We start from the raw sequence: 57,671 nt of genomic DNA on the forward strand, positions 1-57,671 counted from the left end.
TTCAAGGAGTCGATATCGTCAATCAACTCTCCACCGAGCCCCGTGCTCGACGAGTCATCGACACGAGCGACGAGAAACGCCTCTATTTCATGTGGAAAAGTTCCAATCCATTGATGCGTTACGAAGCCGAGTTGATCGAAGAAGCCGGCGTCGAACTCGATGGTCGGCACATGCTTCGGTTCATTCCTATCGAACTCGAACAACAGCTCGCCGAAGCAGAACTGGAATTTGCGTCAATGTCCGGACACGAGTCGGAGGCGGAGATTGCTCTGACGGTGTTTCGGTGCATCACCACCGACGGAGGGTACGAGTTCCGCATCGCCGATCAACGCTACCGCCCAACAAACGAACCCCAATAAACGTCTCCAACGAAAACGCCCGTTGTGACGCCTAGTGGGATCATATGGGCAGAGACGAAACCGGCGAAGTCTCCCGTACGCGAATCCCGATACCTCATCACAGGTGTCTTTTCAGATAGCGGGAGTGCGAACGATGTGGCGAAGTCTCTTTTTAGCAATCGGAATCATGATCATCGTCGTTGGTGTGGAAACGATGTTCATTGATTCAGCGAGCGTGTACGCGGCAGGTGAGTCGACCGCCGTCAACTTCGTCGACCCCAGCGCACCGCCCGCCCCAACCACCAAAAGCTGGCAACCCGGCGAAAAGTTCCCCTGGGCAATGCTCGCCATCGGAACCATCATCGTCCTCTACGCCATCACCCTTCCCAAACGCTGGCACCGACCAGCCGAGGGTTGATCCGGTCGTTTTGTTGCGGACGATCAAAAAGACGGCCGCTCATGACGGGTTGGAACGAGAGAACAACGGACGGCCCGAACAACGGTAGAGCTGAACAATGACAGGGCCACACGACGACAGGGCCACACGACGACAGGGCCACACAACAACACGGAACGCTCAACCGGATTCAACAGACCGTAACACGGAGTTGACGAACGCGTTGACTTCCCGCCCGTGCGTCAATGAGATTACGTGGCCGCCTCCTTTGACGACCGTGTCAGGTTGAGTGTACCGCAGCGGCAGTGTTCGATCCCGGTCGCCGTGGATTTGAAAGACAGGGCAATCGGGTTCAGGCGTCTCTCGCCAATCAAGAATTCTCGAAAGCGACCATCGGAACACTTTGGGATCGGAACGGCGGAATTGACCGACGAGCCCCCAAGTAAAAGGCGATAACCGTCGAAACCACTGTGACGACAACGGTGCGACGATCCACTGCAAAGTGCGGATCGGCAAGACATGAACGAAACATTTCAACGGTCGTGCCGCTCGGGCGTACATCGGCAACTCAGCCGGCGATCGAATGCTACCGATCAGTACGACACCTTTGACGTCCAAGTATTTTGCAGCATGCAGCGCCACGATTCCACCGAACGATGCGCCACCAATAAGACAGGGGCCGCGAACATCGAGATCCCGTGCGAGACGTCGGGCATAATGATCGAGCGACTCCGCCGGATCGGGCCGCGGCCATGAGGGAACCACTAGCTGTGTGAACGCGATTTTCTGCGGTGCGAAGACACTCGCATCAGCCGCCAGCCCGGAAAGAAGAATCAGCGGCAGCGAATCGGCAGAGGACATCGATCACGCGTTCAATGGTGAGCACATTTCGATGCCGCAGCGAGACTCAACACGTTCAGCAATCTGCTGAACCGGGCCGAAAAGAGAAATGCGAGCTAGAACAGAGTCTCCCCTGTTCTACTCGCAAGACAGTGTTTCGCCTAACGACTGACGAGATGCGTTTCGACTTCGACGAACGGGTTCGAGCGGATTTGGCCCGGTTTGAATGTGTTGGCAGTTGCCAAAGTGTCTGCTTCGGACCAATTGTTTTCGACAACCTCACCTTTTTTGACCGGTGCGTCGAAGCTGGCCGAACGGCAGATGAACGGATTGCTCACAGGACCTTCATAGGTGCGTGCTCGCAGCCCCGAAGCCCCGGCTTGCCCGTGATAGCCGGCAGGCGCGGATACTTGAGGTGGTGCCGCGAACGGGCTGATTCCGTAGGGACGGAAATGACGCGTGCCATAGTAAACCGGTGGGTTCAACGCGAAATAAGGCGGCGTGCCAACGCGGGAGCGATACTGAGCACCGTAGGGTTGGTAGAATCCGTACGCTTGGAACCCGTAAGGGCCAAAGCACTGGGCATGCACGCTACGGTTGTCCATCAATCCGGCAAAACAAACCGCGGCGACAAGGGCGAGCATTCGCAACATGGTGAAAATCGGCTTTCCCCCGCTAGCGGCGAGGCATTTTTCGACCGGATCGACCTCCACCGTCAAAATCAGCGGATCGGCACAAACCCCGGTCAAAGGGGTGGTTTTGGTTCAAAGACGAGTCGGTAATCGTGTGGCTCAACGACACACCCCCGTGCAGACTCCACGTTAATCTCGCCCTAAAAACCTTGCAACGAAAACAACCGGTAACTTGAGCAGTTCTTTTGACGATTCGAATGAGAATTCGGCCGCACGCGACGAAAACGTCCGATCGCGGTGCACAAATGCAATGAAGATCGGCTGCGTGATCCATTCGCTCGATGGGGGAGGCGCCGAGCGCGTCATGGCGGGACTGGCCTCGCGACTGGCAATGCGTCACCACGACGTCGAACTGATCACCCTGGATGACGGCAAACATCAACGCCATCCGCTGAGCGAGCGAGTGAAGTGGGTGCCCCTCGATGTGCTTTCGACTGATGAACGCCCGGTCTCGATTCGAACACGTCTCAAACGGCTTCGCTCGGCGATCGATGCCGGTGGATACGACGTCGTGTTATCGTTTTGCGATTCGACCAATCTGCTGGTCATGATGTCGACTCTTTGCATGCGTGGCCGGCCGCCGATCGTGCTGAGCGAACGCAGCGACCCGGCTCACCAGACGCTCGGCGCGGCCCGAGAATGGCTCCGCGATCGACTCTACCCCCGAGCCGAGGCGGTCATCGGTTTGAGTGAAGACGTCGCGGCGACCTTGCGTTCACGGATGAACGTGAGCCCAATCGTCATCCCCTCCGCCGTCGAGCCACCGCCGCACGAATATTCCAAGGACCGAACGACGTCGTCTCACCAATCGATCGCTCTGCCGATCGGCACCCCACCTCCCATCCGGCTGATTGCGATCGGCCGATTGGAACCCGAAAAAGGTTTGGCCCGGTTGCTCGAAGCGCTCGCGACGTTGAATCGGAACGGAACGTCGAAAAACTGGCGACTCAAAATCCTAGGCGACGGCAGTGAAATGCCACGACTGCGATCCTATGCAGTCGAACACGGAATTGAATCGCGAGTTGAGTTCTGCGGGTGGGTTGATTCGGTGTGGCCCCTTTTGGCGGAGTCGGATGCTTTCATTCTTCCGAGCCACTACGAAGGATTCCCGTCCGCGATGCTCGAGGCGATGGCCGGGGGGCTCGCCGTCGTGGCGGTTGATGCCGGGGGCGGGGTCCGGTCGGTGATCCGCAATGGGGAGAACGCGTTGCTCGTCGAAAACACATCAGAGTCGCTCGTCGAGGGAATCCAAACCATCCTTTCGGACAACGTGCTGCGTGAACGATTGGCGAGCCGTGCCCCCGAGGTCTGTGACCGGTTCGGGTGGGAGGCAATGGTCGATTCGTACGAAGAAGTGCTTCGCCGCGTCTCGAATAGGGAAATCGACATTCCCACTAATCCAAACCCACGTGATCTCGAGGCCCATCCCCCTGCGCCGAATTGTGTGACACAATAAACGTTCTTGCGTTTGCGCCGATGCCCTCGAAGGAGTGAACCCGATGAGTGATTCAGAATCGAACGTCGCATCTGAAAACGATGCCGATCAGTCCGGCATGAGGCCGAGCCAAAGCCCCGTGGGCGACTTACGCCAACCTTCCGGGATCGTTCACGACAAAGACGAAGTGCCGGTCGTCGTCCACAGTCGGGCGAGCGGACCGATCGCGGAAATGACTTTCCTGCAACGGGCGTTGCTCTTCGCCGAATTGGCAATGGTGTCCTACAACGACGAACGCGAGGCGACCGAAGCGGCGAAATTTGTAGGCTTTCCCGACGTCACCTTTTTTGACCACGACGGGTCTCAGGCCTATCGCTTTCGCAACGACCACGACTGCGTGATCGCCTGCCGCGGGACCGAGCCGAATGAATGGAACGATATCCGCGCCGACGCCAACGCAACGGCCGTGTTGGCAGAAACGGCGGGCAAGGTTCACCGCGGTTTCAAAACGGAAGTGGATGACCTCTGGCCGATGCTCGAAACCGCGTTGATCGGAAACGAACAACCCACCTGGTTTTGCGGGCATTCGCTCGGCGGTGCGATGGCCACGATTTGCGCGGGCCGCTGTTTTTTGTCGCACATTAAAACCACCCCGAGTGCGTTGTTCACCTATGGCAGTCCACGGGTCGGGGACAAACGATACATTAATTTTGTAAAACTCGATCATTACCGGTTCGTGAACAACAACGACATTGTCACACGCGTCCCGCCCGCCTGGATGGGATACCGTCATTGTGGTACCGAGGTATACATTGATCGAAACGGCAACATCGGGCATCTCGGGATGCTGATGAAACGTCGCGACCGATGGCGTGGGTTCCTCAAGGGGCTCCGCCGATTCCGCGTCGACCATTTCTCCGATCACCCTTTGCACCAGTACATCGGACCGATACTCACCGCCGCACAACAAGAGCAAGCGGACCTGGGGCGTGGCGAAGACGCCGTCGATGCCTCAGACTTAATCCGCTGACCCCGAACGTCCCTCCTCACGGATTCCGAATGAGCTCCCCCGAATCGTCATCACCGCAATCGCAGGTATCCGCCGATGACTTGGTCGTCACGATCGAAGGCGTCGAGCTGAAACTGGCACATCCGTATGAGTCCCCCGGTGACTGGATCGGCCAGAGCGAAATCCTGAAGCAATTGCTGGCGTGCTGGATCACGGTGGATGACACCGATTTACCGTTGACGCCGCGGCTGCTCGGATCCCCCGGAGTTGGCAAGACTCAATTAGCGATCGCCGCGGCAAAACAGCAAAAACTCCCGCTCTATATCTACCAGTGCACCGCGGACACCCGTCCGGAAGATTTGCTGATCACCCCCGTCCTCAGCCGGGGTGGCGAGATTTCGTACCACGCCTCACCGCTGGTCAGTGCCATGATCCGAGGCGGTGTTTGCATCCTGGACGAGGGAAACCGGATGAATGAGAAATCGTGGGCGTCCCTCGCACCATTGCTGGATAACCGCCGCTATGTGGAGTCAATCGTTGCCGGGATCACGATCCCCGCGTCGCGCAACTTCCGCGCCGCGGTCACGATGAACCAAGACGAATCCACCTTCGAGATCCCCGACTACATTCTCAGCCGCCTGCAACCGACGCTCCAAGTCGGTTTCCCCAACAAGCAGGACGAGATGGCGATCCTGCAGTACCACCTGCCGTTCGCCGAGCCGGAAATGCTCGCGTTGACGGTGGACTTTCTGCAGCATTCCCACGAGTTGAAACTGGATTTTTCCTCTCGCGACGGCATCAACCTGCTGCGATACGCGATCAAACGAATGGCACAGGATCCCGACCATCCCGTCGCCCACGAGGACGCGTGGCAGGAAGCCTTGGAAAAATGCCTCGGCGAGGAAGCCGTCGATCTAGAAATGCTGGCCGAACGCCGCAGCCGAACGCTCGGCGGCGATGCGGTGCCATTGGGATTGGCGGACCTGTTTTTCGACCCGAATGATCCGCTGCATCCTGACCGCGAAGAGGATGACGATGACGACGATCTCGACGGGATCGTAGGGGCGGATCGAACGCTGGAATTTTCGCCGCCGAGGCTCCTCGGTGTCGAATCACATCGGCCTAACTCCCCCAGCGATGGTCTTTTCGAGGACCTACCAGATCGAGGCGAGGACGGCTATGTTTTCACCTGCGAAGAGCCATCGGCCACCGCCTCGACAGCCCACGTTCCATTGACGCCTTCAAGACCGATCCGAAAACTCATCGGCCGATCGGCGTTCGCCGCGGTTAACACAAGACAACCGGGGCTAACGCCCGCCGGCTAGTTGATTTACGGAGTTTTTCGGAAAGGTCCTTCGTCAATTCCCGCTGCCCCCCTCGTTTTACAGCGGCGACCACCTCCGTGCGGCCCGATACGGCAACCGCAACATCGCGTCGCGGCGACAACGGTCGGCCGTTTGGCCCTTCTCCCCAGTTTCTCACCCGTACTTCCCACGAAATTCATGTCAGATCACGAGTTACCATTACGTCTCGCCGTCGGGGGAGATCACGCCGGTTTCCCTCTCAAAGAGCTGGTCACCAAACATTTTTCGGATTTGGTCATCGAACTGATCGACTGCGGGACTCACGATGATTCTCCGAGTGACTACCCCGATTTCGCGGTCGAAGTTGCCGAAAAAATTAACAGTGGGCAGGCCGACCGCGGCCTTTTGATCTGTGGCAGCGGTGTTGGCGTCAGCGTCGCGGCAAACAAAATCACCGGCATTCGAGCCGCCATCTGCCACGACACCTATTCCGCACACCAAGGCGTCGAGCACGACGACATGAACGTGCTGTGCATCGGCGGCCGGATCATCGGCAGCGCACTGGCGTTTGAAATTATCAAGGCGTTCCTGTCGGCTCGGTACACTCCGGAAGAACGTCACGCGCGACGCCTGCAAAAAATTGTCGCACTTGAGGAAGAATGATCCTCCTGCGAAATCGCCGGACTACTCGCCCCCGACTAACTGCCGTATAAAGACGTACGCATTCGTTCGTTTCCTTGAACCTGAGTTCGACAACCATGACCCAAATTCTGGCCGCCCGTGCGGGTGAAATCACTCCTGAAATGGAATTCGTTGCCAAGCGTGAGTCGCTCGCGCCGGAACTGATCCGTGACGAGGTCGCGGCCGGTCGAATGGTCATCCCGGCAAACAAAGTTCACGCTGCCGGTTCGCTCGAACCGATGGCGATCGGCATCGCTGCGAAATGCAAAATCAATGCGAACATCGGTAACAGCGCCGTTACCAGCAACGTCGGTGAAGAACTCGAGAAACTGCACACCGCGGTTCACTTCGGTGCCGACACGGTGATGGATTTGTCGACCGGAAAAGACATCGACAACATCCGCCGTCAAATCATCGACAAGAGCCCCGTGCCGATCGGAACGGTGCCGATCTATCAAATGCTCGAAGAACTCGGTGGCAACATCGAAGACATGACGGCGCAGCACTTCCTCGACATGGTCGAACACCAAGCCAAACAAGGTGTCGACTACATGACGATCCACGTCGGCGTCAAACTCGAGCACCTGCACCTGACCGTCAACCGGGTCACCGGAATCGTCAGCCGCGGCGGATCGTTGATCGCCAAATGGATGATGGCCCACAACAAACAGAACCCGCTGCTCGAAGCGTTCGATGACCTTTGCGACATCATGCGTGAGTACGACGTGACCTGGTCACTCGGTGACGGACTGCGACCAGGCAGCATCGCGGATGCATCCGACGCGGCTCAGTTCGCCGAACTCGACGTGCTCGGCGATTGCACCCGCCGTGGATGGGAAAAGGGAACACAAGTCATGGTCGAAGGGCCAGGACACATTCCTTTGGATCAAATCCAAATGAACATCGAGCGTCAAATCGAAGTCTGCGACGGAGCCCCGTTCTACGTGCTCGGCCCATTGGTCACGGACATCGCGCCCGGTTACGACCACATCACGAGTTGCATCGGTGCGGCCAACGCGGGCATGCACGGTGCCGCGATGCTGTGCTACGTCACCCCTAAAGAGCATCTCGGTCTGCCCAACGAGGAAGACGTCAAGCAAGGTTGCATCGCCTACAAGATCGCAGCTCACTCGGCCGACGTTGCTCGCAAACGTGTCGGAGCCCAAGACCGCGATGACGCTCTCTCACGAGCACGCTTTGCGTTCGATTGGAAGGAACAATTCCGTTTGTCGCTCGACCCAGAAACGGCACAACGTTACCACGACGAAACGTTGCCACAGGACACGTTCAAGAGTGCCCACTTCTGCAGCATGTGCGGTCCGAAGTACTGCTCGATGAAGATCACCGAAGACATCCGCGAGATGACCAAGGGCAAACAACTCGTCGAATTGCCGACGACGTAGAACCGATCCGAGAACGTCGGTAAGTTGACCAGCCGGTAGACGCGGGATGTCGATTTACGAAGTGCAGCATTTGGTAGTGGACGAGGCAACGAGTCCCTTGCGTTGGGATGGACTCGTTGCCTCGTCCACTACGAGTCACGCCCTCGGCGAAGAACGCATCGAAAAACGTCGGCAATATAATTCGGTATCTCTCACCCCCGGTTGTCTCGCGTTCACCGCGGCAAACGCCAATCGGACGATGAGCTTTTTCAGACAGGTCATGAACCGACACGTCGCATTGCTCCTCGACGAAAACCATGCCTCCTGGCAGCCTCACGCCGCAAGGTCATCGGAAATCTGATCGTCCGTGAATCGTTTTGCCGGCGGCAGCGAACCGGCAACGCGTCCGACAGAGCTGGTTCGATTGGTACCGGCACCGTCGAGCATCTGTTGCAGCCGATGCAACGTCATCGCCATTTGGTTCCATTCGCCGACCACTTCCATCGTCGACATCTCGTTGGCGTCATCACGGTCGAAACCGCGTTCTCCCACCCGCACTTTGGCCGACAAAACGGTCACCGTCTGCACTGGCTCTTTGTCTTGGCAACGCTCTGAATGAGCAGCCGAGCAACGAGACCGTTCACCGGACTCCGCTTCCTCGGTCGGTAGAATCTGCTGCATGACTTCGTTCACCGCCCACAATGCCGCCTTGCGGCTCGAATCGGCGGCGACGACACGACGAAAAGTACCTGACTGCACGTAATATTTGGCCATTGAATCGTTCCTTGAAGGGTAGGTTGCCGGGACAACCAAACTATCGGACAGGCCTTGGACACGTTTGGTCATCGGCGACAAAACCGCACTCGCGGAGACAACTGTGGGCGACCACCATGCATGGTAGACTTTTCGTCAAAACCCTATCGACGCGGATAATCGATCCCCCGCTTTTCGATCCTCCTCCTGATCCGAATCTATGCTCACACACCACGGCGCCTACGACGGAGTCACCGGTTCATGTCACCAACTTTCCTGGGATGAGGGCCGCTCGAGCCTGTTGGTCGATTGCGGGATCTTCCAGGGCAGTGATGCAAAGAAACACCCCAACCCGGAAATCGAATTCTCGTTAAAAGGGATCAAGAGTTTATTGCTGACCCACGTGCATATCGACCACGTCGGTCGATTGCCCTACCTCATCGCGGCGGGCTTTGAGGAGCCGATCTACTGCAGTCTTCCAACCGCAAAGCTGCTCCCGTTGGTGATGGAAGACGCGCTCAAGATCGGGTTCACACGATCGAAACGATTGATTTCGAAGTTCACCCATCAGATCAAAAAATTGCTCCGCCCGTTGCCGTATCACTCGTGGAAAGAGATCCCCGGTGGAGCCAAAATTCGTCTTCTGCCGGCCGGCCACGTTCTCGGTTCGACGATCTTCGAGGTCGAACTACCTGACGGAAAGCGAGTCGTCTTCAGTGGAGACATTGGCGCCGGTACCAATCCGCTGCTCAACCCACCGATCAGCCCCGAGAAGGCCGACCTGTTGATTCTCGAAAGCACCTACGGAGACAAACTCCATCCGCCCAAGATCGATCGCCAAGCCGAACTCGAACGAATCATCCGACACACTCTCAATGACCGCGGCGTGACGATCATCCCCGCCTTCTCTCTCGGCCGAACCCAAGCGTTGCTCTATGAACTCAACGGAATTTTCGAACGTGTTCAGGCAACCGAGAAACACACGCTCATGAAACAGATCGATGTAATCGTTGACTCGCCTTTGGCGTCACGCTTCACATCGCTCTACAAAGAGATGAAAGAACATTGGGGCGAGGAAGCCCAAACGATACTCGAAACAGACGACCAACCTCTCGTGTTCGAAAACCTCACCACCGTCGGCAGCCATTCCGAACACAAAGAAACCATCAACTATGTCGAGAAGCACGAACTGCCTGCCGTCGTGATCGCAGGCAGCGGAATGTGCACCGGCGGACGAGTGATGAACTACCTGAAACGATTCATCGGCGACCCACGCACCGACATTATCTTTGCCGGATATCAAGCCGGAGGCACGCCGGGTAACTACATCTCGCGAGGCAGTGATTGGGTGCGACTCAACGGTCGCAAATACACCATCAACGCGGACGTGCACCAACTGACCGGCTATTCCGCCCACGGTGACCAAAGCGACCTGTTCCGGTTCGTCGAGGAGATCAAAGAACCCGTCGGAGAAATCCGATTGGTTCATGGAGACTACGCCCCCAAACGAACTCTGACTGCCGAACTCACCAAACGCGGCTACAACGTTATCTAAGAACCGTTCCGAAGACCTCGATGAACCAATTGGCCTTCGGGGGCTCGTCCCGTTTGCCCGATACAAAACGCGGCGAATGTCGGTCGGCTGATCAGCTTTCGGATCGCTTCAAACTCACTTTCGAACGCAAAACGCCCTCGGGCTCACAGATGGAATCAACCAAGACCGTTATCATCGGGGCAGGCCTAGCAGGTCTGGCTTGTGCGAAACGTTTGGCACTCGCCGGTGAACGCTGCACCGTGCTCGAAGCGACAGACCGCGTCGGAGGACGTGTCCGCACCGATCACGTCGATGGCTTTGCACTCGACCATGGCTTTCAGGTCTTACTAACGAGCTATCCCGCCTGCCGAGAGCTTCTGAACTACGCGTCACTGGAACTTTGTCCGTTTGAACCTGGGGCACTCATTCGGCAAAAAGGTCAGTTTCGATTGCTCAGCGATCCCTGGCGACGCCCCCTCAAAACGTTCGCAACGGCCACCAACCCGATCGGCACCATCGGCGATAAGTTGCGGATCGCAAAGCTGCGTCGAGATAGCCACCAAGGTGCGCTCTCCGATCTGTACGCGCGCCCAAATACGAGCACCGAGCAGCGTCTCCTCGAATACGGTTTCAGTCAGAAATTTATTGACGAGTTCTTCCGCCCTTTCCTCGGCGGCGTGTTCCTCGACGAATCGCTGTCCACGTCGAGCAGAATGCTCGAGTTCGTATTCCGAATGTTCGCCGATGGCGAGATCGCGGTTCCCGCGGGCGGCATGGCGGAGATTCCACGACAGTTGGCAGATGGCTTGCCACAGGGAACGTTGCGACTAAACAGTTCGGTGACCAAACTCGAACGAATCCAGCCTGCCGGCAATCCTGGATCACCCCGACACCGTGTGCTTCTCAACAACGGATCCATCGAATGTGACCGCCTCGTGGTCGCGACACCGAACAACGCGGCGGCGAGGCTGCTCGGCCGTCCTGAACTCACAACGCAGTGGTCCGGGACAACCAATTTGTATTTTGCCGCCGCTTCATCACCTAACAGCGAACGTCTGCTAATGCTCCGCGGCGATGAAACCGGTCCGGTGCAATCCGCCGTCGTACTCAGCGATGTGGCAAAGCGTTACGCACCGAACGGGAAGAATCTTATCTCGGTGAGCGTCGGTGACGACATCTCCGCCTCGGACGTAACCAATGAACGCGAACTCGAATCAAGCGTCCGAACTCATTTGGCGCAGTGGTTTGGTAGTGGTGTGAACGCGTGGGAATTGCTCAGAATTTACCACGTTCCCTACGCACTGCCGGTGATGAACGTGGAAGACATTCTCAGCCAAGAGAACACTCTTGGTCGGCCGTCGGATCAAGAAACGGCAGCCAACCTCTTCGTTGCCGGAGACCATTGCGAAACGCCTAGCATTCAAGGCGCGATGAACAGTGGCCTCCGGGTTGCGGAGCAAATCTTAGTGAGCAAGAACGCAACGTAAGAGTTCGCTCCGCAGTTGGAGTTCTATACCTCTTGTGCCTGAAGCATCCAAAGGTGCTTCTCCATCGGTGCGGCAATCCCGATGCACAGATCCTCAGAAACGGGATCGAGGTCGCCGAGCTTTTCAACGGATGCCCGCAGAGTATCGACGGCTGTCTTGATCGCGTCGGCAACGTGCTTGACCGTGGTTGGCACGTCTTGGAAACCTTCTGGATACCCCTGCAGTTCGCTGTCGCTGTCTACCGTTGCGGATCGTCCGTCTGCGGAAACTCCGAGCGTTGCGATTCGTTCGGCCAATTCATCGCTACCGTCACGCGTGGTTGCAATGATTTCATCGAGCTGCAAATGGACGCTGCGGAAATTCGTTCCGACAACGTTCCAGTGCGCCTGTTTCATTAACAGCGCCAGGTCGACGAAATTCACGAGGTTTTGCTGAAGGATCGCAGTAACCTTTTCGTTGTTTTCCGACGAAAGGATTTCGCGTTTAAACTGTGATTGCGTCGTAGTAGTCGACATTTTTTTCCTTTATTAACGTTGCATTGTTCGAACAGTTCTTCGCTGGCAAGGCCTTCGGCGCGAGTTAGGCAGAAGGCCGCTCGAGGAACTCAGCGGAGAGACAGAGCAACCGTCATGCCAAACGATCTCTGACGGCCTGTAAAACAATCAACGTCGATGCGAACCCTGCAATTCGAATTCAGGCACCACAACATCGCACCTTAAATCGCGACATTACAAAAGCAGTCGGAGCGATATCGAAACCAACGCTATCAGGACGATCGGCACCGAGATCCATCCCCATGCTGGCCCCCACAACGCCCACCGCTCCCGACCACGCATTGTCAGCTGACATAAATGCCACGTCGACGCAACGAGCGATGCGATGGCAACCGCCAGAGCAAAACAAAGCATGCCAACGGTCTCGAAGAGTTCGGGCATAGGCACCGCGGCGACGGCAGCGAGAACACCCGCGAAGTACGCGACCGCAGGGGCGGCGTAGTAGGCCATTGTGCCGCGACGAACCCATTGCCCGGTCGATGCACCAATGAGGAAACACAGGGCATATCCGACCAACAAGGGAGCTCCCCAGTCGTCGAGGTATCCCCATTGAAAGCCAAGGATCAGCGATCCAAACACCCATGTCACGGAAATCAGAGCCGACACCGCCACAGGCCCGAGCATCCGTGTCGACCAAACCAACCAGGGCGCAACTCCACGATCGGCAAAGAAGTACCGTCGAGGCTGTCGCATGTCGCCGTGGAACACACTCACCCCAAGAATCAACTGCAACCACCCCAAGAGCAGAATTGAAACAACCCCATGCATGTCGCCGAAGCGATTCATGCCACTCGCAAACAACAAGGATGCTCCAACGACGAGCGCGACAGACATCAGTAACCATCGCGTTTGCTGGAAGTGCTGCCACAGCAAAGCACGCCCAACCGAAGGCGTACCGGTGTAACTCAATTGCACTTCCACCCGGCGAACATCCGTGGACTGAAACGGGAGTCTCCAACTCTCATCACTCGGACCAGTCAATCGTCGCTTGGCAAGATAGAACACGCTACCGATGAGACACGCGTGAACAACGAGGGGCAATAGATAATAAAATGCGTGTCCCCATATTATTAGCTGCAGGTCTACCCCACTGCCCGCTCGAAACTCAAGCAGAAAGCGTTGAGAATACAGCCCCAACAAGACCAGCCAAAACACGACCGCCGGAATGATTGCAACCGCGGACGCGAGTGAGTTGCGAATCAAAAACGCAGTGAAGAAGCCACAGGTGAGCACAACTAGATAGACATAAACGAAGAACGCTCCTCCCAAAATAAACTGCCCCACCGTGGTTTCTCCGCTGCCGCGGCCAGACAATTCCAGATCTAAAAAAAGAGAACAACAGGCAAAGACCAACACCACCCAAAGCACAGCCAGCATCAACAGCAGCAGTGCGGCGACTATCTTAGAAACGACAATGTCGACCCACGAAACAGGCAAACGCCGCATCCAATCCATTGTCCTGTCTTCGTTCTCGGTCCCGACCAATGTCGGTGCGGCGCCGATCACCACAAGACCTGGCAGGAAGCACAGCATTCCAAATGCGCCGTCGACTTCAGGCGAATCGGCGCTCCACATCCAATGGTTGATACACAACAAGACCGCCACCAACACGGGACCGACCACCGCTGCCAGCGCCAGCGATCGCAGTAGACGCAAATCCTTCCAAAGCAAATGCCACATCATCTGCAACCTTGCCGGGGCGACCGTAGCAACCGCGTTCATCGCAAGACTCCCCGAGATAGTTCCGGTTGAAACGCCCCGTGAGGCGCGGTCTCGGACGGCGTGTTTGCACAAACGGCGACAAAGATCTCTTCGAGCGTCGGCATCACTTCGTCGACCGTTCGCACGCCCCCTTCGCTTCCAAACTTGCTTCGCCAATCATCGGACAACCGACTGACGACCCACCGGCGTTGCCTCCCGTTGATTTCCTCGCTCAATACTTGGCCACCGGGAGGTTCACAGTAAACCTCCGCGTCATCCATCGTTGCGGTGACAATACGAGTTTGATGCTTCAGCACCTCCAACGGTTGAACCAATCGCAACTTACCCGCGTGCAGAATGGCGACCACATCGGCAACTCTTTCGACCTCGTTGATCTGATGGCTACTCAACAACACGGTACGCCCTGCGGCGGCGCGATCAACCATCGACTCGAGAAATTGCCTGCGAACGATCGGATCCAACCCGCTAGTCGGTTCATCCAAGATCAACAACTCCGGATCATGCGCGACCGCGAGAGCGAGCGCAACCTTGGCACGTTGACCTTTGCTGAGCGCGGACAGTTTCGTCCCTATTGGTATCTGAAATTCGGCAATCAATTCCTCATAGCGTCTCGGAAACGCACCATCATAAAACGCGCTGGCGAACCAACCGATCTCCGACGCCGACATCCATTCGTACATGGCGGGCGAGTCCGATACATAACCGATCTGCCGACGGATTTCCTCCGATTGGGACGCGCAGTCGTGGTTGAGAACTTTCGCTGAACCTCGATCAGGACGGAGGTACCCGGTTAGGATTCGAAGCAGAGTTGTTTTGCCTGCTCCGTTCTCGCCGAGCAATGCAAATACTTTTCCGCGAGGGACCGACATGTCGATTTGATCGAGCGCCAATGTGTTGCGAAAACGCTTGGTCACCGCCTGAACATCGACAACCGGTTGGGAGTCACCGGCGTTCTCAGGCGCATCGCATTGATACTTCGCTTGTTCACTGTTGATCTCGGTCATTGCCGTGTTCTCCGCCGGAAGATAATGAGGACGATGCGGATGCTTCCTCCGCCAACTGCAATTCATGCAGTGTCTGTTCGAATATTTCACGCAGTTGCCCGGCTGACATTCCACCGGAAAACGCGTCGGACAAAGTCGCTCGCACGTTGGCAGCGACTATCTCGTTGCGAGCTTCCAAGCAGAGATCGACGGCATCACGCCGGACGACCAACCCACGCCCTCGGAGTGGCTTGAGTATCTGTTGGGCCTGCAACTCCCGGTAAGCGCGGGCGATCGTGTTGGGGTTCAACGCGATGTCGCGCGACAACTGGCGGACGCTTGGCAGCATTTGCCCACCAACGAGCGTTCCGTCCGCGATCGCAAATTTGACCTGACGAACGATCTGTTCGTAGATCGGAACCGCGCTTTGAGGGTCAATTGAAAAGAACATGAGTAGCCACGATCGGGTTTGGCTCCATGACATGAAGCGGGACCGTCGGCACGAGCGGTAACTCGGAAGACACGCAGACCTCGCGTTCGCAAACCGAAAACAAAACCGCGTCGTTGGATTCGAAAACCAAATCTCGAGAACGCCCGAACCAGTGTGCTACCACGATAGCACACACGGCTTGTTCGTCAACACATTACTGTATTTTCTCGTTTCGACGACGCGTATCGATTCACGCAAACGCAACTCAATCAGAGATGCCTGAGCGCGCAAACACGATTGTACTATCGGGCATTTTCAGCCCGATGCAGCGGAATCGGATCCGTGACCGCGTCTCTGCTGCCCGATTCAGACGCGTTGCGGGCGGTACAGATCGAGATCGGGACGTCCGGCGAGTCCCGCGAAAACCTCTGCGATCTGCTGCCATCCCGAACGCAGCGCGTCGGCGGCGTCAACTTGGTCAGGCGTGCGGAGGTGAAAGAAGTAGTCCGCAGGCAGATCGAAATCACGACTGCAAAAATCGGACGGCAGGTCAGCCACAATCACGCACTCACAACGCAACTGTCCGTTCTCGGCCGATTCGATAGGCTCACCGCTCAGCGACAAGAGAAAGTCCGGCGGGATGTCCTCCTCGGCATCGTCTTCACTTTCATACGCCTCGGCATCGCCCTCTTCATCGACCACCGGCGCCAACGTAATCGCATCGACAAAGGTGTTCGAATGCACGCGACCTCGCAGCAAATCCGTCGCGATCACCTGCTGCAGTCCATCTTCGATCCACTGCTGCATCGTGACCGGCAACGCGGCCGGCTCGTCTTCTCGCTGGGCGGAGATCGCGGAAATCGCCAACGGAGACAAACTGCGATCCGGCAACATTGGCAGAGCATCCCCCCAACGCTCGTCGATCGACTCTTCCCCTAACCAATGCTGCGCAAACCAGTCGTCATGGAACGTTGGTCCGATACGAGGCGGCATCCCCTCTCGCACGACTGGCTGCTTCCATAAATCCGCAGCTGCGAGAAGCGTGACGTTGTACCCCAGGTACCGACCATAAAGCGCGGCCTCGATACCGATCGGTGTCGTTCCGAGAACGGCGATGGTCCCAGGTGGATCGAGAGTCGCTGGAAGAAAATCGTCTTGGTGGGTGTTCATAAGTTCGTGGGAAGTTGCTCTTGTTGCTTGCCGACCGAGAACGGCGACATGTCCATGAATGTTGATTTGCGTTCGATGACGTCGGCCATCGCCGTTGCGGTTGCGGGAGCGAGATGAATACCGCTGCGGTAATGTCCCGACGCGACATACACTCGCTGGCTGTTGGGTTGGCGGCCGATCAATGGGAATCCGTCAAACGTCATCGGACGAAGACCAGCCCAACGCTGGATCTCGGGAGCGTCGGCAAGGTCCGAACAAACGTGCCCCGCGAATTGCCGCAGATGATCGATCACTTCGGCCGTAGTGTGCTGCGCGAAACCGGCTTCTTCTTCACACGACCCAACAAGCACATGCCCATCGCCGCGGAACACCAAATATCGATTTCCGATATTCAAGACAGCCGGGGCGTTGAAATGGTCGCTGTGCAGCAGCAAGATCTGCCCACGCACCGGGATCAAAGCGTTCTGTAGCTTGGCCGACGGCGTGATGTAGCCGGTTGCGGCGCCGCCACACAACACGACTCGATCGGCCGAGAAACTCTCTCGATGCCAGTGCGAGTCGGTACTGATTTTGACTTGATGATCGCTTTCATCGACCGCCGTGACGAGTGTGTCGTAAACAAACCGCACCCCCGCATCGATACACGCCGCGTAGAGAGCCTTCAGCACTCGCGAAGGTCGAATCTGATGCTCGTCGGGAACCCACCACGCGGCGAGGTCAGGACGTTGTTTCATCCACGGATTGTTATCGATCCAGTTTGAAAGCCGCGGCAAACGTTCGGCGACTTCAACACGAGTCAACGCTTCGCACTCGATATCGAGTTCTTTCCAATACGCTGTCATGCCACCCATCGCGGCCGCCTCGCCGACGGTTTCGGCGAGGTAGTATCCACCACAACGCATCAGCCCGACATCGATTCCCGTGACATCGCTCAACTGCTCGGCCCACTGCGGCCAAAGTTGATGGCTGTAGCCGCGCAGTTGGTCGAGCGGGTCGGTCGCCTTTTCAAAGTTGGCCGGAGGTAGGATCCCGCTCGCTGTCCAGGATGTGGGTCGATTGGTTTGGGTATTGTCAGCCACCGCCGAAGAGTCTTCGCTGCCGGCACTGCGGCGTTCGAGAAGCACGACCGATTGCCCACGTTTGGCCAGTTCCCACGCGATCGACATGCCGATGATTCCACCGCCGACAACGGCGATTTCGTGGGCTTCCGATTTTTGGGCCTCAGATTCATGGGCCTCCGCTTCATGGGCCTCAGATTCGGGAGGTGGAGGGTCGGGGTCGGGCTGGCTGAGATCGGCGTTCATGATCATTCAGTGGTGGGGACGAATATTCTGCTATTTGAATCGCATCGACCTCACTTGGATACCTCCCAAAGCCCGCCCGCGACGACATGTTTCAGTCAAACAAACCGTCGAGCAACACACTCTCCTCCGGAAACTCGCGGGCGATCGTTCCGGCCAGCCGAACGAGATCCTCGGCAGTATCCACGTCGTGGCGCGTCGGAAGAATCCCGACCGACAACGACGACCGCTCTGCCGCAGCGAGCGTCTGCTCGAACACGTCCGGAGTGCTCCACGCGATACCCTCAAACAATCCCGCCAAACTCTCCTGCGTCACGCCAGAGGTGCGGCTTTTTTCCAGATCGGCGCTGCCACGCAGACCAATCAGATAGTAGCCGCCATCATCGGCGGGACCGAGGACGAGGTCATGGGTCTCCAAACTCTTCCACGCCTGATCCATTTCATCCTGGGAAAGCAGAGGGCAGTCCGCCCCGATCAGGACGCAAGACATGGCTCGATCCTGCCGATCCGCCACCGGCAAAGTGTGATTCTGCGACACACCGGAATCCTCCGAGTCAGAATCATCGACGGGACGAAAAAGTAGGTGTTCGAACCACCGTTTCATTCGCCGCCCCAGGTCTCCGGTCCCCTGATCGGTCACCTGCCACCCCTGGATCGATTGCTCGACGAGAGCCGCCTGAAAGTCCGCGAGGCGGTCGACCGGTGAGCCAACGAGTTGACGTATTTCCCCGACACCGGCGAGCCGCGTGAGGAGATGACAGACGAAACGTCGGTGGATTTCAGCCGACACTGCCATCGGGTCAGTGAATCCACCTAAAACGGGTTTTCCCGAATCGGAGGTGATATCACGCAGCGTCGCTGTCCTGGCCGAGTTCAGGGAATTCGCCAGCCGGGTCTTCACCTCCCCGGGCTGCCAAAATTTCGCCATTACTCCGATCACACGCAAGTTTCGATTTTGCGACATATTTGTATTATTGTCGGGGGCTGTTCGCGCGTTTTTCAAGTAAACTCGATGGAACCATCATTACCATCGACGGAGAATGGAACGACCATTGCGTCGCGTGGTGGGTGGTTCTGGTAGTCTTAATGAACAAAGCCTCGCACCTTAACCCCGCCATTGGGGCGGATTTCCAGGTCGTAAGAGCTTCGTTCGACTAGAAAAGTGCTTTTAAAACGAGTAAAACGTGGCTCCAGCCTATTTCGGTGTTAGCTAGACTGCCTCCTTCGACAGAGGCACAGGCCTCCGTCGGCTGACGCAACCTTTTTCGGGCGGGATCAACGGTCGGCCTCTCCATGTCATCCATTACTTCAGAACGTCTCGTCTCGATGGTTGCGAAAAGCAATCTGATCGAAGAGAAAACGCTCGAGCGTTTCCTGAAGAAAGTCTACGAAAAGTGCGATGGCAAACTGCCGTCGAACCCCCGGAAACTCGCGACCGCGTTCAAACGTGCCGGCCTGCTGACCGATTGGCACATCGAGAAGATTTTCGCGGGCAAGTACCGCGGTTTCTTTTTGGGTCGATACAAACTGCTCGGCCACATCGGCACCGGTGGGATGAGCAGCGTCTACTTAGCAGAACACGTTGGCCTGCACGACAAACGCGCGATCAAGGTCCTGCCTAAAAAACGTGTTCACGATGCGTCGTACCTTGCACGTTTCAAACGCGAAGCCCAAGCGATCGCTTCGCTCAACCACCCCAACATCGTGTTGGCACACGACATCGACAATGAAGGTGACACCCACTTTATTGTGATGGAGTATGTCGACGGCATTGATCTGCAGATGCTCGTCCGGCGAGACGGCCCACTCGACTTTTCCAACGCCGCAAACCTAATCGCACAGGCCGCCCGCGGTCTCGAACACGCTCACGAACGGGGCGTGATTCACCGTGACGTCAAACCGGCGAACCTGCTGATCGACGAGAGTGGACTCGTTCGCCTGCTCGACATGGGACTCGCGCTGGTGGCGACCGAGGAAGACCATTCGTTGACGGTGGCCAACAACGAAAACGTTCTTGGCACGGCCGACTACCTCGCTCCCGAACAGGCCCTCAACAGCCATCAAGTCGACCACCGCGTGGACATCTACGGACTCGGATGCACGCTGTATTACCTGCTCACCGGACGCCCGCCGTTTTCCGATGGGACACTCGCACAGCGGATCATCAAGCATCAAAATGAGATGCCACGATCCATTCGCGAGTTGCGACCGGATTGCCCCGGTGAACTCGAAGGCATGTGCGTCAAAATGCTCCAAAAAGACCCTCGCTACCGATATCAATCGGCGAAGGAGGTCGCGGAAGTCTTTGAGAAGTTTGCCGCTCGCGTGCCAAAGGGCGAACCGGTACGTATCGGACTCGGTGACGCCCCCGACACAGCCGCCCCGCTGTCTTCGTTGAGTTTTACCGACAGCAGTTCAGGCGGTAGCTCGGACGGCGGACCGGGAGGCGAAGTCCAACACGACACCGTGACCGGTAAGAACGACGAAACTCTCGCGAGCAGTCGTTCCAAATTGATCAAAGAGCAGGACAAGAAAGCCAGCAGCAGTGGCCGCCTGGTGAAGGTCCAATCGATGGGCGTGCCGCTGGACTCCTCCACCGGCAGCCAATTGGACCTCGAGGTCGAATCCGGCTTCCGTGAACCGTCAAAACGCAAACGGCGTGACAATCCCCCGATCATCGACAGCGACACTCAACTGCGTCGCGCGTCATCCAACCAACGAGAGCCGATGGACCCGCTGCTGCTCGGGACAATCATCTCGGCTCTCTTCGTGGCCGCACTCGTGCTCGGGTACTTCATCGCACGAGTGACTTCTTAGCGTCTGCCTTACGGCTTTGATTTACGCTTTTGCTTCTTCGGCTTGCCCGTAAAGGTGCGTTTGCCCCCTTGGGGACCACCGCGTTTCCCGTTCTTGGGCCGGAAACCGTTACGGTTGCCACCGCGTTGATAACCACCACGCTGGTAACCGTCACGAGGGCCATCGCCGAAGTCACCGTCTCGGGCGACCTCGAGATTCAACCGCTTGCCCGATACCCAGGTTTTGCGGAGCTTTTGATAGATATCCGACGGCATGCCTTCGGGCAAATCGATCGTACTGAAGTCGTCACGGATATTGATTGGACCAATGTACTGCCCTTCAATCCCCGCTTCGTTGGCGACCGCACCGACGATGTTGCCCGGTTTCACTCCATCTTGCCAACCGACTTCGATGCGATAGCGAACCATGCCCTCGCGTGGTGGACCGAGTTGCCGTTGCGGTTTGTTACCACGACCGTGCGCGCCTCCGCGGTCATCGCCGCCGTAATGGTCACCACGATCGAATCGTCCATCGTGATGTTCGGAACGCTGTCGAGTCGGACGATCTTTCATCAAGAACGGACGTCCTTGCATCGACATGTCCGCTAAGGCGGCAGCGATCATTTCCAACGGCTTGCCAGATTCCTCGGAGTACTTCGCGATCAACTCTTTGAAGAGAGTGAGGTCCTTCGCAGCAGTCGTTTCGGTGATTTGCTCGCCAAAGCGTTTGATCCGAATTTCGTTGATCTCGTCGGCGGTCGGAACACCAACGACCTCAATCGGCTGCTTAGTCGCTCGCTCGATCTGACGCAGTTTCCCTCGTTGGTTTTTGGTGAGGAAAATGATCGCCTCGCCGTCGCGTCCCGCCCGTCCGGTTCGTCCGACACGGTGAATGTAGGATTCCGAATCGTGCGGCAAATCGTAGTTGAACACGTGACTGATGCGAGGCACGTCGAGCCCGCGGGCAGCGACATCGGTCGCGACGAGAATGTCGAGTTTACCGTTCTTGAGTTGACTGATGGTCCGCTCGCGAACCTTCTGTGGCATGTCTCCGTTAAGTGCCACGGCTGACAGTCCTTCTCGCGAGAGACTCTCGGCGACGCTGATGGTTGCGTCCTTCGTTTTAGTGAAGACGATCACGCCGTCGGTTTCTTCGACTTCGAGAAGTCGGACGAGCGTGTCGATTTTCTCTCGCGGTGGAACAAACAGGGCTCGTTGGCGGATCGACTCGGCGGTCGCCGTTTTCTTCTTGATCGTGATCCGAGCCGGGTCGGTCAAATACTCATCAGCAATGCTGCGGATCGGGCCGGGCAGGGTTGCCGAGAACAACGCGACCTGACGAGTGGAAGGCGACTTCTCGAGGATGAATTCGACGTCTTCGAGGAAGCCCATGTTGAGCATCTCATCGGCTTCGTCGAGAACCAGACAATCGAGTTTGCCGAGATCCAACGTGCCGCGGTTGACGTGATCGATCACGCGTCCGGGCGTTCCAACCACAACCTGCACGCCGCGGCGGAGTTGTTTCAACTGGGGTTCGTAGTCTTGGCCGCCATAAATGGCAGCGACTGCAAAACCGGGAACCTTGGCACCATAGGTCGAGAACGATCTGGCGACCTGGATAGCCAACTCGCGGGTTGGTGCGAGCACCAAAACTTGTGGGTGATACTTTTTGGTATCGATCGTCGTCAGGATCGGCAGAGCGAACGCCGCCGTCTTGCCGCTGCCCGTTTGGGACTGAGCGAGCACATCACGGCCTTGCAGCATGTGCGGCAGAATTTCGGCTTGAATCGGCGTCGGGGTGTCGTAGCCCGATTTCTCAACCGCCTCGAGAACTTCGCTGCGAAGCGGAAAAGCGGCGAAGCCCTGTTTTTCTTCGACGACAACTGCTTCTTCGACCACAACCTTTTCTTCGGCTACTACGGGTGCTTCGACCGCGACCTTTTCTTCGGCCACAACGGCTTCTTCGACTGTGATGCTCTCTTCGGTCGCAACGGATTCTTCGACAGTAACCTTTCCTTCAACTGCAGCGTTTTCTTCGACTGCAACGTTCTCTTGAGACGCAACGCTTTGTTCAATATCGACCGCTTCGCTAGGAACCTGTTCTTCGTTGTGAACCGGTTCGTTCGGAACGTTTTGATTCAACAGGTTTTGATCGAACGCATCGTCGCTCACGACGACTTCTTCTACCGTTGCGACGGCGGCATCCACACCGGTCTCAACGACCGGTGCCGAGCAGATGATTGCGTCCTCGTTTTCGGTCGCTTCGGGAAGGCATTCGACGACGGTATCCTGCGTGTAGCACGCCAACAGGGCGTCATGGGTGGCCGGTTCGGCGTGGACCGAGGACTCGATCGACGAATCACTGTCGGAATATGGGTTGGGTTCGGTAGACGGAATCTGTTCAGACAAAACGGTGTTCTCAGAGTTTGGAAATTGACTCGACATGCTGGCTTTCGATGCGCAAAACACCCCGCAAACCGAATCACGAAACCGGTCGGTTGGGGCGTGGTGGAAATGGGAAGGATGGCGTGGCGAACGAACGCACCGGCATACAAAACCAGTGCGACGCAACACAGATCGCGACGCTGCTTTCTCTTCCCGGGCAAATGATCAGAAAATCATGCCCTTGGACGGTTCATTTACTCGCGAACGTGATTGCGAGGCGGAAACCGATAAAGACTTGTCGCGTTATTGAGCCCGTGAATCGTGAAAATCCCGCATGTCTTCGCTACCGCACAAAGCATAAGATCGCTGGCGGTTATGACCCTGCGGAAGGATCGGATCGAAGTTCTGTGAATCTTCGACGGCTCTTTGTTGGGGCGGAGTCTAACCGAAACTCTCATTTTGCAATAGGAGAAATCCGTGAACTCGGCGCGGTTCGCGACTTACTTGCCATCCCCCCCCGCAAGGGCTGCACTCACTCGCACCCCGATTCATCGGATGAATTCAACTGATTCGCTATCAGGCGACGCGCCCGATTGTCCGATGAAAACCGCGGCTAAGGCCGATCGCCTGATGAGCTTTCGGATGGGTGCTACGACGCCGGGAAAAGGCTGTCCAGGCACAGTTGACTCCAGGTTTCCAATCGATCGTAGTCTGCTCGCAACTGAGCGATCGTCAGAAATTCCCCTTCGGCGAGTTCCGGTTCGTTGCTCGTGACGTTTGGTTGCTCGAGCGTAAAACGATGGATGACCCCAAGGTGCACCTGACCGACTTCGTTGCTCGGATCGTACAGGACCCCTTCGCGGTCGTCGGTATAGTCGCTGAGAATCGTGACTTCCTCGTCGAGTTCGCGTCGCATCCCGGTGACGTACGGATCTTCGTCGCCGTCGGCGTCTTCTTGGCTGATGTGACCTCCGACTCCAATGCTTCGTTTGGCATGCAGCCGTGATTCCCCGGAACCACCGCCACGCGTGTAGGTAAACACGCGGACCAACCCGTCCTCGGGATCCGTCCACTGCATGACAACGTACGGGATCAGTTGTTTGAAACGAGGGTCCGCCTCCATGGCGGCGCGCGGACGGTAGGACAGACGGTCGCTCGCGAGGATCGGCACGAGAAACCGATCCACGTCGACTTCAAAGCCTTCGAGGTGGCCGATGGACTCAATCAAATCGGCCGGGACGACCAGAACGTGTTCTTCAGACATGATTCGTGTTGGAAGAATGGGTTGGTTCGGAACGACCACTCGAAACAGAATCGGTCGCGGAAGAAGATGTATCGTCGGATTCGTTGCTGTCGCTTGGCGAGGCAACACGACGCGAAGTCAGGTAAGTGTACCCGGCGAGGGCACGCTCGTAGGCGGCAACGGTTTGGCCTGCCTGTTGATGATTGATGCGACCGTTGTCGACCGCAACCTCGACCGCGTCTTGGATCGCCTCGACGAGTTCACGGTCCTCGTACTGAACGTACCCAAGGACTTCGGAAACAGTGTCGCCTTTGACGATCGATCGAATTTTGGTGATATCACCATCGAGTTCGATATGGACCGCGTGCGTATCACCAAACAAATTGTGGAGATCACCGAGAATCTCCTGATAGGCACCGACCATGAAAACCGCGAGTTGATACGGTTCGCCCGCGCGAAGCGGATGCAACATCAACGTCCCGGTCCGTTGTCCATCCCCGACAAACGAATCAATCTTGCCATCGCTGTCGCAGGTGATATCTCCGAGCACCGCATGCCGGGTTGGACGTTCGTTGAGTCGGTGGATCGGCATGATCGGAAACAACTGATCGATCGCCCAGGAGTCCGGCATCGATTGAAACAGCGAGAAGTTCGCAAAGTAGATGTCCGACAACATGCGATCAAGCCCCGACAAATCCTCCGGGATTTCATCGAGGTCGCTGGCAAACTCTTGAGCCCGATGACAGATCGCGAAGTACAGCGTCTCGGCAGCAACCCGCTGTTCCAACGGCAAATAACCGCCGCTAAACAAATTCATGCACAGGTCCAACGCAACCTGCGCGTCGTGGAACGTCTCGAGCATATTCGCCGGAGACATGTTCTTGTACTGTTCCCACAAATCGCGAACCGGTTGCTCGAAATCGTCTGGCGGCCCCTCGGGTGCTTGGTCGCGGAGTTGGCGACTGAGCACCTCCTCGCTGAGACGATCTTCACCGAGATCGTTGTCATCGCCGAAACCGTCTTCGTCCGCCGATGCGGCGAGTTGCTCTTCGGCAGGCACGCGCGCCCACTCGGGAAGATCCGCTGCCCCCTGCGATGTTACTCCGAGGGTTTCCATTACTAGCACGCTGTGCTGCGCCGTGAGAGCGCGGCCGCTCTCGGAGATCAGTTGCGGATGCGGCACTTCGGCTTCATCGCAAACGCTCTGCACGTGATAGACCACGTCGTTGGCGTACTCCTGGATCGTGTAGTTCATACTCGACTCGTTGTCCGACTGCGAACCGTCGTAATCGACACCGAGCCCGCCACCGACATCGAGATACCCCATCGCGGCACCGCGTTTTTTCAAATCGGCATAGATCCGCGCCGCTTCCAAGATGGCCGACTTCAGTTGACGAATGTTTCCGATCTGGCTGCCGACATGGAAGTGCAACAGTTGAAAGCAATCGCCCATGTCGATTTCGATCAACCGATCCAACTGCGTCAGCACCTCGGCGACGGTCAGGCCAAACTTGCTGCGATACCCGCCGCTCGCTTGCCATCGTCCGCTACCACGGGTGGCGAGTTTGACACGGATACCAAACGTTGGGCGAACCCCGACTTCTTTGGCGACCCGCAGGATCAAGTCCAGCTCACTTACCTTTTCAACAACCGGTAAAACCGTTCGGCCGAGTCGCTGCGCGTGCAACGCGAGCCGAATGAACTCTTCGTCTTTGAACCCATTGCAAACGATCGGCAAATCGTTGTTGCCCATCGCGACCGCGGCGAGGAGTTCGGGTTTACTGCCGGCTTCGATTCCATACCCGAGCCGCGATCCTTCCCCAACGATTTGTTGAACAACCTCGCGTTGTTGGTTCACCTTGATTGGGAACACACACCGGTATCGATTGGCATAACCGTGATCGGCAATCGCTTTGCGAAAACAGGCATCGATTCGCCGCAGACGGTCGCGCAGGATTCCATTGAACCGAATCAGGATCGGGAGTTCCAATCCGCGGTCGACTAATCGATCGACTAGCGATTTGAGATCTACCGAATGGGGATTGCCCGGTTCGGGAGTGACGACCACCGTTCCAGCCGGCGAGATCGAAAAGTATCCGTCTCCCCAACGCTCAATTCCATACTGGGCGCAAGCGTCATCAATGGCCCACGATTCACCGGTCGCGTGGTGTTCTTTTTGAGTTTTCAATCCAGGGCCTTTCGAGCCATGAGGAGCGAAGCCGATCGCGCGGCGGGGGATGAGCAACGAGGTTCACGAGATGGAATCGCAGCTAACCTCGGGGCAGATCGTATCTTCGTCAGACCGTATCGGCGACCGACCGAAGCAGGGGCGAACCGAATCCCGAGCGTCCTCGGTACGTCGCCCATGTTTGCGTGCCCGCGGCTCTCTGTCGAGGTCCGGCACAAAAACAAAAAAAGCCCGGTCTTCCCCCCGAAAGACCGAGCTTGATCCGAGGCGTTGTGAATCGAATTCACTTGCCTCGCATTCTTCTCGAACGTCCCAGGCCCCCCGACCTTTTTCGTTCGTGACTCGCTAGCTTCACCGGCTCCCGTGCGAATCACAAACGATGGAAACGTTCGCGAAAATTCAGTGCATCAGAGGATGCACAGCTTGTAGCTCAGGTAAGGTTCCAGAGCAAAATTGTTTTCCGGCACGTCGGCCGGCGAAGTTCCTCCGACGGTCACATCGATGGTGTCACCCGAGTCGGCAGGGGTCGCTCCCGTGCCGTCCTGTTCGAGCCCATCGTTGAAGAACGAAGGCATGTCGAGGCGTTGAACCTGATAGTCACCCGCGATCAGTCCGTCGAACTCGTAGAACCCGTTTTCGTCCGTCGTGGTGCGAAGACCGTCGGTGCCGAGATCGCCACCGGTCAGCAACAACTCAATCCCCTCGAGACCGTTGTCCATGCCGTTGAGCAACCCGTCGTTGTTGAAATCGCGGAAGACAGTTCCAGAAAGCTCGTTGATCGCTTGGTCAATCGCGGTCGTTGCGGTAGCCGTGTTGGTACGATCGTTGGTGATTTCCTGCGTCGTGGTCGACACCGTCACCGAGTTCACCTGATCGGCGGTCACCCCGGCATTGACTGTCGCGATGATCGTGAACTGGAACGAATCCCCCGACGCCAACGCGGCGTTATTCAGTGGTGTCACCGTCACGACACCGTTAGTCGCGGTGAGATCACCGTCCGGACCGGTACCGCTGACGAAAGTCACGCCCGATGGCAGAGTATCCACAACCGTAACACCCTCGGCCGGCGATGGTCCGTCATTGAAGACCGTTACCGTGTAGGTCAACTGAGAACCAACCTGAGCGGTCGAGGTACTCACGGTCTTGGTCACGTAGACGTCGGCCTCCGGAACCACGGTCACGTTGGATGCTGCCGCATTGTTGTCCGTTTGCGTTTCACCGGTATCGGTCACCAAGCTGACATTGTTCGTCAAGGCACCCGAGGCATCGTCATCCACCGTGGCGGTGATCGTGATCGTCCGAGTGGATCCCGGTGCGAGATCAAACTCAGGCATCACGATCGTACCGTTGGTGGTGCTCGTTGGCGTCACGGTCGACCCACCGGAGGTTGCCGATTGGAACGTCAATCCGTCCGGCAACGAATCCGTCACGATGATTCCCGTCGCCAACGATGGACTCAGTCCGTTGTCTGCTTCGGTACCGTCGTCGTCGGTATCGTGCGAAACCACCATGGTGAAGGTGACCGTATCGAGCGGCCCAACCGTGCCGGTTCCGTCAGTCGATTTCGAAATCGTGATATCGAACTCAGGCGTTGTCGTGATCGTGACCGAGTCGTCGTTATTGGTCACATCGAGCTCGGTCACTCCTGGGACGGCAACCGATGCCGTGTTGACGATGTCTCCCGTGGCGGAGGCATCCACGTCGGCGGTGACGGTGAAGGTTCGCGTTTCTCCAACAGGGATCGATGCGTACTCGACCAAGATTTGGCGAGTCGTCGTGTTGAAGAAGTTCGTGTTGCTGGCTCCCGCGGCGACAACACTGACTCCGGTCAAGTTCGCCGGCAGAGTGTCTGTCACGTCAACGTTCACTGCGTCAGAGATACTGTCGACGTCGTGGCTGACCGTGAACGTGTAGATCACTTGGTCTTGGCCGGGGACGACGGTCGTGACGTTGACGCTCTTGTCGAGGATCAAATCCACGCGTGCTTCCGGATCGACCTGAACGGTGTCGGTATTCGCTGCGTGTCCAGTCGGCTCGGTGTCGGTTGTCGCGATCACAACATCGTTGTCGAGCGGACTGAACTGATCGCTCGCGACGGCTGCCTCAAAAGTGAATGTTCGCGACTCACCGGGTGCCAGGTCAGGCACGTTGAATGTGATCGTTTGACCGGAACTCGACGCGATCGTTGCACCGCTGGTCAGCGGGTCAAAGCTACCGGCGACAAGTGACAATCCGGTATCGAGCGTGTCGGTCACGGTCACGCCACGAGCCTCGGACGTTCCGGAGTTGGTTGCCACAATTTCATAGGTGACAAACCCGCCGGCGAAGACGTCAAACGGTGCGGTGCTGTCGATGATGTCATCGGCGTCATCACCATCGGTTCGATCGTCCGGAGTGCGGGTGGAGATCACGGTCTTGGCAACCGTCACGTCCACTTCACGCTCAACGGGAGTCTCGTCGGTTGCGGTGACGTCAGCAGCGTTGTCCGCCGTGGCGGTGACGGAGTTCGACAGGGGCGAATCGGCATCCTGGAACGCGGCATCGACCAACACGCGGAAGGTCACCGTCTCGCTTTCCGATCCAGCCATATCGCCGAAAGTGATCCGCAGTTTGCCGTCATCGGCACCGCCGCTGACCAACTCAACCGTACCGCTGCCGGTGGTGAATGTTCCCGAACCGGCGACATACGAGACACCGGTTGGCAAGGTGTCGAGTGCAACAACGTTGGTCGCGGCGTCCGTGCTGACGTTGGTCACCGTCACGGTGTAGGTGAGCTCGTCACCGGCGATAACAGTGTCAGGTGCGTCGATCCCGTCGGTCTTGGTGATGGTCAGTTCCGCCAACGGAACGTCCGCGGTTTCCACGGCGATGTTGTTCTCGAGTGCTCCGTCAACCGGATCGCCGGTCGCACGGTCCGCGTCGGTCGGGTCATTGTCGACTTCGACTTGGAATCCAGACACTTCAATTTCGTTGACCGGATCCGCGGTCAGGCTCGCGTCGATCGATGTGGTCACGGTGTACGTGACGCTCGCTCCGGCGGCGAGGCTACCAACGTCGAAGGTATGGACAGGGCGACCGTCTCCATTGGTCGTGGTCGTTGTTGCGACCGTGCTCGAACCACTGTCGACCACGCTGACGAACGTCAGGCCTTCAGGAATGGTGTCGCTTACGGTAACGTCCGTGGCATCGGTTTCGCCGAGGTTGATGATCGTCACGGTGAAGACCGCGGTTCCGCCGAGCGTCAAATTGCTCGAGCCATTATCAATGGTTTTATCAATCCGCAGGTCAGTCGTCGGCAAGACCCCAAAGTCAACGGTGGTGTTCTCGTTGCCGCCGGTCGGTTCGCCGCCAATGGTCAAGGTGATCGAACCGCTGATGAATCCGACGCCATCGACCCAGACACCGTCGTTATCGTTGCCCGCATCGTCATCGGTATCACCAGCGGGTGTATCGATCGAACTGCCAATGTGTCCCTCGAGCGGTTGGCCGGTGGTGAATTGGTCGGCAGGAATCATCACATAGTAGGTTCCCGGCCCCAGGTCGTCACCGCTGGTCAATGTCGTGAACGAGTAGGAACCGATATCCGCGCCACCGAGTGGATTCACCGTCGTGGTCGCGATTGGTGTTTGCAGACCGTCGCTCGGATCGGTGTCATACAGTTCGATCTCGATCGGATCGCTGGCGGCGGCTTGGAATAGTCCCTCACCGGCATCCTGCAAACCATTGTCCTGTTCGGCTTGGTCGGTGCCGCCACCGTTATCGATGAAGACTTCACCACCGAGCGTCAACGGAACGGTAGCAACCGAGTTGGCAACGTTCTCGTTGCTGCGACGCGAGTCCAAGATCGACAGGAAGAAATCCAACCCAGGTGCACCGGCGCCACTGTTGCTATTGACCCCATCGACGAAACCTTCGATTGCACCGACGTCTTCAAAATCAGCCCCGGTTCCGCCACCAGTCACAAAACTGGAAAAAGGAACAAACACATTAAGTGGATCTCCCGACCCGATATTGTCTGGCAAATCGATCGTGGCGATCGAGAAATTAGCCGCGTCGGTGTAAACACGCACGACCAGACCGCCCGTGACGACCGTGTCGCTGCGAACCGCAATCTGCAACCCGCTTGCAGAGTCACCATCGGTCAGGTCAATCCCGCCAAGACCGGTTCCGTCGAGCGCCAAACCAGCGCCGTCACTGTCGACACCGTCGTACTGCACCAACAGGGTCGCTTCGACGTCACCGCCGTTGGAGAACACGAGTTGGTTCGAACCGGTAACGACTTCAAAACTGCTCGTTCCGCTGCTCGCGTTGTCGATAAAGATTTCAACATCACGTTCGTCACCGACGACACCACCAGCCGATCCCAGTGCACCGGAACTGCTCGTGGTGGTCGACCCAACCACTGTTTCGGTGATCGGTTGGGAAGGTTGGGCGGTCAAGAAATCATCGATTGTTACCGCGGTCACACCATCGTCATCGGTGACCTGAACTCCCACGTCATCCGACAGAACCACACCGGCGATCGGCGTTCCCCCAGAGTCCTGAACCCCACCGGCTCCCGCAGCAAACGTCAAAACGTAGAACCCATCGGTCGTGACGAAGGGGTTTGTTAGCCCGGCATCCTCAGTCGCATCGTCGTTGGCAACGGTATCCTCACCGTCGAGACCTGTGAAGCGATAGACACCGTCGGCGCCCGTGGTCATCGTGCCGACCAACGTCTCACCTGCATCGAACACACCGTTCTGCGTGACGTCGTCCAAGTACAGATTCACATCAACGTTTTGCAGCAACGTTTCGCCCACGTCGACCGTGTTGTCACCGTCGGCGTCAATGAATGCCACCCCACTGATTGCTCCCAAGTCGCTGGCGAGCAATTCGCGTTTTTGCAACGATTCGAGCTTAAGACGCCGGCCGTTCTTACCACGACGTGTGGCCGAACGTTCGTTGCGTCGAGTCTTTTGACCGGTAAGTCGGTCGATCATGCGTTGCCAAATCATCGTTTCACTACCTTCGTTGGCTAGTGGTTTGTCTGTGGGGGGTGTCAGCAGCGATTCAACTCGCTCGTGAACGCCAATCGCAAATACCCAAGAACGCTGTCGCGAAAAAAATGTCGTCTGAAAAGGGCTCACCGGGGCGAACCTTCTCCGTTGGACGCTGCCATGGACGCCTAAGTTTCACGATCACACTCGGAACGTCTTCGTTGAACCGTCTCGGCGGATTCGATGCAGAATCTGCACATTCGGTTCAATCGGCTGTTTCGTTTCGTCCGCGACAGCCGTCAGGCTTTCACACGGACGATTCATCCTGACCGTTAAGCTTTACCAGCGGTAATCGAGTCCGAAGCTGAGCCCTTGTGCCCAATAGTCGGTGTTATCGAAAGCGAAGCGTGGGAAGACGCCCGTTGGTGTGTCCGCGTTCGAGTTGGGAACTTGAGCCTGGTCAATGATCCGTTCGATTTGATCGCCAGGGCGAACCACGTTGGACATGTACAGGAACGTGTAACCGAACGTCGCACGCAGTTGGTCAGTGAGTTGGTAGCCGATCTTCATGTTCAGTTCAGGCAAGACCGAGAACTCATCTCGCTCGTATGTTCCGATGTTGGAATTCAGAGCCAACAAGCCACCTGATACCGCCGGGGCGGTGCCGTTGACGACGGTCGAACCAGCGATGTCCACCGTTTGACGTGTGTTACCGACCGCCAAACGAAGCCCGATGTCAAAGTTCCAGTAGTCGATCGAACGGGTGTGGTACCAACCGAAGTCGATGCCGTTGAATTGGTTACGTGTCCGGAACGATTCGTTGAGTGCGAAAGTCAGCGGCGTGTTTGTTCCCTGATCGATCAGGATGCTGCTGGCGATTCCGATGCCTTCGTCGAGTTCCACCGAACGAAAACCGAGGCGGTGTTCCGAACGTGAGCACCAACGGGTTGGGCACGAACACGGTCCCGTGTGAGTGCAGCCCTGGTTGGCGATGCGGAAGTGCCGCAGGTAGATGTCCCACCCGCTCAGTTCACTGTCGACGGCGATGTTCAACGTACCGGTGTGGCCCCGTGTCGGATCGTGAACCAAAGCGACCGCTTCGGTCAGTTCATCCAAATCGGAATCGGGATCGTCCAAGACCGTGATGATTGGTCGAACCAAGGTGCCGTTTTGTGCTCCACCGGCGAAGGAATCCGTTTGACGGTCCAACCCGAACGCTCCGGCACCGATGCCCCAGGTGTGGCAATTGTCGAACCAGAACCCGAAGTCGAATCGCATCCCGTCAAAGTTGTCAGTGAGCACCTCGTCGTTGCCGTAGAGTACCGTTCCGTTTGCCAGCGGATCGCGGTCGGACAATCGTCCCGTCGATGCCAAAGGCGGCAGATCGACTCCATCCTGCCACCACATCAGGTACTCGGCGGAGAACCAACCGTCCTGTGGCCAGCACAGTGTGATGCACGGACGCAGACTATCGCAGTCGCGGTATTCGCCGCACATCGGGTCGCCGTTGCAGCACTGACCGCTCGAGCAACCGATGCCGTCGCAACCGCCGATCGACACACCGCACATGCCATCACAGCCACCGTCGCCACAACCGCATGATCCCATCGGAATGGAATCACACCCGTAGTCGTGGACCGGTTCGAGATACACTTGGCCGTCCATCGGCACGCTCTCGTGCGTGACGATCGGCTCGAGCACCGAGGTGCTCGAGACCTGACGAACGACCTTCTTAGGTTGTTTGGTTTGCTTGACGGGTTGGACGCGGCGAGGACTCGCGGTGGCCGCTTCATAGTCGACTAACTCCACCTCCGTCGCCTCCGGCCGAGACTTCGACGGCCGTTGGGATAGATCACGGACGGGCTGCCACGAAGCGCGAGCAGACTGTTCTACTCCTCTCGCATTCGATTGGGCCTGTACAGGTTGGCTCAGGCAAGCGATCGCGAATACGGCGATCCCCACAAGAGAAATTCGACATGGTGTGTTGAGACGTTGCGACACTTTCGTCACCCATCAAGATGGAATCGGGGGGCAAAGGGTGACTCCCATCAAACCGAAACGCTCGATCAAACGAGCGGCCGTCGGCTGAGAATCACCGGCTCACCAGTCATATCGACGAATCCAATCCAGATTGTTAAGGCAAAACCGTCAAAACCCGGAGAATCGTCAAAACCGCAACAATGCGAACAACCTGCCGATACGAAAAACCCAACGAATAACGCAAAAAGCCCGCGACACACAAACTCTCGGCAAAACGCAAGAACCACCCAACCCGCAAAGTCACACAGTCGGAACACAAAGACTGATCGACCCAACACCCGTTCGTTCGTCCACCACACGCAAAGCCCCGCCCAGGACGCACGATCGGCCGCCCGAAAGACGCTCCTCCGAGAGAGCGTGCAGAAGGGTAGCCATCCCGCTCAGAAACGGAACAATAGGACGCTACGATCGCGGGAGCACGCCGTCATGGTGCAATGCCCACGCGTGAAACGAACATCTCATGAAACTGCATCTGCTCCGGCGAGAAAGACACCATCGTGCGTCGGCCGAGAATCTCCGGTAGCGAGTACCGGCCGGACATTTCCGCAGTTCCCCACACATCCCTGCCTCACCGTTGACCGAAGAGCCCCTGATGCTAACGTCGAACACCGCTGCCCAGTCTCATCCCCGCAGCCACTCCGCATTCGAGCGAGCCACCCATTTGATGCCCGGCGGTGTCAACTCGCCTGCTCGTGCGTTCGGTGCAGTTGGTGGCTCACCGCTCTTCATCGCTCGTGCCGAAGGGGCCTATCTCTATGACCTCGATGGCAACCGCTACATCGATTACATCGGCTCATGGGGACCGATGATTCTCGGACACGCGCAGGAGGAAGTCGTCGAGGCAATCACCCAGGCGGCAGCCCGCGGCACCAGCTACGGCGCGCCGACCGAAGCCGAATCCCGCCTCGCCGAACAGATCATCGAAGCGGTACCGAGCATCGAAAAAGTCCGCCTCGTCAACAGCGGCACTGAAGCGACGATGAGCGCCCTGCGAGTCGCCCGTGGTGCGACGGGACGCAACAAAGTGATCAAGTTCTCGGGAAATTACCACGGACACGTCGACTCACTTCTGGTCGCCGCCGGCAGTGCGGCAGCGACCCTCGGCGCACCGGATTCACCCGGCGTCACCCCCGGTGCCGCCGCGGACACCATCGTGTTGTCCTACAACGACGTCAGTGGGCTCCAAAACGCGTTCGCTCAGCAAGGTGACGAGATCGCGGCGGTGATTCTCGAACCGGTCGTCGGCAACATGGGCTGTGTCGTGCCGACGATGGAGTTCCTGCAAACGATGCGTGACCTTACTTCCCAGCACGGCTCGATTCTGATTTTCGACGAAGTCATGACCGGATTCCGCGTTGCCTTCGGTGGGGCTCAGGAGCGTTTCGGAATCACACCCGACATGACCACACTGGGCAAGATCGTCGGTGGAGGTATGCCGTTGGGCGCGTACGGAGGCCGGAAAGACATCATGGATCAGGTCCTGCCTGCCGGTAAGGTATTCCAGGCCGGAACGCTCAGCGGCAACCCGGTCGCGGTCGCCGCCGGATCGACCACCCTGGACATCCTCAAAAAGTCACCGCCCTATGAGGCACTCGAAAAGATGGGCGAGCGATTGGCCGCCGGCCTGTCTTCGGCAGCCTCGGATGCCGGAATCCCTCACACCGTCGCCCGAGTCGGCAGCATGATGACGCTGTTTTTCAACCCTGATCCGGTCACCTGTTGGGACCAAGCCGATCGCTGCGATCGAGACGCGTTCGGTCGCTATTTCTGGGGCCTCATCGGGGAGGGTGTCTACATGCCGTGCAGCCAATTCGAAGCGTTGTTCTTCAGCCGTTTGCATGATGAGGCGATCATCGACGAAACGATCGACGCGGCTCGCAAAACCTTGGCAGCATTTTGACGGCGACGGGCCGAAACAATGCACTCGCGTCGTAGCCAGCCGGTACGATGCAACGGGGTGAATCGGACGTCCGCCTCTCGACAGGCAACTAACATCACCGCTGTAGCCCCATATCATGAGATGGCCACCCGCCATCGATCATCCAAGACGACGATCATGCACGCCACGGTTGCTCTTCGACGAGCACCTGTCGGTCGCGGATCGTCTGCGACAGAAGTGAAGGATAGAGCGACGTGACACGTCCCGATTTGAGCGATATTGATTTCGTCAAACTCCTCGACCAGGATCCCGATCTGGGTCTGGTGATCGTCTCGGAACAGGGGGAGATTGTCGACTACAGCACCAGCACGCCGGCGATCTTCGGAGTCGATCCCGCAATTGACTTTCGAGGCAAAACACTCAGCGACGTCTTCGAGTTTGAATTCGCTGACGAACGCATGCAGTGGATCAGCGAAGTCCTTCAAACCCAGCAACCTCTCCGTGTGGATCACCTCTACAACGGTCGCCGGATGGTTTCGACGATTCTTCCGATGCGTGGCGAAGACCAACCTCGGTACGTTGCCGCGATGACGAAACGCGATGGCACGACGTCCGGCGAATCCAACGAAAAGAGCGTCGTGAGCGGCTTTCTCGATCTCGGGCCGTTATCAAAATTGACCAAGCGTGAACTCGAAGTCTTGATCCTACTAGGACACGGATACAGCGTCCCGGATGTGGCGAGAAAACTGTATCGAAGCCCTCGGACGGTGGAACAACACAAAGCCTCGATCGGCCGAAAACTCGGCGTTTCCGCGATCGCCGACATCGCCCGAATCGTCGCCGTTCACGGACTCAAACTCGAAGACCTCGAACTCGAACGTGTCCTCGCACTTCGTCCCGAATACCGACACGAAGAAGCAAACACGACAGAAACTCCGTAGGCACACAGCGGACTCGCCCATTCGGTTTCTGGCGTAGGTGCCGGCGTGATTGCCGGATTGATAACGCAAAGCTCATCGAAGCGGCGCATTTCCAATCGCGGCGATGGTTTATGTTGTTTGATTGAGATCGGTGCGTGGGGACGATCGTTCAATCGGTGTCGCACGCGTCAACGACTTCGGTATTTCGCTGGTCATCACCCAATTCATGCGATGAATCCTATCACGTTCGCACTCTCGGAAAGACGACGGCTGATTCCGATCGCGATCCTGGCAACGGCCTTGGCTTGGCTGGCCACGGGGAACTCCATCGCGGCAGCCCAACACCTGTTGGAAACTTCTCGCGCCGCCGGACCGATCGGCTTCATGGTGCTCGGGACAGGTTTGATGTGCCTGTTTGTCCCCAAAACAATCATCTCGATCGCCGCGGGAGGCCTGTTTGGCGGGTTTGATGGTGCGTGGATTTTGACCGCGACCGCACTGATTTCGGCGCTGACGAACTACCATATCGGTCAGTGGACATTGCCTGCGAACCGCTCCCGTCAGGAAGAAAACCCAAGCAGCATTCCCGAGGCGACAAGCGGCATCGACAACGATAATCCTTCGGCCACCGTTTCTTCCCGGCAGCGTCTTCTGAACCGGATCAGCACGATGGCAAACCAGGGTGGACTGGGGTTTCACCTCGCCGTCCGGTTAACCCCCGTGCCAACAACGATCATCAGCTACACGATGGGAGCCGCCTCGGCTCGACAAATTCCCTATGCGGTCGCCGCCGTCCTCGCATCGATCCCGCAGTGGTTGTGGGTTTACTGCGGCGCGGTTGCCGCTTCTCCCGATGAATCCGGGATGGCAAAGTTCGCCGGCATCGGCTGTTCGGTCGCCGCCGCCGTGGTGCTGTCGGTCTGGGTGCCACGCCACGTCGCGGGGGCTCTCCAAGACGTCTGCGGAGAGCCTGGCGAATCCGAGTAGTTTTTATCAGCGTCATTTCCGGTAGTGGATCTTGTTAAAGATCCTGGTGCATGAGGATCTTTAACAAGATCCACTACCGCCTGCCCGAAAAACCTGCCTGCCTCGGAAGTACGAGTTCGTGATTCGCCAACTACGCCGAGAACTCAGCCACCTCCGGCCGCCACGCTTCGACCGAGACCGAGTCTATCGATCCAGTACCATGTCGATCAGGCTTTCCATGCCCATGCGGGTGTCTTTCGCGATCACGATACGATCGCCTGGACGCAACGCGTAGTCCGATTCAGGACGGACTTGTTCCGGAGCACGTTCGACAAACAGCACATCCATTCTCACCCCTTCGAAACTGGTAGGTGATGAACGGTAGAGAGCCGCCTGTGCTTTGCCGAGTTTTTTCAGGACGCCGGTCTGTTTCAACAATGTGCTGACGAACACGCTCTGTCCGGTCCCGTTCTCGGACGTCGGCAGAGGCAAAACGCGAATCGGCTCTTCGGCATCCAAGATCTGCAATACGATCGAATTGTTCGCCTTGGCGTTACGGACGGCTTGGTAAGCCTCCTGCGTGAACGTGCTCGATGGCAAAGTAGCGGACGCACCGACAGGAACATAGTTTTCCTGTTGAGCCTCGGCCTCCGCGGCCAATCCAGTTCCGAGCATGTTGATCGCTGGCATCTTCATCCCGCCGGCGGGGAAGACAGAGCAACCGGTCAACGAAACAGGCAACAATGCAATCGCGGCCAATAGGCACCGAGTCGGCAGAATCGCGACAACGTTTCTCGGGATGCGAGCAATCACAAAGGCACTCGAGTGGTTGGCGTTGGACGGTTGGTCAGGATGCATGATTCGACTCTGCGAGCGACTGGGGGTGTCTGCGGAGGGCGTCATTGCCGGTTGCCTAGACGTGGCGGCTTGGGCAAACTTTAACGACACCCGTTGGATCGACCGTCCGCGATCAATTTCTTGATGAAATTTTGCAATTTTGCTTATCTCCCAAACGGGGGCCCACGAATTCGGGTTGCCGACGCCATAGCCGGATTGATAAAAGCACGTTCATGTCATACTCCCCACACTCCTCCAACTCACCGCACCGAAGCCGTAAACGCGGTGTGATCGGTGTGATGTTTCGAGAAGACCGCCTGCTGATTATTCGCCGGTCCATGACCGTCAACGCACCAGGAAAACTCTGTCTGCCTGGAGGAGGTATCGAAGCGGGAGAAACCGAAGAGGAAGCCCTCATTCGCGAAATGCAGGAAGAGATTCTCGTCGATGTGGAACCCGTTCGGTTGTGCCACCGCAGCGTGACGCCCTGGGGAACGAGGCTCGCATGGTGGATCGCCAACATCAACGATGAGGCGGAACCCGTACCGAATCCCGAAGAGGTATCCGAAATCCACTGGATGACGCCGGACGACATCGCCAAAGCCTCCAATGTCTTGCCGAGCCTTCCGGAGTTCATCTCCCAGTGGCGGGCCGGCCAGATTGACCTGCCGTGGAACGTTTCGGGCTGATCATTCCGGCGCCGACGAACGGTCGGACGCACACACCTCGCTTTCCGCCTTGCCTGAAACACGTGTTCTGCTACGCTTACGTGCCTTGCATGTTGGGGAGGCAGTAACTCCTCGCAAATCAAAATACCAATTTTGTCCGAATTTTGTCCAAAAATCAGACGAGGAGAATGAACTAGGTGGGTACTAAGAGAACTGGAAAAGGCCGTCGCAAAGTGGGAAGAAAGAAACGACGAATGCGGGCAAAGATTCGTCACCGCAAGAAATAATTGCTGCGTTTGGCCACTGAGATGCGTCGATTCGATTAAATTTGGGTCTGCTATTCAACCTCCACGAATCGACGCTTTTGGGTGGAAACGCGATGCCCAGTCCTTCTATTCACGAATTACTGGGCTTGCCTGCCGAAGTCACCCGTCCCAACGCCTACCAAATTATGGGGCTGGAACTGGGTGAACCGGATCCTCAAAAGATCCAGTCGGCGATCCAAGACCGAGTTCGCCTTCTCAAGAAATCGAAGGCATCTACCTCGGCCGAAGTCTGGCAAAAAGCCGCCCGAGCGGTCCAAGCTGCTCAGAAAATACTGTGTGATCCGGACCAAAAGGCCGCTCTCGACGCTCAGTACGGCATCGTCAACGACGTGACTTCGGAACCGAAAGAGCCCGTCGATCCTCTCGCCGCTCTTTTGCCCTCGGCGAAAAAAAGCTCACAGCCGCCCGCATCTGTGCCCGCGCAGGCACCGGACTCGGCCATCGCGTCGCAACCTGCGGCATCCGCTGGCGCCGTCAGCGTTCCCGATTCTCCGTCGGTCGACACGTCCACATCGCCCCAGGTTCCGGTTTCTCCGCGACCGGTTCCCGAACTGAATTCGTCGGCCGAAATCGACACTCGGCCGCAAATTCAATCGCGACGAACGTCTCGCCGTCGGCGTTCCTCGACCGGCAATCTAGTTTTTGGGTCACTCGTTCTCGGCCTTTTACTACTCATCGTCGGTGGATTTGCGTTCGTCTTTCTTAACGGTGGCGGCATTGTTGTCGTCAACGACGACAACGGGTTCGCCATCAACGCAGCGACGGAAAATGCCCCAAGTCGTCCGGCGCAGAGCACGCGTGCCCGTCCGATTGATAACGACGGTGTCATGACACATCCCCGGCAGGGCCGCGTTGAAGGCCCCGACCTGGGCGGTCCCGACTTTGACCTACCATCGATGCCAAATGCATCCAGCAGCGACTCGATGACAGGAAACGCTTCGATGACAGGCAGCACTGCCGAGGAAACCCCTGGCATGGGCCAACCGTCCGGTCCCTCCATGAGCGACACGGCCGGGTCGGCGCCCGCGATGGCAACGCCCGATTCTTCGATGGACTCCGCACCTGACCCGGCGCCAGGATCCATGATGGCGCCATCCAACGGGCAGCCCCCACCGAATTCTGCCACGCCTCTCGCGAACTCCACGCCCGACACACCTCAACCACCATCACCGCAGGAAATCGAAAACGCCGAAAAGGCGATCACCGCTTCACGAAGCGCGATCGTCCAACGGAATTGGGCCGCGATGAAGTCGCTCGCCGAAACGGCCGAGGAAAAGGCTGCCACCGATACTCAGAAACAAACCGCCGAAACGCTTTATCAGTTCGCCGATCTAGCGACTTACTACCGCGGCGCGATTCAACGAGCGATGGCGGACTTGGTCTCCGGCAACGAAATCAAACTGACCGACACGATGACGTTCTTGGTGCAACGATCGAGCGCCGACGAGATCACGCTCTACCGCAACAAACGCCAATACGAATACACGTTTGAAGAAGTCCCGCTGAGCGTGGCTCATGCACTCGCCCCCTTCCAACTCGACGTGTCATCCCCGGAAGGAAAAGCCGCCAAAGCGGTCTTCCAGTCCATCTCTGAAAAAGCCACCCCCGGCCACCGTGCCGAATCGGTGAAAATCCTTCGCGACCTCGAAAAGGTGGAAGGGGCCGACCCCAAGCGTCTCGCGGATTTCGTCGAGTCGCTGTCCAACTGAGAGTTCGCTGTCCAACCGAAAGTTGACGTCCGCGACCGTTGATACGTGACCAAGGGTTGATACGTGACGAAAGGGCCCATCGCACACCGGCAAATCAATTCACCGGTCTGTCGGGTAGGTTCCTAGCACACCGGCGGCAGCAATTCCGAATGGGATGAATCTCTGCGTCCGCACGGTTTTTCGGTCCATCACCCCGACAGATCGCACCGGCAGGACGGGTTTGCTCACTGCGACAATATGTATGGTCGATAACCAGTTCTAAAAAGTTGGTCGACGAGTACGATGAAACGTCGATTTCAGGACAGTCGGCCCCGCCCTCACGGAGAAAGCGTTTGATGCGATTTCAGATCTTGCTTTCTGCCGCTGCGGGACTGTGCTTCCTGATCGTCCCCACGGCCTGTTGCCCGGTAGTCGGCGCCGCCGACGTCGTTCCTCCGACCTTTGACATCACGTTGCGTAATTCCGACGACTCGGCTCGCGTGACTCAAGACGACTCGTCGGTCGTGTTGTCACTGCAGAGTCCGCGGGGAATCGGTAACGCCAAGGTGCGTCGGCGAGATCCGGCATGGCCCCAACGGATGACCGTTCGTCTGCATTTGCGTGGGATGGAAAAACTTCAACTCAGCAACGGAACGCTCACCCTCCACGCCTCGGTTTCGAGCAACGGTTCGATTCGTTCCTGGCAACACGGGGACGAAAAGGAACGGCTCGATGCCAAGAGTCCTTACTGGATGAATATCAAACGCGCCGAGCACGAACACACCGACAAAACACAGCCCTCAAAAACAATCACCGTCCCCATATTCGAATTCACCGTTCCACCGGCCTTGATAGCTGAGTCTCCGGAAGAACTCACCATCAGTTGGATTGACTTTTATCGAAACTGAATACGTGCGACTTCGCCCTCCAATATTTCACCACCCATCCGCAACGACTCGGACATGTCCGATTTTCTATCCCGTGAAACGACCTCTCTAGACACCGGACCACAACCATCGCCCGGTTCCTCGCAGTCTCTCGGATCAGGGATGCAACTGTTTAGGAAACAATCATGACTCGAAAGGCTTTGGTAACCGGCGCGAGCGGTTTCATCGGACAACACCTGGCAAAGTATTTGCGGCAGATCGGTTGGGATGTGCGTTGCCTTGTTCGGCCGACATCGAATAAAGCACCCTTTGAGCAAGACGGCTTCGAGCTGACCGAAGGATCGCTATCCGATCTGGAATCGCTCCAGCGTGCGGTCGAGGGGACCGACGCTGTCTTTCACCTCGCCGGTGCCACCAAAGCACTCCGCAAGAAAACACTGTGGGATGTCAACGAGAGCGGTTCGCGATTGCTCGCCAAGGCCTGTGCCGACGCGCAAACGCCGCCAACACTCGTGGCGGTTTCCTCACTCGCCGCCGGCGGACCGCTGGTTGCAATGAAACCGGGCGAAGATGTCCCGCAAACGTATCGTCTCGGTCGCTACCGCGTTCGCCGCGAAACCGACCCGACCGAACCGGTGTCCAACTACGGCCGCAGCAAACTCGCCGGCGAACGAGCGATCGCCGCTTTTGCCGATCAAGTCCCGATCAGCATCGTTCGGCCGCCGATTGTGATCGGCCCCGGCGACCGCGACGGTTTCGAGATGTTCCGTACCATCTCAACGATGGGTTTGCATTTGGTTCCCGGTTGGTGGCCGTCATTGTTCTCGGTCATCCACGTCGAAGACCTCGCTCAAACCCTCGCGACGGTTGCCGTGCATGGAGAACGCTGTTCACCGCGAACCGGTTGCCTGGAACACGCTCGCGAAGCAACGCCCGATGAATACGGCCAAGGGGTCTATTTCGTCAGTGATCCCGAAACGGTCACCTACGCCGAACTAGGAAAGATGATCGGTCGCGCGATCGGAAAGACAAAGGTTCGCTGCATCCAGGTTCCACCACGCGTCGTCCGTGCCACCGCAATGATTAACCAAGGACTGAGCTACCTTCGCGGCAAACCGCATATTCTCGGAGTGGATAAATCACGCGAGGCGATCGCCAACGGTTGGGCATGTGATCCGGGCAAGTTATTGCGAGCCGGTGAATTGCAATTAAAGAATGACTTGCAGACACGCCTCAATCAGACCGCGTCGTGGTATCGTGAGCACGGTTGGCTGTGAGTCTCGGCGACGTGCACACTCGTGGAAGTTTTTGTTTCGCGTCGCAATTGTTTCAGGACTCAACAATCCAATGAATCGTTTTCTGTTCGTTCGATGAGATCCTGCTGCGAGCACCACGAATGACTGATATCTGCATCGTTGGCGGCGGAATCGTCGGGCTCGCCACCGCGTACGCGATTCACCAAAAGGCCCCTGGGACTCGGATCACGGTCCTGGAAAAGGAACACACAACCGCTTTGCACCAATCGGGCCGCAACTCGGGCGTGCTGCATACCGGGATCTACTACCGCCCCGGCTCGCTGAAGGCGACGACATGCCGAAACGGCAAACTGGCCATGCAACAGTTCTGCCAGGAGAACGGAGTCCCCTTCGAAATTTGCGGCAAAGTGATCGTGGCAACCGATGAATCTGAGGTTTCACGTCTCGAATCCATTTTGCAGCGTGGCGTGGCCAACGGAGTCGATTGCCGGAAGATCGACGCCAAAGAACTCAGCGAGATCGAACCTCACGCCCGTGGCGTCGCCGCCATTCGCGTTCCTGAGGCGGGCATTGTCGATTACCCCGAGGTCTGCCGGAAACTCGCGGGACGTTTGACCGATTCGGGAAACGAAGTGCGTTTCAATTTCCAGGTCCGTCAAATCGAAACCAACACAAATTCCGTCACACTACGCGATGCCCACGACACCATCGAAGCCGACCGGGTCGTCAATTGTGCCGGACTCTACAGCGATCAACTCGTGCGTCTCGCCGGGAGCCAACCGACGGCCCGTATCGTTCCGTTTCGCGGCGAGTATTACGAATTGCGTCCGGAGTTCCGGCACCTATGTCGGAATCTGATCTATCCGGTTCCTGATCCAATGTTTCCGTTTCTCGGTGTGCACTTCACGCGGATGATTGACGGCAATGTTGAGTGCGGCCCCAACGCGGTCTTGGCACTCGCGAGGGAAGGTTACGACTGGACAACGATGCGACCGAGCGAACTGCTGGCTTCGTTGTCTTACCGCGGGTTCCAACGACTCGCCCGAAAACACTGGCGGATGGGCGCCGGCGAGGTTTGGCGATCGCTTTCGAAATCTGCGTTCGTCACTGCGTTGCAAAAATTGATTCCCGAAATCCGTCCCGAACATGTGGTCCGATGCCGGGCCGGCGTCCGCGCCCAGGCGGTGACCGCCGAAGGACAACTCGTTGACGATTTTCAGATTCAAACCACCGGACGTGTCTCGCACGTGATCAACGCTCCGAGCCCGGCGGCGACCGCCTCGCTGCAAATCGGACGACACATTGCCGACAAAGTCCTGCATCGATAACGCTGCTCTTCACGATGGCTCGCTGGCATCGGCGAGCTCAGTTTCACCGTGAAACCGGACGCGTCGCTTTGAACGGCGAGACGGTTTTGGATTCATGATGGTGATCGAAGATGCCGATCACAACGACTGGAGCGCCTTTACTCGCGCGCCACGTGCAATTGAATCCGGGGGGAGTCATGAGAGATCGTTCTGAAAACAGGGTCCAGCGCCGACGTGCGTTGACGCTCGGTGTCGCCGTATTGGCGTCGGCGTCAAGCGTTTGCCGGCACGCCGGAGCGGAAAGACCTTCCGCGGTCATTCAAGCCGGAGGCGGCGTTGCTCAAGAGCGTGCGCCGATCGTTTCCCGCGTGTTCCGGTTGCCTCCCGTCGACGACGAAGTTGAACAGGTCGTTGTGACGGCGATCGCGGTTGACCCCCGTGGTGAGTTCTTGGCGGTCGCCGGTGACGACCACGTCATTCGAATTTTGAACGCGGAAACCTTTGACGTCGTGCGAGTTCTCGGCGAAGGCGGATCCGAGAAATCCACCAATCCCGGTCACTTTGACTGGATCCGAACGATGGCGTTTGACGCGTCCGGAACACGATTGGTGTCGGCGGGCAACGACGGACAGATGATTCTGTGGGATCGTCGTCGCGATTTCACCGTCCTGCAAGAAATCGATTCAGCCCCCGCGCTCGCGTGCGTGCGTTTTGCCGGTTCGGGAAAACAGATCGCCGCGGTCGGGTTTGACTCGCAGGTGTTCTTGATCGGCAAAACAGTCAGCTCGATGCCGAAACTCCGTTGCCATTGTGTCGATCTGCGTTGCTGTGCGTATCGCGACGACGGACGCATGCTGGCCGTGGCGGGGCGTGATGGACACATTCATTTGTTCGATCCGTTGACCGGAAAAACCCTGAATGAAAAACGTCTTCACTCCGCCCGCATCCGCGATATCGCGTTCATGCCAAACTCGAATGTTCTCGTGAGCGTGGGCGAAGACGGCGAGATCATGCGGTTCGACACCGCCGGCCAAACGCTGCTGTCGCGACAACGGATCACCTCGGGGCGTCTGTTTTCGTTGGCGATCGTGGACAGCCATCTGTTAGCGACCGCCGGCAGCGATGACGAAATTCACCTGGTGCGGTTGAACGAAGACGACCAGCGACTCTTTCCGATGGCGACTCTGAGCGGTCATGTCGGATCGATTTCGACATTGGTGGTCAACAACGGAACTCTGATTTCGGGTGGCTTTGATGCAACGCTCAGGCGTTGGGATTTGGCTCAAATGGCGAGCCCCGAAAGCAAGATTGCTCTCGGAAACGACGCGGACAACGGCAGTCTGACCCCAACCCCTCGGTAGAGAAATCTGCGGCACAGGGAGGTGCCCGGCGTGATCTGGAAACACATCGAAAACATCTGCAGCGGACTCGGAATTGCCAGCAGCAAGCGGTCGCGACTGCGCGAACCGTCGCCCACGAGCGTGCGCACCCGCCGTGGACATCTGAGCAAACTGATCGCCGCCTCATCGCAGCGTCCCGGGGTTCACTCCCGGAACATGCGAGTCGAATCACTCGAAGAGCGACGCCTGATGGCGGCCGATCCGATTCATGTCGGGGTCGTTTACCTCGAAACCGATTATCTCGAAACCGACGTGGGTAGCGACTCGGCTGGTGACAAGTTCATTCTCTCGTTCACCGGGGGTGCGCCGGGAACGACGCTAACCGAACTGCGGATCATCACCGACAAAGACGGCGACGGTATTAGCGTTGGTGACCCCATTTTCGACACCGAGGCAGGTGGGCGTGGTAAGAACGGTTTCCACGGCTTTGAATTGGTCCCCGGTCAGTCCGAGGTGGTCGAAGTCGAGGTCGTCGACGGCGGTCAGGAATTGATCCTTCGCCCGGAAGACTTCCAGGCGGGCGATCAACTCGTCTTCACACTCGACGTCGACGAAGTCCTGCGGAATCTGGAGGACCTCGAACAGTTCAACCAACGCCTCGACGTGATCACGTCGGGACAGGAATTCCAAGATTCAATCCTCGAAGCCGTCTTCGAAGCCCCCAACTACTACGAAGCGTCCGCAGATTCGATCTTCCTGAACGACTATGGCGATCCTAAAGCCGACTTTGGGCTGAACCTGCCGCCGGACGAAAGCGATGAGGCCGAGAGTTTGCCGAACCGTTCGGCCGCCGCCGTCGCGAGCGTCACGCAAACCCCGCGCCCAGCCTCGGTGGGCGGTTTCGTCTATCGCGACGACAACGATTCGGGAACCAAAGACCCCGGCGAAGTCGGCTTGGGTGGCGTCCTGATTCGCCTCGAACCGATCGACACGATCGCACCGCAAGCGACCCTGACGACCACCACCGCGGCGGATGGCTCCTACCAGTTCGACAACGTCATGCCGGGAACCTACCGGATCGTTGAAGTCGATCAACCTGAAGACCTCGACGACGGAAAAGACGCCGCCGGAACGATCTCGGGTCGTGTGGTCGGTTCGGCCGTGAATCCCGGTGACGAAATCGTGGGTGTCGTCCTCAACGGTGGCGACGCGGGGATCAACTACAACTTTGGTGAACTGCCGCTCGGTTCGATTGGGGGCTTCGTTTACCTCGCCGCACCGGGCGCCGATTGCGACGGCGATCATGACGACGGTGACAGCACACCGTTGCCGGACGTCGAAATCCGGCTGATCGACGAGAACGGCAACGTCGTCGAGACGACTTACACCGGTGCCGACGGCAGCTACCGATTCGACGATCTTCACAAAGGCGTCTACAGCATCGTCGAAGTCACACCCGAAGGATTGATCGACGGCGGCGCGCACCCCGGCGATATTCAAACGCTCGCATCAAACGTCTTGGTGGGAATCGGTTCCGCGGTGGACGGCGGAACGATCACTCACGTCGAATTGCCATCCGGCGGTCAGGGTGAGTCCTACAACTTCTGCGAAGCCGCCCCGGGATCGATCTCCGGACAGGTCTACCACGACCGTGACAACGATGGTGTCAGGGATACCGGCGAAGAAGCCATCGAAAATGTTTCCTTGGACCTGGTGGACGCTAGCGGTACGATCGTCGCGTCCACTCAGACGGATTCTCAGGGGCAATACATCTTCGATGACTTGCCCCCGGGAACCTACTCGGTCATCGAAACGCAACCATCCGGGTACATCGACGGCAAGGACCGCGTCGGGACGATTGGTTCGGCGCAGAGCGGTCGACTTGGCGCCGACAACGACTCGCTCGTCGACATCGTGCTGCGGCAGGGTTTGCACGGAGTCAACTATGACTTCGGCGAACGCCAAGTCGCCTCCATCAGCGGTCGTGTTCACGTCGACCTCGACGAAGACTGCGAACTCGACCCGAATGAGACCACGCTCGCGGGCGTCGTCATCGAACTGAAGGACGAAAGCGGCAAAACCATCGCGACGACGCAAACAGATGCGTTGGGAATGTATTATTTCGACAACTTGCTGCCCGGCACGTACAGCGTCGTCGAACAACAACCGGCAGGTTACTTCGAAGGTGGCGCCACGGTCGGCTCTGCAGGCGGTGTGCTCGACGGCACCAACCGAATCGAACAAGTGACGCTCACGTCAGGCGAGAACGCGACGGACTACGATTTCTGCGAACGCCCACCGGCCGACCTTTCGGGGGTCGTCTATGTCGACCGCGATGCTGACTGCATTCGTGATCCGAACGAGGAAGGGCTCGAAGGCGTCTTGATTGAACTGATCGATTCGTCAGGAAACGTTGTCGCGAGCACCACCACCGACGCCAACGGGGAATACCGGTTTACCAATCTCCGCGCCGGAGATTACCTCGTCCGCGAAACACAACCCGACGGCTACTTCCACGGCGGACAAACCGCGGGTAGCCACGGCGGTAACGATTCGGTCACCGACCGCATTTCAGCGATCCCGGTCGGTTGGGGTGAAACGCTAACCAACTACAACTTCTGCGAGGTACTGCCCGCGGAAATTTCAGGGATTGTCTACGTCGATCGCGACAACGATTGCGTTCGAGACAGCGGTGAGGAAGGCCTCGCGGGCGTCTTGATCGAACTGATCGACAGCAGCGGCAACGTCGTCGACTCAACGACCACCGACGCCAATGGCAACTACTCGTTCACCAACCTGGAAGCCGGCGAGTATGTCGTTCGCGAGACGCAGCCGGAAGGATATTTCCACGGCGGCCAAACGGCGGGCAGCAAAGGTGGCAACGATTCCATCGCCGACCGCATTTCAGCCATCCCGGTCGGATGGGGCGAGACACTGACCAACTACAACTTCTGCGAAGTGTTGCCTTCGGAGATTTCAGGTGTTGTCTATGTCGACCGAGACGAAGACTGCTTCCGCGACAGCAACGAAGAAGGACTCGCGGGCGTTCTAATCGAGCTTCTCGATAGCACCGGTACCGTTGTCGCCACGACGACCACCAACTCGCTGGGCGAGTATTCGTTCACGAACCTGCGGGCAGGCGAATACCAAATCCGCGAAACGCAGCCTGCCGGATACTTCCACGGCGGACAGGTCGCCGGCAGCAAGGGAGGCGATGACTCCATGGCCGACCGCATTTCGGCCATCCCGGTCGGATGGGGCGAGAGCCTAGTTAACTACGACTTCTGCGAGTTGCTACCGTCGGAGATTTCCGGAGTCGTCTATGTCGATACTGACCGCGATTGTTTCCAAGACCCCGACGAGATTGGACTCGGCGGCGTGCGGGTCGAACTCTACAACGATGCAGACCAACTGATCGCGTTCACGCTGACTGCGAACGACGGCAGTTACAGTTTCACGAACCTTGAAAAAGGAAACTACACGGTTCGCGAGATTCAACCCGAAGGTTATTTCCACGGCGGACAAGTCGCCGGTAGCGGCGGCGGGGACGACTCGGTCGACGACGTGATCTCGCAAATCGCCTTGGCGTCGGGACAATCCGCGACACGCTACGACTTCTGCGAACTGCCCCCGGCAACGATCTCCGGGAAGGTTTGGAGCAACCTGGATCTCGACCAAGAGTTTGACGAGAACGAATCTCCGATCCCCGGCGTCGTGATCGAACTGCGGGACGAGTCCGGCAACGTCATTGCAACCACACAAACCGATGCGGACGGGTGCTATGAATTCACCGGCCTGCGTCCCGGTCGTTATCAGGTCAAAGAGTATCAACCCGAAGATTACTTCCACGGCGGGCAAACCATCGGAACGCTCGGCGGTCGCCTGCTGCAATTCGACTTGATCGGCGAGATCGATGTCGAAGGTGGCGAACACGGAACCGAATACAACTTCCCCGAAGTCCCGCCGGTCACCATTTCCGGTTATGTGTTCCAAGACGGCGACGCGCTCGTCCTTAGCGACACTCCCGATCCCGAGGATTTACGAGACTATCGCGACGGGCAACTCACCAGCGATGATACCCTCCTCGGCGGAGTGACCCTGGAACTACGTGACGTCTTTGGCGTTGCGATCGATCCGGCCAACGATCAGCTCGGCAACTCGTCGTCCAACGTAATCCGCGTCACCACCGACGAAAACGGCTACTACGAGTTCACCGGCCTGCGCCCGCGGATCGTCTACTCCGTGTATCAAACTCAACCGACCGGCTATGTCGATTCGCTCGATACGGCAGGGACCACCGGCGGCCTCGCGATCAATGTCGCGGACTTCCCCGACCCCGGTGCCCTCAATTCCTTTATCTCAAGATTGGCCGAAGGCGGCGATCCAAAGTTCGACGCGATTTTCAACATCCAAGTCGATCCGGGACAAACCAGCACGAGCAACAACTTCAGCGAGATCGTGATCGAAGAACCGCCCGTCGTGCCACCTCCGGCCGACGAAGATCCTGCCCCCGAGGCACCGATCACGCCGATCGAAACCTTCGATCCGGTCGTGCCCGTGGAAGCCTACTGGCAACCACAAAACATCACCCGGCCTATGTTGGCCGACGACGAATGGGAAGTCAGTTGGCACCTCAGCGTGATCAACGGCGGGTTCCCCCGAGGACAAGGCACTGCGTCGGCGATGATGGCATCGAGCGATGGACGTTTGCAAATCCAACAGGCAACCTATCGTGGTGCCGATGACGCAAACGGTGCTGCCGTTGGCAAACTGCCGGACGTGCTTCTCGAAGTCAACCTATCGAAAGGTCGTTGGCAAATCACGCCGAGCAGCGCGAACACGATGCAGCCCCTTTCGGCCAACACCCGTAGTCTCTCGGCCGAGACCAGTGACGATTCAATCCGCCTCGGCCACGAAGACGCGACCGCGTTGACGGGCGACTTCGATGGCGACGGTGTCGACGAAGCCGTGCTGTTTATCAACGGACAATGGTTTGTCGACCTCAACGGCGATGGGCAGTGGGACGCGGGCGATTTGTGGGTTCGCCTCGGCACCGAACTCGACCGACCTGTCGTCGGTGACTGGGACGGCGACGGCAAAGACGACGTCGGAATCTTTGGTCGACGTTGGCAGAACGATGCCGAACGAATCCGACAGGACCCCGGCTTGCCTGACCCAGCCAACCATCGACGACGTCAACTCCGACGCGAAGACCTCGTTCACCGCGAGCTCACCGAAGAAGAGAAACAACAACGTCTGTTGCTGCGAGGTGAAGACGGGAAGTGGCTCGCCGATGCGGTCGATCACGTGTTCCAATACGGCGAACAAGTCGACACGCCGATCGCAGGTGACTGGAACGGCGACGGCATCGATCAGATCGGTGTCTTCCGCAGCGGTCAATGGATGCTCGACGAAGACGGCGACGGTCGATGGACCAGCAAAGACCGACCGAAGACATTCGGGCGTCCTGGTGATGAACCCATCGTCGGTGACTTCAACGGCGACGGCATCGACGAGATCGGAGTCGTCCGTGGCGACCTATGGATCATCGATACCGATGGCGACCGTCGTATCACCGGTAACGACAAACAGATCCAAGTGCCTCGGCCGAGCGGTGATGCACAACCGATCGCGGGCGACTTCGACGGCGACGACATCGACGATCCAGGCTACTACCAAGCCGCCGGATAACCGTAGAGCAACCGTCATTCGTCAAACAACGGCATGCTGACATCAATCGCCTCGCACACTCTCCCCGGACGTTGCCAGGCGAACGATACTCGGCACTCCATCGCGGGTACCCATCGATGATTTCGAACACGCCGATACGGTGCCGCGAATCGGCGAACAAACAACGCTTGCCTATTTACCAAGTTGACGCTGGCGGTATTCCGACGGCGACGTGTTCATGATCCGTCGAAAGCTACGGCTGAAGTGAGCATGATCGAAAAAGCCACATGCGTGTGCGATCTGCGAAATCGTCTGCTCCGTCTCCGTTAACAAACGAGCGGCGTTCTCAACCCGCACCCGAAGCAAATACTGTCGTGGCGAGGAACCGAACGCGTGGCGAAACCGGCGTTCGAATTGACTCACCGACAATCCCGCCATCTCGGCGAGCTGCGACGTTGTGAGCGCCTCTTCGTAGTGCAAATGCAGATGCTCAACAACTAACGAAAAGGCATCCGCGTCGGCCGACTGTTCGCGCAGTTGCTCGATCTGTCGCGAAACCCCCGCGATCCCAATCACCACGCCGCGTCGATTTCGCAGTGGGACTTTGCTCGTCATCACCAAACGCGGTGACCCTTCCGATTCCGGAGCACTCTCGATCCGATTGACGAGCGGCTCGCCCGATCGCATCACAACCTCGTCATCGGCCCGATACTCTTCGGCACGCTGCTTTGGGAAGAAGTCATAGTCGGTAAGGCCGATCGCCTGATCCTGTGACGAAACCCCACAATATTCGCACCCGCGACGGTTCAACGCGATGAACCGTCCCTGCCGGTCTTTGACGAAGAACGAAACCCCCGGCAGTAGTTCGAATAGCTGGTTCATCTGCTCAAATCCATCGAGTTGGGCAAAGAACTTCTTTCTCGCATCGGCATCTTCCATGCGTCTAATTTACACAGCCATCACGTATTGATGCAAGACAATACCGGTTCATCGGTCAATAATGTCGCACCAGTGGCCCCCAAGAGCACACTGCCGATTACTGATTTCGCCTGGAGCTGAAACTTTGAGAAACCGTCTTCGAACGATAGCAATCGCCCTCGCAATGGCCGCCACAATGCTGGGATGGTCGCACGCCCGGGGTAGCGACATTGATTTCAATCGCGACGTGCGTCCGATCCTGTCCGACAAATGTTACTTCTGTCACGGCCCCGACGAAGAGAACCAGAAAGCCGGATTGCGGTTGGACGTTCGCGACGACGCCATTGACGCGATCGAGTCAGGCGAAATTCTCGATCGCATCACGAGCGACGACGAAGACTTCTTGATGCCGCCTCCATCGTCCAATCTGTCGTTAACCGACGAGGACAAACAAACCATCGCGCGGTGGATCGAAGAAGGGGCTCAGTACGACGGACACTGGGCGTTCAAACCGCTTCCCGCGAAAGTCGACGTCCCCGAACTCGATCAAGACGAGTGGTGCCGACAACCGATTGACCGTTTCGTTTTGCAAACGATGAGGGAAGCCGGGATGACTCCCGCCCCGGAAGCCGCCCCGTTGATTTGGCTTCGCCGGGTAACACTCGACCTGACCGGACTGCCTCCCACACCATCTCAGGTCGAACGGTTTGGAAAGGCGGTATCCAAAGACACCGAGGACGCCTACCAAACTGCCGTCGCGGAGCTGCTCGCATCACCCGCGTTCGGCGAACACATGGCCGTCGCGTGGCTCGACGCGGCTCGCTATGCCGATTCCTACGGCTATCAATCTGACAAACTCAACACCCAGTGGCCGTACCGCGATTGGGTCGTCGACGCGTTCAACAAAAACCTTCCCTACGACGACTTTCTTACCTGGCAACTCGCAGGTGACTTGCTCGACAATCCGACTCGCGAACAGCGTTTGGCAACCGCGTTCAACCGAATCCACCGGCTCAACAACGAGGGCGGTGCCGTCTTTGAAGAGTGGCGTATTGAAAACGTTGCCGACCGTGTTCAAACATTCGGTACCGCAATCCTCGGCCTCACGCTTGAGTGCTGTCGCTGCCACGACCACAAGTACGATCCGATTCCGATGAAGGATTTCTATTCCTTGTCGGCTTACTTCAACTCGATCGACGAAAGCGGCGTATACGACCGAACCGAAAAGGTGCCAGCGCCATCATTGCTGCTGCCCACCGAGGAACAGCAAGCCGCATTCGAACAAGCTCAACAGGAACTCCGTGCCGCCGAAAAACGCTACGCGGAAGAATCCGAACGTGCGAAAGATCGCTACGTCACATGGAAGGAAGCCAACCCGTCCGCCACCGCGAGCCTGCCTGATCTACGCCTCGCGTTATCGTTCGATCGAAACTACGACAAGACTCTCAAGAGCGTCTATCATCCGTCGCAATCCGATCGCAGTTGGACGTCCATGCCGGACCTCGTCTCAGTCGATGACATCACCATTCCTCGGCTCAATCCTGAGTTGGCCGCCGACCGCCTCGAGGAACCAGGCGGGGACAACGCACTCCCACGGCTCGCACTCTCTCTCGACGGGGAACGCGGCATCACGACCTCCGGCATTGAACCGCTCGACCGTTGGACACCGTTCTCACTCGTGATCACTCTTCGCGAGACCAAACGAGTGGCCGAACGCAGCCTGATCGCCCACCACACCCGCGGAACCGATTGCGGCTACAACGGTTGGGACCTGACGCTCGTGGACGGCTACCTCGAATCGCGGATGTATCGCGTCTGGCCGGGCAACGCGATCGGTGTGCGGACCAAAGAACGCATCCCGGTCGATCAGTGGCTGCAAATTTCGGCAACGTATGACGGTTCGTCCAAGGCCGCTGGTTTGCAGTTGTTCCTCAACGGCGAGCCGCTCGAAACCACCGTCCTTCGCGACAAGATCAAAAAGTCAGCGAACGTCAAAGTCGACCATGGAGGCGAGTTTGTCGTCGGACAACGTTTCCGAGCTCGCGGACTCGCAGGCGGTCTGATCGATGACGTTCGGTTGTATACGCGAGCATTGACCGAGAACGAACTACGGTATCTCGCGACCGGAGCCCCCCTCCCCGTATCGGAGGCGACCTACATCTCCGCAATCGACGAACCGGCCCGCACAGCGTGGGACGCATTGAACGAAGCACGTCATGCGTACGTCATGGCGGAAGAAGTCATGAATGAAGTTCCGATCATGCACGAGATGGAAGAACCTCGCCCCGCCCACTTGCTCGCCCGTGGCCAATACGACGCACCCAAAAACGAACAAACTCGAGTCGAACGCGCCGTTCTCTCGAGCCTGCCGGTTGGCTTCCCCGAAGACGCACGCAACGATCGACTCGGGTTGGCTCGATGGGTGACCGATCCGGCGCATCCGTTGACCGGTCGTGTCGCGGTGAACCGATTCTGGGGCAACTTCTTTACCGATCCGCTCGTCCACACGCCCGAGAACTTCGGCCTGCAAGGCGACTTGCCGACGCACCCCGAGTTACTTGATTGGCTCGCCCGTGATTTCATAAACAGCGGATGGGACGTCAAACGGCTATGCCGCAACATTGTCCTGTCGTCGACCTACCGTCAAAGCTCCGCGGTCACGACGCAAAAGATCGCCGCCGATCCGACCAACCGTTTGCTATCGCGAGGCCCCGCGCACCGACTCGCCGCTGAACAAATCCGAGACATCGCCTTAGCGAGTTCGGAACTGATTAACCTCACACGCGGCGGGCCACCGGTTTCGCCTTACCAGCCCGGTGGAGACCTTTGGCGAGAATCCAACGGCATGTCGCCTCCGTATCAACAGTCGGTCGGCAAAGCCCTTTACCGACGGTCACTGTATTCGGTCTGGAAACGCACCTCGCCACTACCGAACATGTTGACCTTCGACGCCACCACCCGTGAGGTCTGCTCAGTCAAACGGTCTCGCACCAATACGCCACTGCAAGCCCTCGTGTTGCTCAACGACGTTCAGTTCGTCGAAGCCGCACGTGCGTTGGCCGAGCAAGTCCTCCCAACGAGTGACGAGACCGCGAGGATTGACGACGCCTTCTTGCGTCTGACCGGACGGCACCCGGATCAACGTGAGCTGGAGATCCTCGTGAACCAGTTGACGAGCGAACGAGAGTACTTCGCAAACAACCGTGACGCGGCGGTTGACTTTATCAAAATCGGCGAATCCCAACCGGACACCGACTTGGACCCGGTCGAACTCGCAGCAACCACTGCCGTTTGCCAAACCATCCTGAACCTCGACGCAACCATTTGGAAACGATAAAGGCGGCCCCACCATGACAATTTCATTCAACGCAAATCAACAACACCCGATGACGGCCAACCGCCGTATCTTTCTTCGCAACGGTTGCACAACTTTAGGCAGCGCCGCGCTAGCAACCCTGATGGGAAAAACGGGTTTGGCATCACCCACGCCTTCGCCGGCGGCCAATACGCCGTCGCCGATGTCGGGAACCCACTTCGCCCCCAAAGCCAAACGGGTCATCTACCTGTTTCAATCGGGAGGCCCCGCGCAGCAAGACCTGTTCGATTACAAACCGATCCTTAACAAAATGAACGGCGAGGAACTGCCTGCTGCCGTGCGGGGCGAACAACGCCTCACCGGCATGAGCGTGAACCAGTCTTCTCTGCCGCTGGCCGGTTCCCACTTCAAATTCTCGCAGCATGGTGAATCTGGAGCATGGCTCAGTGATCTGCTGCCGCACCACCGCGAGATCGTGGACGACGTTTGCTTCATCAAATCGATGAACACCGAAGCGATCAACCACGACCCCGCGATCACAATGTTCCAAACCGGCTCGCAAATCGCCGGACGCCCCTCACTCGGTTCGTGGTTGTCATACGGACTCGGCAGCGAAAACGAAGACCTTCCCGCGTTCATCGTCCTCGTATCAGCGGGCCAGGGCGGTCAACCGCTCTACGCGCGGCTGTGGGGCAACGGTTTCCTTGACTCGAAGTATCAAGGAGTGCAGTTCCGTGGTGGCAACGATCCGGTTCTCTACCTATCAAACCCGTCCGGTATCACCCGGCCACATCGCCGGTCACAACTCGATGCGATCAACAAACTGAATCAGCATCAGTATCAAAACGAACTCGATCCTGAAATCGAATCTCGAATCGCCCAATATGAAATGGCGTTCCGCATGCAAGCGAGCGTTCCGAGCGTGACCGACTTTTCAGACGAACCCGAGTCGACGTTCGAATCCTACGGTGAGGACGCCCGCAAACCGGGCACCTTCGCCGCCAACTGCTTACTTGCACGCCGTTTGGCCGAACGCGATGTTCGGTTCATCCAGTTGTACCACCAAGGATGGGACCAACACTCCAACCTGCCCAAAGGCATCCGTGGACAAACCGCCGAGACGGACCGGGCATCCGCAGCGTTGATCAAAGATCTCAAACAACGCGGCATGCTCGACGACACCCTCGTCATTTGGGGTGGTGAATTCGGTCGAACATCATATTCGCAGGGCGTCCTCACACCGGACAACTACGGGCGAGATCACCATCCACGCTGCTTCACCACGTGGATGGCCGGCGGCGGTGTTAAACCAGGAATGACCTACGGAGCAACGGATGAGTTCGGGTACAACGTCGTCGAAAACGGGGTCCATGTGCACGACTTCAACGCCACCATCCTGCACCTGCTCGGCATCGATCACGAACGTTTGACGTATAAGTACCAAGGACGACGTTTCCGTCTGACCGACGTCCACGGCCACGTCATTGATCCGATTCTCGCCTAGGCGTTCATGTCAACTCTCTCTTCGGGTAGTGATCTTTCGAAGGATCCTCATGCATCAGGATCTTTCACAAGATCCACTACCGCCTATCCGAAAACCAAACCGCATCGGATTGCAAGTGCGATTGCGACATCCGATCAACGACTTGGGAATGCCGGACTTTCAAATTGTCATCAGTTCCGGCTACTGCGTTGCGTTCTCACCATAGAACCGCATTCGGAACTGTCGCGGAGTCTCGCCGACCAAACGTTTGAAGTAACGAACGAAGTTTTCAGGCAAATCAAAACCGGATTTCTCGGAAATCAACTTCACCGGCCATGCTGTTTCACGCAGAAGCATCTTCGCCCGTTCGACCCGAACATGATGAATCTGCTGCGACGGCGAGCAGTGAAAGTACTGACGAAATCTTCGCTCGAGCGTGCTACGCGACAACAACAACTCCTCTGCGAGTTCATCGACGGTCAAACCATGGACCGCGTCCCGCTCAATGATTTTCACCGCCTCGTCAATCTCCGGATCGATCATCGCCAAACGATTCGTTGACTCTCGC

39 protein-coding genes and 1 pseudogene (1 of these 40 running past the window's edge) are annotated in these 57,671 nt (G+C 57.7%); 22 read left to right on the forward strand and 18 right to left on the reverse strand.

Going from position 1 to position 57,671, the window contains the following annotated elements; genetic code table 11:
* Positions 1-359, forward strand: a pseudogene (locus tag RSSM_RS33580) (hypothetical protein); the annotation flags it as partial.
* Between the two features lie 133 nt (positions 360-492).
* Positions 493-756, forward strand: a complete 264-nt coding sequence (locus RSSM_RS02285) for a hypothetical protein (protein WP_044300685.1) — start codon at positions 493-495, stop codon at positions 754-756.
* Between the two features lie 159 nt (positions 757-915).
* Here RSSM_RS02285 and RSSM_RS02290 read toward each other — a convergent pair whose 3' ends face one another.
* Together RSSM_RS02290 and RSSM_RS02295 are read right to left on the reverse strand one after the other, a co-directional pair.
* Complete coding sequence (locus tag RSSM_RS02290; RefSeq protein WP_044300687.1) at positions 916-1,596, reverse strand: alpha/beta fold hydrolase; 681 nt, start codon at positions 1,594-1,596, stop codon at positions 916-918.
* Positions 1,597-1,736: 140 nt separating this feature from the next.
* A complete protein-coding gene (locus tag RSSM_RS02295) occupies positions 1,737-2,324 on the reverse strand; it encodes a hypothetical protein (RefSeq protein ID WP_008674071.1) in 588 nt (195 codons plus the stop codon).
* Between the two features lie 115 nt (positions 2,325-2,439).
* On the opposite strand from RSSM_RS02295, the gene RSSM_RS02300 reads away from it, so the two are divergent.
* The 5 genes from RSSM_RS02300 to thiC all read left to right on the forward strand — a co-directional run bounded on the left by RSSM_RS02300 (position 2,440) and on the right by thiC (position 8,099).
* On the forward strand, positions 2,440-3,723 hold the full coding sequence (locus tag RSSM_RS02300) for a glycosyltransferase (RefSeq protein WP_063709003.1): 1,284 nt from the start codon (positions 2,440-2,442) through the stop codon (positions 3,721-3,723).
* A 97-nt stretch (positions 3,724-3,820) separates the two neighbouring features.
* Positions 3,821-4,732 carry a lipase family protein gene (locus RSSM_RS02305; protein ID WP_390174037.1) on the forward strand — a complete coding sequence of 304 codons (912 nt, stop codon included), beginning with the start codon at positions 3,821-3,823 and terminating at the stop codon, positions 4,730-4,732.
* Between the two features lie 29 nt (positions 4,733-4,761).
* A complete protein-coding gene (locus tag RSSM_RS02310; protein ID WP_008674075.1) occupies positions 4,762-6,036 on the forward strand; it encodes an AAA family ATPase in 1,275 nt (424 codons plus the stop codon).
* A gap of 177 nt (positions 6,037-6,213) precedes the next feature.
* Positions 6,214-6,678: a ribose 5-phosphate isomerase B gene (rpiB, locus tag RSSM_RS02315; protein ID WP_008674076.1), complete on the forward strand. Its 465-nt coding sequence runs from the start codon at positions 6,214-6,216 to the stop codon at positions 6,676-6,678.
* A 95-nt stretch (positions 6,679-6,773) separates the two neighbouring features.
* A complete protein-coding gene (thiC, locus tag RSSM_RS02320) occupies positions 6,774-8,099 on the forward strand; it encodes a phosphomethylpyrimidine synthase ThiC (RefSeq protein WP_008674078.1) in 1,326 nt (441 codons plus the stop codon).
* 312 nt (positions 8,100-8,411) lie between these two features.
* On the opposite strand, the gene RSSM_RS02330 is transcribed toward thiC, so the two are convergent.
* Complete coding sequence (locus RSSM_RS02330) at positions 8,412-8,852, reverse strand: hypothetical protein (protein WP_008674082.1); 441 nt, start codon at positions 8,850-8,852, stop codon at positions 8,412-8,414.
* A 199-nt stretch (positions 8,853-9,051) separates the two neighbouring features.
* On the opposite strand from RSSM_RS02330, the gene RSSM_RS02335 reads away from it, so the two are divergent.
* Together RSSM_RS02335 and RSSM_RS02340 are read left to right on the forward strand one after the other, a co-directional pair.
* Entirely contained in the window at positions 9,052-10,386 is a 1,335-nt protein-coding gene (locus RSSM_RS02335) for an MBL fold metallo-hydrolase (RefSeq protein WP_008674083.1), read from the forward strand.
* 20 nt (positions 10,387-10,406) lie between these two features.
* Complete coding sequence (locus RSSM_RS02340) at positions 10,407-11,852, forward strand: NAD(P)/FAD-dependent oxidoreductase (protein ID WP_008674084.1); 1,446 nt, start codon at positions 10,407-10,409, stop codon at positions 11,850-11,852.
* Between the two features lie 23 nt (positions 11,853-11,875).
* Here the strand turns inward: RSSM_RS02340 and RSSM_RS02345 are convergent, their stop codons facing one another.
* The 7 genes from RSSM_RS02345 to RSSM_RS31420 all read right to left on the reverse strand — a co-directional run bounded on the left by RSSM_RS02345 (position 11,876) and on the right by RSSM_RS31420 (position 18,940).
* The gene (locus RSSM_RS02345; protein ID WP_008674086.1) at positions 11,876-12,367 is read right to left on the reverse strand and encodes a Dps family protein; all 492 of its coding nucleotides are present in this window, start codon (positions 12,365-12,367) and stop codon (positions 11,876-11,878) included.
* Positions 12,368-12,580: 213 nt separating this feature from the next.
* The gene (locus RSSM_RS02350; protein WP_008674088.1) at positions 12,581-14,128 is read right to left on the reverse strand and encodes an ABC transporter permease; all 1,548 of its coding nucleotides are present in this window, start codon (positions 14,126-14,128) and stop codon (positions 12,581-12,583) included.
* A complete protein-coding gene (locus RSSM_RS02355; RefSeq protein ID WP_008674090.1) occupies positions 14,125-15,132 on the reverse strand; it encodes an ABC transporter ATP-binding protein in 1,008 nt (335 codons plus the stop codon). Before RSSM_RS02355 ends, RSSM_RS02350 begins: the two co-directional genes overlap by 4 nt.
* The gene (locus RSSM_RS02360) at positions 15,113-15,562 is read right to left on the reverse strand and encodes a GntR family transcriptional regulator (RefSeq protein ID WP_008674091.1); all 450 of its coding nucleotides are present in this window, start codon (positions 15,560-15,562) and stop codon (positions 15,113-15,115) included. The genes RSSM_RS02355 and RSSM_RS02360 overlap by 20 nt, the downstream gene beginning before the upstream one ends.
* A gap of 345 nt (positions 15,563-15,907) precedes the next feature.
* Entirely contained in the window at positions 15,908-16,711 is an 804-nt protein-coding gene (locus tag RSSM_RS02365) for a hypothetical protein (protein ID WP_008674094.1), read from the reverse strand.
* Positions 16,708-18,015: an NAD(P)/FAD-dependent oxidoreductase gene (locus tag RSSM_RS02370; protein ID WP_144059514.1), complete on the reverse strand. Its 1,308-nt coding sequence runs from the start codon at positions 18,013-18,015 to the stop codon at positions 16,708-16,710. The genes RSSM_RS02365 and RSSM_RS02370 overlap by 4 nt, the downstream gene beginning before the upstream one ends.
* Before the next feature lie 91 nt (positions 18,016-18,106).
* Positions 18,107-18,940 (reverse strand): TIGR04282 family arsenosugar biosynthesis glycosyltransferase, encoded by an 834-nt coding sequence (locus RSSM_RS31420; protein WP_160168085.1) that lies wholly within the window; start codon positions 18,938-18,940, stop codon positions 18,107-18,109.
* 365 nt (positions 18,941-19,305) lie between these two features.
* Between RSSM_RS31420 and RSSM_RS02385 the strand changes: the two genes are divergently transcribed.
* Positions 19,306-20,829, forward strand: coding sequence for a serine/threonine protein kinase (locus RSSM_RS02385; protein ID WP_008674099.1), 1,524 nt, complete (start codon positions 19,306-19,308; stop codon positions 20,827-20,829).
* An 8-nt stretch (positions 20,830-20,837) separates the two neighbouring features.
* On the opposite strand, the gene RSSM_RS02390 is transcribed toward RSSM_RS02385, so the two are convergent.
* From RSSM_RS02390 to RSSM_RS02415, 5 genes are all read right to left on the reverse strand, one after another.
* A complete protein-coding gene (locus tag RSSM_RS02390) occupies positions 20,838-23,252 on the reverse strand; it encodes a DEAD/DEAH box helicase (protein ID WP_008674102.1) in 2,415 nt (804 codons plus the stop codon).
* A gap of 589 nt (positions 23,253-23,841) precedes the next feature.
* The gene (locus tag RSSM_RS02400) at positions 23,842-24,456 is read right to left on the reverse strand and encodes a DNA mismatch repair protein MutT (RefSeq protein WP_008674106.1); all 615 of its coding nucleotides are present in this window, start codon (positions 24,454-24,456) and stop codon (positions 23,842-23,844) included.
* The gene (speA, locus tag RSSM_RS02405) at positions 24,449-26,623 is read right to left on the reverse strand and encodes a biosynthetic arginine decarboxylase (protein WP_008674108.1); all 2,175 of its coding nucleotides are present in this window, start codon (positions 26,621-26,623) and stop codon (positions 24,449-24,451) included. Before speA ends, RSSM_RS02400 begins: the two co-directional genes overlap by 8 nt.
* A gap of 407 nt (positions 26,624-27,030) precedes the next feature.
* On the reverse strand, positions 27,031-31,620 hold the full coding sequence (locus tag RSSM_RS02410) for a beta strand repeat-containing protein (RefSeq protein ID WP_008674109.1): 4,590 nt from the start codon (positions 31,618-31,620) through the stop codon (positions 27,031-27,033).
* Positions 31,621-31,941: 321 nt separating this feature from the next.
* Positions 31,942-33,411 (reverse strand): BBP7 family outer membrane beta-barrel protein, encoded by a 1,470-nt coding sequence (locus tag RSSM_RS02415; RefSeq protein ID WP_008674112.1) that lies wholly within the window; start codon positions 33,409-33,411, stop codon positions 31,942-31,944.
* Positions 33,412-34,234: 823 nt separating this feature from the next.
* On the opposite strand from RSSM_RS02415, the gene hemL reads away from it, so the two are divergent.
* The 3 genes from hemL (at position 34,235) to RSSM_RS02430 (ending at position 37,428) form a co-directional block, all read left to right on the forward strand.
* On the forward strand, positions 34,235-35,542 hold the full coding sequence (gene hemL, locus RSSM_RS02420; RefSeq protein WP_044300716.1) for a glutamate-1-semialdehyde 2,1-aminomutase: 1,308 nt from the start codon (positions 34,235-34,237) through the stop codon (positions 35,540-35,542).
* Positions 35,543-35,775: 233 nt separating this feature from the next.
* Positions 35,776-36,462 (forward strand): PAS and helix-turn-helix domain-containing protein, encoded by a 687-nt coding sequence (locus tag RSSM_RS02425; protein ID WP_008674116.1) that lies wholly within the window; start codon positions 35,776-35,778, stop codon positions 36,460-36,462.
* Between the two features lie 210 nt (positions 36,463-36,672).
* Positions 36,673-37,428 (forward strand): TVP38/TMEM64 family protein, encoded by a 756-nt coding sequence (locus RSSM_RS02430; RefSeq protein ID WP_044300718.1) that lies wholly within the window; start codon positions 36,673-36,675, stop codon positions 37,426-37,428.
* Between the two features lie 183 nt (positions 37,429-37,611).
* Here RSSM_RS02430 and RSSM_RS02435 read toward each other — a convergent pair whose 3' ends face one another.
* A complete protein-coding gene (locus tag RSSM_RS02435) occupies positions 37,612-38,310 on the reverse strand; it encodes a hypothetical protein (protein ID WP_236620895.1) in 699 nt (232 codons plus the stop codon).
* A gap of 167 nt (positions 38,311-38,477) precedes the next feature.
* On the opposite strand from RSSM_RS02435, the gene RSSM_RS02440 reads away from it, so the two are divergent.
* The 7 genes from RSSM_RS02440 to RSSM_RS02470 all read left to right on the forward strand — a co-directional run bounded on the left by RSSM_RS02440 (position 38,478) and on the right by RSSM_RS02470 (position 51,407).
* Entirely contained in the window at positions 38,478-38,933 is a 456-nt protein-coding gene (locus tag RSSM_RS02440; protein ID WP_044300697.1) for an NUDIX hydrolase, read from the forward strand.
* A 358-nt stretch (positions 38,934-39,291) separates the two neighbouring features.
* Positions 39,292-40,947 (forward strand): hypothetical protein, encoded by a 1,656-nt coding sequence (locus RSSM_RS02445; protein ID WP_144059515.1) that lies wholly within the window; start codon positions 39,292-39,294, stop codon positions 40,945-40,947.
* 335 nt (positions 40,948-41,282) lie between these two features.
* Entirely contained in the window at positions 41,283-41,834 is a 552-nt protein-coding gene (locus tag RSSM_RS02450; RefSeq protein ID WP_008674123.1) for a hypothetical protein, read from the forward strand.
* Positions 41,835-41,998: 164 nt separating this feature from the next.
* Positions 41,999-43,090, forward strand: a complete 1,092-nt coding sequence (locus RSSM_RS02455) for an NAD-dependent epimerase/dehydratase family protein (RefSeq protein ID WP_008674124.1) — start codon at positions 41,999-42,001, stop codon at positions 43,088-43,090.
* A gap of 119 nt (positions 43,091-43,209) precedes the next feature.
* A complete protein-coding gene (gene lhgO, locus RSSM_RS02460; RefSeq protein ID WP_008674126.1) occupies positions 43,210-44,397 on the forward strand; it encodes an L-2-hydroxyglutarate oxidase in 1,188 nt (395 codons plus the stop codon).
* 176 nt (positions 44,398-44,573) lie between these two features.
* Entirely contained in the window at positions 44,574-45,737 is a 1,164-nt protein-coding gene (locus RSSM_RS02465) for a WD40 repeat domain-containing protein (protein ID WP_008674128.1), read from the forward strand.
* Positions 45,738-45,932: 195 nt separating this feature from the next.
* Positions 45,933-51,407, forward strand: a complete 5,475-nt coding sequence (locus tag RSSM_RS02470) for an MSCRAMM family protein (protein ID WP_390174038.1) — start codon at positions 45,933-45,935, stop codon at positions 51,405-51,407.
* A 171-nt stretch (positions 51,408-51,578) separates the two neighbouring features.
* On the opposite strand, the gene RSSM_RS02475 is transcribed toward RSSM_RS02470, so the two are convergent.
* A complete protein-coding gene (locus RSSM_RS02475; protein WP_008674131.1) occupies positions 51,579-52,325 on the reverse strand; it encodes an AraC family transcriptional regulator in 747 nt (248 codons plus the stop codon).
* A 163-nt stretch (positions 52,326-52,488) separates the two neighbouring features.
* Between RSSM_RS02475 and RSSM_RS02480 the strand changes: the two genes are divergently transcribed.
* The gene (locus tag RSSM_RS02480) at positions 52,489-55,641 is read left to right on the forward strand and encodes a DUF1553 domain-containing protein (RefSeq protein ID WP_008674133.1); all 3,153 of its coding nucleotides are present in this window, start codon (positions 52,489-52,491) and stop codon (positions 55,639-55,641) included.
* A 13-nt stretch (positions 55,642-55,654) separates the two neighbouring features.
* Positions 55,655-57,124: a DUF1501 domain-containing protein gene (locus RSSM_RS02485; RefSeq protein ID WP_008674135.1), complete on the forward strand. Its 1,470-nt coding sequence runs from the start codon at positions 55,655-55,657 to the stop codon at positions 57,122-57,124.
* Between the two features lie 180 nt (positions 57,125-57,304).
* Here the strand turns inward: RSSM_RS02485 and RSSM_RS02490 are convergent, their stop codons facing one another.
* A protein-coding gene (locus tag RSSM_RS02490; protein WP_008674138.1) for a XylR family transcriptional regulator crosses the window boundary here: on the reverse strand, positions 57,305-57,671 show its 3' end. It continues 842 nt past the right edge of the window; 367 of the gene's 1,209 nt are visible here — the last part of the coding sequence; its start codon lies off the right edge, out of view — the gene reads right to left on this strand; the stop codon is at positions 57,305-57,307.

The sequence above is a fragment of the Aporhodopirellula sallentina SM41 genome, from assembly GCF_000346505.1.
GTDB lineage: Bacteria > Planctomycetota > Planctomycetia > Pirellulales > Pirellulaceae > Rhodopirellula > Rhodopirellula sallentina.

What these genes read in the sequence shown, in the direction of transcription:
- RSSM_RS02285 (WP_044300685.1), top strand. Translation starts at nt 493, where the DNA reads ATGTGGCGAAGTCTCTTTTTAGCAATCGGAATCATGATCATCGTCGTT.
- RSSM_RS02290 (WP_044300687.1), bottom strand. Translation starts at nt 1,596, where the DNA reads ATGTCCTCTGCCGATTCGCTGCCGCTGATTCTTCTTTCCGGGCTGGCG.
- RSSM_RS02305 (WP_390174037.1), top strand. Translation starts at nt 3,821, where the DNA reads ATGAGGCCGAGCCAAAGCCCCGTGGGCGACTTACGCCAACCTTCCGGG.
- RSSM_RS02310 (WP_008674075.1), top strand. Translation starts at nt 4,762, where the DNA reads ATGAGCTCCCCCGAATCGTCATCACCGCAATCGCAGGTATCCGCCGAT.
- rpiB (WP_008674076.1), top strand. Translation starts at nt 6,214, where the DNA reads ATGTCAGATCACGAGTTACCATTACGTCTCGCCGTCGGGGGAGATCAC.
- thiC (WP_008674078.1), top strand. Translation starts at nt 6,774, where the DNA reads ATGACCCAAATTCTGGCCGCCCGTGCGGGTGAAATCACTCCTGAAATG.
- RSSM_RS02330 (WP_008674082.1), bottom strand. Translation starts at nt 8,852, where the DNA reads ATGGCCAAATATTACGTGCAGTCAGGTACTTTTCGTCGTGTCGTCGCC.
- RSSM_RS02335 (WP_008674083.1), top strand. Translation starts at nt 9,052, where the DNA reads ATGCTCACACACCACGGCGCCTACGACGGAGTCACCGGTTCATGTCAC.
- RSSM_RS02340 (WP_008674084.1), top strand. Translation starts at nt 10,407, where the DNA reads ATGAACCAATTGGCCTTCGGGGGCTCGTCCCGTTTGCCCGATACAAAA.
- RSSM_RS02345 (WP_008674086.1), bottom strand. Translation starts at nt 12,367, where the DNA reads ATGTCGACTACTACGACGCAATCACAGTTTAAACGCGAAATCCTTTCG.
- RSSM_RS02350 (WP_008674088.1), bottom strand. Translation starts at nt 14,128, where the DNA reads ATGAACGCGGTTGCTACGGTCGCCCCGGCAAGGTTGCAGATGATGTGG.
- RSSM_RS02355 (WP_008674090.1), bottom strand. Translation starts at nt 15,132, where the DNA reads ATGACCGAGATCAACAGTGAACAAGCGAAGTATCAATGCGATGCGCCT.
- RSSM_RS02360 (WP_008674091.1), bottom strand. Translation starts at nt 15,562, where the DNA reads ATGTTCTTTTCAATTGACCCTCAAAGCGCGGTTCCGATCTACGAACAG.
- RSSM_RS02365 (WP_008674094.1), bottom strand. Translation starts at nt 16,711, where the DNA reads ATGAACACCCACCAAGACGATTTTCTTCCAGCGACTCTCGATCCACCT.
- RSSM_RS02370 (WP_144059514.1), bottom strand. Translation starts at nt 18,015, where the DNA reads ATGAACGCCGATCTCAGCCAGCCCGACCCCGACCCTCCACCTCCCGAA.
- RSSM_RS31420 (WP_160168085.1), bottom strand. Translation starts at nt 18,940, where the DNA reads ATGGCGAAATTTTGGCAGCCCGGGGAGGTGAAGACCCGGCTGGCGAAT.
- RSSM_RS02385 (WP_008674099.1), top strand. Translation starts at nt 19,306, where the DNA reads ATGTCATCCATTACTTCAGAACGTCTCGTCTCGATGGTTGCGAAAAGC.
- RSSM_RS02390 (WP_008674102.1), bottom strand. Translation starts at nt 23,252, where the DNA reads ATGTCGAGTCAATTTCCAAACTCTGAGAACACCGTTTTGTCTGAACAG.
- RSSM_RS02400 (WP_008674106.1), bottom strand. Translation starts at nt 24,456, where the DNA reads ATGTCTGAAGAACACGTTCTGGTCGTCCCGGCCGATTTGATTGAGTCC.
- RSSM_RS02410 (WP_008674109.1), bottom strand. Translation starts at nt 31,620, where the DNA reads ATGATTTGGCAACGCATGATCGACCGACTTACCGGTCAAAAGACTCGA.
- hemL (WP_044300716.1), top strand. Translation starts at nt 34,235, where the DNA reads ATGCTAACGTCGAACACCGCTGCCCAGTCTCATCCCCGCAGCCACTCC.
- RSSM_RS02430 (WP_044300718.1), top strand. Translation starts at nt 36,673, where the DNA reads ATGAATCCTATCACGTTCGCACTCTCGGAAAGACGACGGCTGATTCCG.
- RSSM_RS02435 (WP_236620895.1), bottom strand. Translation starts at nt 38,310, where the DNA reads ATGACGCCCTCCGCAGACACCCCCAGTCGCTCGCAGAGTCGAATCATG.
- RSSM_RS02440 (WP_044300697.1), top strand. Translation starts at nt 38,478, where the DNA reads ATGTCATACTCCCCACACTCCTCCAACTCACCGCACCGAAGCCGTAAA.
- RSSM_RS02445 (WP_144059515.1), top strand. Translation starts at nt 39,292, where the DNA reads ATGCCCAGTCCTTCTATTCACGAATTACTGGGCTTGCCTGCCGAAGTC.
- RSSM_RS02450 (WP_008674123.1), top strand. Translation starts at nt 41,283, where the DNA reads ATGCGATTTCAGATCTTGCTTTCTGCCGCTGCGGGACTGTGCTTCCTG.
- RSSM_RS02455 (WP_008674124.1), top strand. Translation starts at nt 41,999, where the DNA reads ATGACTCGAAAGGCTTTGGTAACCGGCGCGAGCGGTTTCATCGGACAA.
- lhgO (WP_008674126.1), top strand. Translation starts at nt 43,210, where the DNA reads ATGACTGATATCTGCATCGTTGGCGGCGGAATCGTCGGGCTCGCCACC.
- RSSM_RS02465 (WP_008674128.1), top strand. Translation starts at nt 44,574, where the DNA reads ATGAGAGATCGTTCTGAAAACAGGGTCCAGCGCCGACGTGCGTTGACG.
- RSSM_RS02470 (WP_390174038.1), top strand. Translation starts at nt 45,933, where the DNA reads ATGCGAGTCGAATCACTCGAAGAGCGACGCCTGATGGCGGCCGATCCG.
- RSSM_RS02475 (WP_008674131.1), bottom strand. Translation starts at nt 52,325, where the DNA reads ATGGAAGATGCCGATGCGAGAAAGAAGTTCTTTGCCCAACTCGATGGA.
- RSSM_RS02480 (WP_008674133.1), top strand. Translation starts at nt 52,489, where the DNA reads ATGGCCGCCACAATGCTGGGATGGTCGCACGCCCGGGGTAGCGACATT.
- RSSM_RS02485 (WP_008674135.1), top strand. Translation starts at nt 55,655, where the DNA reads ATGACAATTTCATTCAACGCAAATCAACAACACCCGATGACGGCCAAC.